The 57,671-nt window shown below is 69.9% G+C and carries 45 protein-coding genes, 1 tRNA gene and 1 pseudogene; 32 read left to right on the top strand and 15 right to left on the bottom strand.

What is annotated here, in order from left to right; all coding sequences use genetic code 11:
* Positions 1 to 117 precede the first annotated feature (117 nt).
* Positions 118 to 741: a TIGR03085 family metal-binding protein gene (locus IEY81_RS18005; RefSeq protein WP_189119871.1), complete on the bottom strand. Its 624-nt coding sequence runs from the start codon at positions 739 to 741 to the stop codon at positions 118 to 120.
* Positions 742 to 858: 117 nt separating this feature from the next.
* Between IEY81_RS18005 and IEY81_RS18000 the strand changes: the two genes are divergently transcribed.
* From IEY81_RS18000 to IEY81_RS17980, 5 genes are all read left to right on the top strand, one after another.
* Positions 859 to 2,643, top strand: a complete 1,785-nt coding sequence (locus IEY81_RS18000) for an ABC transporter ATP-binding protein (RefSeq protein ID WP_189119870.1) — start codon at positions 859 to 861, stop codon at positions 2,641 to 2,643.
* Positions 2,640 to 4,457: an ABC transporter ATP-binding protein gene (locus IEY81_RS17995; RefSeq protein ID WP_189119869.1), complete on the top strand. Its 1,818-nt coding sequence runs from the start codon at positions 2,640 to 2,642 to the stop codon at positions 4,455 to 4,457. The genes IEY81_RS18000 and IEY81_RS17995 overlap by 4 nt, the downstream gene beginning before the upstream one ends.
* 171 nt (positions 4,458 to 4,628) lie before the next feature.
* Positions 4,629 to 4,985: a phosphoribosyl-AMP cyclohydrolase gene (hisI, locus tag IEY81_RS17990; protein WP_189119868.1), complete on the top strand. Its 357-nt coding sequence runs from the start codon at positions 4,629 to 4,631 to the stop codon at positions 4,983 to 4,985.
* Positions 4,982 to 5,530, top strand: a complete 549-nt coding sequence (locus tag IEY81_RS17985; RefSeq protein WP_189119867.1) for a Trp biosynthesis-associated membrane protein — start codon at positions 4,982 to 4,984, stop codon at positions 5,528 to 5,530. The genes hisI and IEY81_RS17985 overlap by 4 nt, the downstream gene beginning before the upstream one ends.
* A gap of 73 nt (positions 5,531 to 5,603) precedes the next feature.
* Positions 5,604 to 5,807: an HGxxPAAW family protein gene (locus tag IEY81_RS17980; RefSeq protein WP_189119866.1), complete on the top strand. Its 204-nt coding sequence runs from the start codon at positions 5,604 to 5,606 to the stop codon at positions 5,805 to 5,807.
* 73 nt (positions 5,808 to 5,880) lie between these two features.
* On the opposite strand, the gene IEY81_RS17975 is transcribed toward IEY81_RS17980, so the two are convergent.
* Positions 5,881 to 6,225: a DUF4190 domain-containing protein gene (locus IEY81_RS17975; RefSeq protein ID WP_189119865.1), complete on the bottom strand. Its 345-nt coding sequence runs from the start codon at positions 6,223 to 6,225 to the stop codon at positions 5,881 to 5,883.
* Positions 6,226 to 6,373: 148 nt separating this feature from the next.
* On the opposite strand from IEY81_RS17975, the gene trpC reads away from it, so the two are divergent.
* The 9 genes from trpC (at position 6,374) to pyk (ending at position 19,248) form a co-directional block, all read left to right on the top strand.
* Positions 6,374 to 7,156: an indole-3-glycerol phosphate synthase TrpC gene (gene trpC / locus IEY81_RS17970; protein ID WP_189119864.1), complete on the top strand. Its 783-nt coding sequence runs from the start codon at positions 6,374 to 6,376 to the stop codon at positions 7,154 to 7,156.
* Between the two features lie 32 nt (positions 7,157 to 7,188).
* Positions 7,189 to 8,460, top strand: coding sequence for a tryptophan synthase subunit beta (trpB, locus tag IEY81_RS17965; protein ID WP_189119863.1), 1,272 nt, complete (start codon positions 7,189 to 7,191; stop codon positions 8,458 to 8,460).
* Entirely contained in the window at positions 8,457 to 9,266 is an 810-nt protein-coding gene (gene trpA, locus IEY81_RS17960; protein WP_189119862.1) for a tryptophan synthase subunit alpha, read from the top strand. The genes trpB and trpA overlap by 4 nt, the downstream gene beginning before the upstream one ends.
* Entirely contained in the window at positions 9,263 to 9,871 is a 609-nt protein-coding gene (locus IEY81_RS17955) for an SCO family protein (protein WP_189119861.1), read from the top strand. Before trpA ends, IEY81_RS17955 begins: the two co-directional genes overlap by 4 nt.
* A gap of 18 nt (positions 9,872 to 9,889) precedes the next feature.
* Positions 9,890 to 10,804, top strand: a complete 915-nt coding sequence (gene lgt / locus IEY81_RS17950) for a prolipoprotein diacylglyceryl transferase (protein WP_229787965.1) — start codon at positions 9,890 to 9,892, stop codon at positions 10,802 to 10,804.
* A gap of 358 nt (positions 10,805 to 11,162) precedes the next feature.
* Complete coding sequence (gltB, locus tag IEY81_RS17945) at positions 11,163 to 15,641, top strand: glutamate synthase large subunit (protein ID WP_229787964.1); 4,479 nt, start codon at positions 11,163 to 11,165, stop codon at positions 15,639 to 15,641.
* Entirely contained in the window at positions 15,634 to 17,100 is a 1,467-nt protein-coding gene (locus IEY81_RS17940) for a glutamate synthase subunit beta (RefSeq protein ID WP_189119858.1), read from the top strand. Before gltB ends, IEY81_RS17940 begins: the two co-directional genes overlap by 8 nt.
* Before the next feature lie 123 nt (positions 17,101 to 17,223).
* Positions 17,224 to 17,679: a winged helix-turn-helix transcriptional regulator gene (locus IEY81_RS17935; RefSeq protein ID WP_189119857.1), complete on the top strand. Its 456-nt coding sequence runs from the start codon at positions 17,224 to 17,226 to the stop codon at positions 17,677 to 17,679.
* Between the two features lie 93 nt (positions 17,680 to 17,772).
* Complete coding sequence (gene pyk / locus IEY81_RS17930; RefSeq protein ID WP_189119856.1) at positions 17,773 to 19,248, top strand: pyruvate kinase; 1,476 nt, start codon at positions 17,773 to 17,775, stop codon at positions 19,246 to 19,248.
* Here the strand turns inward: pyk and IEY81_RS17925 are convergent.
* Together IEY81_RS17925 and IEY81_RS17920 are read right to left on the bottom strand one after the other, a co-directional pair.
* Complete coding sequence (locus IEY81_RS17925) at positions 19,238 to 20,017, bottom strand: transcriptional regulator (protein ID WP_189119855.1); 780 nt, start codon at positions 20,015 to 20,017, stop codon at positions 19,238 to 19,240. The two genes, pyk and IEY81_RS17925, sit on opposite strands and share 11 nt — an antisense overlap.
* A 37-nt stretch (positions 20,018 to 20,054) precedes the next feature.
* Positions 20,055 to 20,137: transfer RNA gene (locus tag IEY81_RS17920), tRNA-Leu, on the bottom strand.
* A gap of 72 nt (positions 20,138 to 20,209) precedes the next feature.
* On the opposite strand from IEY81_RS17920, the gene IEY81_RS17915 reads away from it, so the two are divergent.
* The 5 genes from IEY81_RS17915 (at position 20,210) to IEY81_RS17895 (ending at position 25,050) form a co-directional block, all read left to right on the top strand.
* A complete protein-coding gene (locus IEY81_RS17915) occupies positions 20,210 to 20,839 on the top strand; it encodes an ANTAR domain-containing response regulator (protein ID WP_189119854.1) in 630 nt (209 codons plus the stop codon).
* Between the two features lie 168 nt (positions 20,840 to 21,007).
* The gene (locus IEY81_RS17910) at positions 21,008 to 22,348 is read left to right on the top strand and encodes an ABC transporter permease subunit (RefSeq protein ID WP_189119853.1); all 1,341 of its coding nucleotides are present in this window, start codon (positions 21,008 to 21,010) and stop codon (positions 22,346 to 22,348) included.
* Positions 22,349 to 22,356: 8 nt separating this feature from the next.
* The gene (locus IEY81_RS17905) at positions 22,357 to 23,349 is read left to right on the top strand and encodes a branched-chain amino acid ABC transporter permease (protein WP_189119852.1); all 993 of its coding nucleotides are present in this window, start codon (positions 22,357 to 22,359) and stop codon (positions 23,347 to 23,349) included.
* 1 nt (position 23,350) lies between these two features.
* On the top strand, positions 23,351 to 24,274 hold the full coding sequence (locus IEY81_RS17900; protein ID WP_229787963.1) for an ABC transporter ATP-binding protein: 924 nt from the start codon (positions 23,351 to 23,353) through the stop codon (positions 24,272 to 24,274).
* Entirely contained in the window at positions 24,271 to 25,050 is a 780-nt protein-coding gene (locus IEY81_RS17895) for an ABC transporter ATP-binding protein (RefSeq protein WP_189119850.1), read from the top strand. Before IEY81_RS17900 ends, IEY81_RS17895 begins: the two co-directional genes overlap by 4 nt.
* A 63-nt stretch (positions 25,051 to 25,113) precedes the next feature.
* On the opposite strand, the gene IEY81_RS17890 is transcribed toward IEY81_RS17895, so the two are convergent.
* Positions 25,114 to 25,707: a GNAT family N-acetyltransferase gene (locus IEY81_RS17890; RefSeq protein ID WP_189119849.1), complete on the bottom strand. Its 594-nt coding sequence runs from the start codon at positions 25,705 to 25,707 to the stop codon at positions 25,114 to 25,116.
* A gap of 310 nt (positions 25,708 to 26,017) precedes the next feature.
* Here IEY81_RS17890 and IEY81_RS17885 point away from each other — a divergent pair, with 310 nt between their 5' ends.
* Complete coding sequence (locus tag IEY81_RS17885) at positions 26,018 to 27,265, top strand: ABC transporter substrate-binding protein (protein ID WP_229787962.1); 1,248 nt, start codon at positions 26,018 to 26,020, stop codon at positions 27,263 to 27,265.
* A 164-nt stretch (positions 27,266 to 27,429) separates the two neighbouring features.
* Here IEY81_RS17885 and IEY81_RS17880 read toward each other — a convergent pair whose 3' ends face one another.
* The gene (locus IEY81_RS17880; RefSeq protein WP_189119847.1) at positions 27,430 to 27,870 is read right to left on the bottom strand and encodes a hotdog fold thioesterase; all 441 of its coding nucleotides are present in this window, start codon (positions 27,868 to 27,870) and stop codon (positions 27,430 to 27,432) included.
* Positions 27,871 to 28,032: 162 nt separating this feature from the next.
* On the opposite strand from IEY81_RS17880, the gene polA reads away from it, so the two are divergent.
* Both polA and IEY81_RS17870 read left to right on the top strand, forming a co-directional pair.
* Entirely contained in the window at positions 28,033 to 30,720 is a 2,688-nt protein-coding gene (polA, locus tag IEY81_RS17875) for a DNA polymerase I (protein ID WP_189119846.1), read from the top strand.
* 133 nt (positions 30,721 to 30,853) lie between these two features.
* Positions 30,854 to 31,492: a chorismate mutase gene (locus IEY81_RS17870; RefSeq protein WP_189119845.1), complete on the top strand. Its 639-nt coding sequence runs from the start codon at positions 30,854 to 30,856 to the stop codon at positions 31,490 to 31,492.
* Positions 31,493 to 31,606: 114 nt separating this feature from the next.
* Here the strand turns inward: IEY81_RS17870 and IEY81_RS17865 are convergent, their stop codons facing one another.
* Positions 31,607 to 32,881, bottom strand: coding sequence for a lipopolysaccharide biosynthesis protein (locus IEY81_RS17865; protein ID WP_229787968.1), 1,275 nt, complete (start codon positions 32,879 to 32,881; stop codon positions 31,607 to 31,609).
* A 162-nt stretch (positions 32,882 to 33,043) separates the two neighbouring features.
* On the opposite strand from IEY81_RS17865, the gene IEY81_RS17860 reads away from it, so the two are divergent.
* Entirely contained in the window at positions 33,044 to 34,732 is a 1,689-nt protein-coding gene (locus IEY81_RS17860; RefSeq protein ID WP_189119843.1) for an MmpA family trehalose lipid delivery protein, read from the top strand.
* 20 nt (positions 34,733 to 34,752) lie between these two features.
* On the top strand, positions 34,753 to 34,908 hold the full coding sequence (locus IEY81_RS17855) for a hypothetical protein (RefSeq protein WP_189119842.1): 156 nt from the start codon (positions 34,753 to 34,755) through the stop codon (positions 34,906 to 34,908).
* Positions 34,909 to 34,981: 73 nt separating this feature from the next.
* Here IEY81_RS17855 and IEY81_RS17850 read toward each other — a convergent pair whose 3' ends face one another.
* On the bottom strand, positions 34,982 to 36,100 hold the full coding sequence (locus tag IEY81_RS17850) for a glycosyltransferase family 4 protein (protein ID WP_229787961.1): 1,119 nt from the start codon (positions 36,098 to 36,100) through the stop codon (positions 34,982 to 34,984).
* Positions 36,101 to 36,274: 174 nt separating this feature from the next.
* On the opposite strand from IEY81_RS17850, the gene IEY81_RS17845 reads away from it, so the two are divergent.
* Entirely contained in the window at positions 36,275 to 37,060 is a 786-nt protein-coding gene (locus IEY81_RS17845; protein WP_229787960.1) for a class I SAM-dependent methyltransferase, read from the top strand.
* A pseudogene (locus IEY81_RS24565) lies at positions 36,979 to 40,299 on the top strand (alpha-(1->3)-arabinofuranosyltransferase domain-containing protein); the annotation flags it as partial. The gene IEY81_RS17845 and the pseudogene IEY81_RS24565, both read left to right, overlap by 82 nt.
* A gap of 860 nt (positions 40,300 to 41,159) precedes the next feature.
* Here IEY81_RS24565 and IEY81_RS24290 read toward each other — a convergent pair.
* Positions 41,160 to 42,362: an acyltransferase family protein gene (locus IEY81_RS24290; RefSeq protein ID WP_306341459.1), complete on the bottom strand. Its 1,203-nt coding sequence runs from the start codon at positions 42,360 to 42,362 to the stop codon at positions 41,160 to 41,162.
* Positions 42,362 to 44,260 carry a hypothetical protein gene (locus IEY81_RS17835; protein ID WP_189119839.1) on the bottom strand — a complete coding sequence of 633 codons (1,899 nt, stop codon included), beginning with the start codon at positions 44,258 to 44,260 and terminating at the stop codon, positions 42,362 to 42,364. The genes IEY81_RS24290 and IEY81_RS17835 overlap by 1 nt, the downstream gene beginning before the upstream one ends.
* 143 nt (positions 44,261 to 44,403) lie before the next feature.
* On the opposite strand from IEY81_RS17835, the gene pgfA reads away from it, so the two are divergent.
* Positions 44,404 to 45,366: a cell envelope lipid trafficking protein PgfA gene (gene pgfA / locus IEY81_RS17830; protein ID WP_189119838.1), complete on the top strand. Its 963-nt coding sequence runs from the start codon at positions 44,404 to 44,406 to the stop codon at positions 45,364 to 45,366.
* A 91-nt stretch (positions 45,367 to 45,457) separates the two neighbouring features.
* On the opposite strand, the gene IEY81_RS17825 is transcribed toward pgfA, so the two are convergent.
* Positions 45,458 to 46,342, bottom strand: a complete 885-nt coding sequence (locus IEY81_RS17825; protein WP_229787959.1) for a class I SAM-dependent methyltransferase — start codon at positions 46,340 to 46,342, stop codon at positions 45,458 to 45,460.
* A gap of 250 nt (positions 46,343 to 46,592) precedes the next feature.
* Between IEY81_RS17825 and rpsA the strand changes: the two genes are divergently transcribed.
* The gene (gene rpsA / locus IEY81_RS17820; protein WP_189119837.1) at positions 46,593 to 48,074 is read left to right on the top strand and encodes a 30S ribosomal protein S1; all 1,482 of its coding nucleotides are present in this window, start codon (positions 46,593 to 46,595) and stop codon (positions 48,072 to 48,074) included.
* A gap of 100 nt (positions 48,075 to 48,174) precedes the next feature.
* Here rpsA and IEY81_RS17815 read toward each other — a convergent pair whose 3' ends face one another.
* Positions 48,175 to 48,318 (bottom strand): hypothetical protein, encoded by a 144-nt coding sequence (locus IEY81_RS17815; RefSeq protein WP_189119836.1) that lies wholly within the window; start codon positions 48,316 to 48,318, stop codon positions 48,175 to 48,177.
* Positions 48,319 to 48,407: 89 nt separating this feature from the next.
* Here IEY81_RS17815 and IEY81_RS17810 point away from each other — a divergent pair, with 89 nt between their 5' ends.
* The 4 genes from IEY81_RS17810 to IEY81_RS17795 all read left to right on the top strand — a co-directional run bounded on the left by IEY81_RS17810 (position 48,408) and on the right by IEY81_RS17795 (position 52,670).
* Positions 48,408 to 49,391: a helix-turn-helix domain-containing protein gene (locus IEY81_RS17810; protein WP_189119835.1), complete on the top strand. Its 984-nt coding sequence runs from the start codon at positions 48,408 to 48,410 to the stop codon at positions 49,389 to 49,391.
* Positions 49,392 to 49,477: 86 nt separating this feature from the next.
* On the top strand, positions 49,478 to 50,059 hold the full coding sequence (gene coaE / locus IEY81_RS17805; protein ID WP_189119834.1) for a dephospho-CoA kinase: 582 nt from the start codon (positions 49,478 to 49,480) through the stop codon (positions 50,057 to 50,059).
* Positions 50,060 to 50,110: 51 nt separating this feature from the next.
* A complete protein-coding gene (locus tag IEY81_RS17800; RefSeq protein ID WP_229787958.1) occupies positions 50,111 to 51,439 on the top strand; it encodes a glycoside hydrolase family 3 N-terminal domain-containing protein in 1,329 nt (442 codons plus the stop codon).
* Positions 51,440 to 51,527: 88 nt separating this feature from the next.
* Positions 51,528 to 52,670, top strand: coding sequence for a DNA polymerase IV (locus IEY81_RS17795; RefSeq protein WP_189119832.1), 1,143 nt, complete (start codon positions 51,528 to 51,530; stop codon positions 52,668 to 52,670).
* Positions 52,671 to 52,799: 129 nt separating this feature from the next.
* On the opposite strand, the gene IEY81_RS17790 is transcribed toward IEY81_RS17795, so the two are convergent.
* The 3 genes from IEY81_RS17790 to IEY81_RS17780 all read right to left on the bottom strand — a co-directional run bounded on the left by IEY81_RS17790 (position 52,800) and on the right by IEY81_RS17780 (position 57,537).
* Positions 52,800 to 53,753 (bottom strand): sigma-70 family RNA polymerase sigma factor, encoded by a 954-nt coding sequence (locus tag IEY81_RS17790; protein WP_189119831.1) that lies wholly within the window; start codon positions 53,751 to 53,753, stop codon positions 52,800 to 52,802.
* A gap of 204 nt (positions 53,754 to 53,957) precedes the next feature.
* A complete protein-coding gene (locus tag IEY81_RS17785; protein WP_189119830.1) occupies positions 53,958 to 56,057 on the bottom strand; it encodes a S9 family peptidase in 2,100 nt (699 codons plus the stop codon).
* 169 nt (positions 56,058 to 56,226) lie between these two features.
* Positions 56,227 to 57,537: a DNA polymerase IV gene (locus tag IEY81_RS17780; RefSeq protein WP_189119829.1), complete on the bottom strand. Its 1,311-nt coding sequence runs from the start codon at positions 57,535 to 57,537 to the stop codon at positions 56,227 to 56,229.
* Positions 57,538 to 57,671: the final 134 nt, after the last annotated feature.

Below are 57,671 nucleotides of genomic sequence, written 5' to 3'. Positions count from 1 at the left end.
TCGGCGGCGAAACGTCGGAACGAAAAGACAGTCGCTTGGCGATGTCCGCACGAAGGGTGGTCTCGACAAGCTCGACCACCAGGGCCGGGGTCTCGACAAGTTCGACCACCGGGTGCCTCAGAATCCCAGACTGGCGTTCTCCAAACGCGTGATCTTCTCGGCGGGCCCATCGAAGACCAACCCACGCACCTCGTGCCGTCCGAAGCAGAAGAGGAGGAGCTCGCTGGCCGGGCCGGTGATGGTGACCGGCTCCTCGCCGGGGCGGAGGGTGACCGACTCGGTGCCGTCGCTGATCACGACCGGCGTGGCGGCGGAACGGACCAGGGCGCGACCGGCCAGCTTCAGGTTGCGCCAGAGGGTTCGTTCGGCAACGGCGGGGAGCGTACGCGGCGACCAGCCGGGCTGGGCACGGCGGAGATCCTCGTGGTGGACGAAGAACTCGACGGTGTTGACGGCTCGGTCGATCGGGTCGATCGCGAAGAGAGTGCCCTTGGGGTCGCGGAGGCGGGCGGTGAGCGACTCCAGCGACTCGGCGGCGTACGCGGCCTCGGCTTTCCTCTGCACCGAGGCGAGCGGCGGGATGAACATGCCGGCGGCGGCCCACGGGCGACGCTCGCGTACCAGCAGGTGCACGAGCAGGTCCTTGACCTGCCAACCCTCGCAGAGCGTCGGGGCCGCGGGACCGAGAGAGACGGCGGTGTCACACAGGGCGAGGCGCTCGGAGCGCGCGAAGGAGACCACGTTGCGACTCTAACGATCCCGTCCCAGCAAGGATCCCGTCCGAATGTCGACCCGAACCAGCGGTCGGTTCAAAAAAATTCGTCGGATGCACAGGGCTGACCTAGGATTTACTTCGACATGAGCGACGAGGAACCGACGCCCCAGAGGGCTACGACGACAGACGGGTTCCGGGTTCTCGGAGTCGCCATCCGACGCGAATGGGCGGTCTTCACGCTCTCTACGCTCGGCTCCGCGCTCTTCGGTGCGCTGACGGTCGCCGACGCCTGGGTGCTGGGCTGGTCGACCGACCACGTGCTGGTGCCGGGGCTCCGCGACGGCGAGATCGGTGCGGGCTGGCTCTGGGCGGTCGTCGGCCTCTTCGTCGGTGTCGCGATCCTGCGTGCGGTCGGGGTGGTGGCGCGGCGGCTGGGCGCCGGGGTGATGCAGTACCGGATGCAGGCCCACTCGCGGCGCGCCGTGACCCGGCAATATCTCTCGCTCCCGCTCGCCTGGCACCACCGTCACCCGACCGGCCAGCTGCTCTCCAACGCCAACTCCGACGTCGAGGCGTCCTGGGCGCCGATCGCGCCGCTGCCGATGGCCGTCGGCACGCTCGCGATGATGGTGATCGCAGTCGCCCAGATGTTCTGGACCGACGTCGTGCTGGCGTCGATCGCCATCCTGGTCTTCCCCGCGGTCGTGGTCGCCAACCTCGTCTTCCAGCGGTTCTCCTCGCCGCTCATGACCCGCGCCCAGCAGCTGCGCGCGGAGCTCTCCGGCATCGCGCACGAGTCCTTCGACGGCGCCCTCGTCGTCAAGACCCTCGGCCGCGAGGCCGAGGAGACCAGGCGGTTCCAGGACAAGGCTCGCGAGCTGCGCGACGTCAACGTACGCGCCGGCCGGATCCGGGCTGCCTTCGACCCGATCCTGGCCGCGCTGCCCAACATCGGCGTGCTCGCCGTCCTGGCCGTCGGCGTCGGCCGCGTCTCCAGCGGGGCCGCGGCGCCGGGCGACGTCGTCCAGATCGGCTTCCTGCTCACCATCGTCGCCTTCCCGATCCGCTCCTTCGGGTGGCTGCTGGGAGAGTTCCCGCGCAGCGTCGTCGGATACCGACGCGTGCAGCGGGTGCTGGAGGCGACCGGCCGGCTGCCCTACGGCACCGCGAGGACCAAGCGCGAGCCGACCGGCGCGCGGGTGCGCGTGGACGGCATCTCCTATGCCTACGCGGACGGCCCCACGCTGCTCGACGGCGTCGACTTCGAGGTCGAGCCGGGGCGTACGGTCGCGATCGTCGGCGAGACGGCCTCCGGCAAGAGCACGCTGACGATGCTGCTGGCTCGCCTGGTCGACCCCGAGAAGGGCCGGATCACCCTCGACGAGACCGACCTGCGCGACCTCGCCGCGGGGGAGTGGGCCCGGGTGGCGGCGCTGGTGCCGCAGACGGCCTTCGTCTTCGACGACTCCGTGCGCGGCAACGTCACCCTCGGTGCCGACCTCAGCGACGACGAGGTCTGGTCCGCGCTCAAGGCGGCCCAGGCCGACCGCTTCGTCGCCGCGCTGCCCCACGGGCTCGACACCACCCTCGGCGAGCGCGGGGCGAGCCTCTCCGGTGGTCAGCGCCAGCGCCTCGCCCTGGCTCGCGCGCTCGTACGCCGCCCTCGACTGCTGATCCTCGACGACGCCACCTCGGCGGTCGACCCCGAGGTGGAGCAGCGCATCCTCGCCGCTCTGCGTGACGGCGCCGGCGACACCAGCCTCGTCGTCGTGGCCTACCGCAAGGCCACGATCGCGCTCGCCGACGAGGTCGTCCATCTCGAGGACGGCAGGATCCGCGACCGCGGCACCCACGCCGAGCTGCTCGCCCGCGACGAGTCCTACGCCCGCCTCGTCAACGCCTACGAGACCCCTGAGGTGGCCCAGTGACCGCGACCCTCGAGCCCGAGACCCGGGTCGGCAGCGGCGAGGACCTCGGCGCGATCGAGACCATCCGCCGCGGCATCAAGCACTCCCCGGAGCTGGTCGAGGGCATCCGCGGCACCTTCGCGCTCGCCGTGATCGCCAGCGTCGGCCAGGTGGTCGTCCCGATCGTCGTCCAGCAGACCCTCGACAACGGGCTCAGCGGCCCCGGTGGTCCCGATCTCGGCTACGTCCTGCGCGCCGGCCTCGTCGCGCTGGTCGCCATCGCGGTCACCGGCGTCGCGTCGTTCCTGATGACCAGCCGGCTCTTCACCGCGGCCGAGCGGGGCCTGGCGACGCTGCGTACCAAGGCCTTCCGGCACGTTCACGACCTGCCGATGCTCACCCAGTCGACCGAGCACCGCGGCGCCCTGGTCTCGCGGGTCACCAGCGACGTCGACCAGGTCAGCCAGTTCATCGTCTTCGGCGGGCTGCTCTTCATCGTCAGCATCGGGCAGATGCTGATCGCCACCGTGGTGATGGTGGTCTACTCCTGGCAGCTCGCGATCCTGGTGTGGCTCTGCTTCGGGCCGCTCTTCCTGAGCCTGCGCTTCTTCCAGCGCAAGCTCTCGGCGGCCTACACCCTCGCCCGCCGCCAGGTCGCCAAGATGCTCTCGGCGGTCTCCGAGCCGGTCGTCGGGGCGGCCGTGGTCAAGGCGTACGCCGTGGAGGACCGCACCCAGCAGCGCATCGACCGGGAGATCGACGCCACCAGCGCCGCGCAGACGAAGGCGCAGGCCTACACCTCGATCTTCTTCAGCCTCGGCGGTCTCTCCGGCGGCCTCGCCAACGCCGGCGTGATCGTCGGTGGTGTCCTGCTCGCGCTGGCCTACCGCGGCACCGGCGGCGAGCTCACCGTCGGCGAGATCCTCGCCTTCGCGTTCCTGGTGACGCTCTTCGTGGGTCCGGTGCAGATGGGCACCCAGATCCTGACCGACGCGCAGAACGCGATCGCCTCCTGGCGCCGCACGATCGGGATCCTGGACACGCCTGCCGACCTCGTCGACCCGGGCGCGGACGGTGCGGTGCTGCCCCGTGGACCCCTCTCGATCGAGTTCGACTCGGTCACCTTCGCCTACCCCGGTGGCCGCCCTGTTCTCCACGACATCTCCCTCGAGATCGCTCCCGGCAGCCGGATCGCGGTCGTCGGCGAGACCGGCTCCGGAAAGTCGACCATCGCCAAGCTGCTCACCCGGGTGATGGACGTGACCGAGGGCCGGGTCCGGCTCGACGGCGTCGACGTACGCGAGATCGGCAACGCCTCGCTGCGCACCAGCGTGGTGCTGGTCCCGCAGGAAGGCTTCCTCTTCGACTCCACCCTCGCCGACAACGTCCGCTACGGCCGGCTCGACGCGACCGACGCGGAGATCGAGGAGTCCGCCCGGGTGCTGGGCCTGGGTGACTGGCTGGCCGGTCTCCCCAACGGTGTCCGCACCAGCGTCGGACAGCGCGGCGAGTCGCTCTCGGCCGGCGAACGACAGCTCGTCGCCCTGCTCCGCGCCCAGCTCGCCGACCCCGACCTGCTCGTCCTCGACGAGGCCACCTCCGCCGTCGACCCGCGCCTGGAGATGCGGATCAACCGGGCCCTGGAGCGCCTGATGAGCGGCCGCACCTCGGTCACCATCGCCCACCGCCTCTCCACCGCCGAGGCCGCCGACGAGGTCATCGTCGTCGACGAGGGCCGCCTCGCCCAGCGCGGCCCCCACGCCGAGCTCGTGGCGCAGGCGGGATCCACGTACGCCCGGCTGCACGCCTCCTGGGTTGCTCAACAAGGATCCTGACCCACACCCACCGAAACGTCGAAATTCGACGCCGAGAGGGCGAAGATCGACGCCGAGAGGACCATTTGGGCGTCGATTATCGACCTCTCGCGGTCAATATCTGACCTGTCGGCGGGCGTCGGGCCGCAGGTCGGATGTGTCCGTGCTGTTCCAGAGCGGGATACTGGAGACGTGACTATTGGATCCAGCAGCGAGGGGCTCGACCCCGCCATCGCCGAACGGCTCAAGCGCAACGCTGACGGGCTGGTGCCTGCGGTGGCGCAGCAGCACGACACCGGCGAGGTGCTGATGCTCGGCTACATGGACGAGGAGGCCCTGGCGCGCACGCTCGCGACGGGCCGGGCGACCTACTGGTCGCGCAGCCGGCAGGAGTACTGGGTCAAGGGCGAGACCTCCGGCCACCGCCAGCACGTCAAGGAGGTGCGCCTGGACTGCGACGGCGACACGATCCTGCTCAAGGTCGACCAGGAGGGTCCGGCCTGCCACACCGGCGACCGCACCTGCTTCGACGCCGGCCTGATCTCATGAGGTCCTTCGGGCCCACCGTCATCGCCGGTCTCGCCGGCGCGGCGCTGGCTGCCTGGGCCGGCTCCAACGAGTGGGTGAAGGTCACCGCGCCCGGACCGATGCCGGCCGACCTCAACGACTCGCCGGCCACCACCGGCCTGGCCCTGGTCGCGCTCGCCGCGTGGGGCGTCGTCCTGGTCACCCGAGGTCTCGTACGCCGCCTGGTGGCCGCCCTCGCCGGCCTGGCCGGGATCGGGGTCGTCGTCACCTTCTTCGGCCATGCGGGGATCGACGCGCTCGGTCGGGCGGTCGACTCCGAGGTCGTGTGGGGCGAGACCCAGCACGCCACCACCCCGTGGCCCTACCTCGCGCTCCTCGGTGCGGTCGTGACCGTGGCGGCAGCCGTCGCCGGCGTACGTCTGGCTCCGTCGTGGCCCGAGATGGGCCGAAAGTACGACGCGCCCGCCGACGCGAAGGCGGAGCAGAAGCCGCTCGAGGAACAGTCCACGATCGACGTCTGGAAGTCGCTGGACGAGGGTCGGGACCCGACATCCGGGGATCAGTGAATACACTGCAGTCAAGCCCAAAGGTTGCGTCGGGCTTCGCTTCAGCAAAGAGAACTCGTAGAGGAGTCATCGCATGTCCTCCGCCAGCCATGGCAACACCCCAGCCGCGTGGATCGCAGTCGCGGTCGGTCTCCTCGGCTTCCTGATCGGCAGCGTCGCGATGATGCTCGACCCGATCAGCTGGATCGTCTTCTGGGTCGGCGTCGCCGTCACCGTCGTCGGTGGTCTGCTCTTCATCGTGCTCGCCAAGCTCGGCTTCAACGTCGAGTCACACTGAGCCCGAGTACTGAGCCAGTGACACAGCGAGGCCCCCGGCGGATCCGCCGGGGGCCTCGCTGACTTGAGCAGACTCAGAAGCTGCTGCTGGTGCTGCCGGTGAAGTCGAGCGCGCCCGAGAGATTCAGGATGACGCCGAGGATGCCGAGAACCACGGCGATGATGCCGAGGATGAAGCCGGCGGTGGCCATGCCGCGCCCGCTCTGCACGCCACCAGAGGCGTCGATCTCGTTCTGGGCCATCTTGCCGAGGATGATCGCCGGGATACCGGTGAAGAAACCACAGCAGACACAACCGAGGATGCCGAGGACGAGTGCCCAGATCGCCTTCTTGTTGTTGCCCGCAGGCTGGCCGGGCTGCCCGGGCTGACCGGGCGCCGAGCCGTACGGCGGCGGCGGAGGAGGGGTTCCGTAGCTCATGTGTGTCTGACCTCCAAGTCAGGCGAGTTGGGTTGAGATGGGAGAAACGTAACGTTTCCCTCCCGCACAGTGGCGCCAAATCGGGCGTGTCACGGTTCGGGTGAGAGGCTTTGCGTGTGGGTCTTACCCGGAAACGAGAGGTTTAAACATGTCGGTGCTCGAAAAGATCATCGACGGCGTACGTCTGGACCTGGCGCAGCGCCAGGCGACGGTGTCCGAGGCGGACCTGCGGGCCCGGCTGGCCGACATCGACGCGCCTCGCGACCCGATGCCGCACTTCCGTGCGGCGGGCAGCAGCGTGATCGCCGAGGTGAAGCGGAAGAGCCCCTCCAAGGGGGCGCTGGCCGACATCCCCGACCCGGCCGAGCTGGCCGCGAAGTACGCCGCCGGCGGTGCCGCCGCGATCTCGGTGCTCACCGAGGAACGCCGCTTCGGCGGGTCGCTGGGCGACCTGCGCGCGGTGCGGGCGGCCGTCGACACGCCGATCCTGCGCAAGGACTTCATCGTCGAGCCCTACCAGCTGCTGGAGGCCCGCGCCGTCGGTGCCGACCTGGCCCTGCTGATCGTGGCCGCGCTCGACGACGACACGCTGCGCCGCCTCTACGACCAGGCACGTGAGCTGGGGCTGACGGTGCTGGTCGAGACCCACGACGAGGCCGAGGTCGCCCGGGCGGTCGAGCTCGGTGCCGAGCTGATCGGCGTCAACGCGCGCAACCTGAAGACGCTGGAGATCGACCAGGACGCCTTCGGCCGGCTCGCGCCGCTCATCCCCGAGGACCGGGTGAAGGTCGCCGAGTCCGGCATCTTCACCGCCACCGACGTCAAGCGCCACGTCACCGAGGGGGCCCGGGCGGTCCTGGTCGGAGAGGCGCTGGTCAAGCACGGCGACCCGCAAGGCACGGTCGCCGAGTTCACCGGAATCCAAGGCTAAGGCCAAGAGCAGATCCGAGAGCAGACACAGCCATGACTACGCACATCCACGAGACGACCTCCTACGACGCCGACGCGCTCGGCTGGTTCGGTGGCGAGGCCGAGGGGTTCGGCGGCCGCTTCATGCCCGAGGCCCTGATGAAGGCGCTCAACGAGCTCGACGAGGCCTGGCAGGAGGCCAAGGCCGACACCGACTTCGTGGCCGAGTTCGACGCGATCCTGCGTGACTATGCCAACCTGCCGAGCCCGCTCTACCACGCGACCCGCCTCTCCGAGCAGCTCGGCGTACGCATCCTGCTCAAGCGTGAGGACCTCAACCACACCGGCGCCCACAAGATCCGCAACGTGCTCGGCCAGGCGCTGCTGACCAAGCGGATGGGCAAGACCCGGGTGATCGCCGAGACCGGCGCCGGCCAGCACGGCGTCGCCTCCGCGACCGCGGCCGCCTACTTCGGCCTCGACTGCACCGTCTACATGGGCAAGGTCGACACCGACCGCCAGGCACTCAACGTGGCCCGGATGCGCCTGCTCGGCGCCGAGGTCGTCCCGGTGCCCTCCGGCAGCGGCACCCTGAAGGACGCCATCAACGAGGCGCTGCGCGACTGGGTGGCGACCGTCGACCACACCGCCTACCTCTTCGGCACCGCGGCCGGCCCCCACCCGTTCCCGACGCTGGTGCGCGACATCGTGCGCGGCATCGGCGACGAGGCTCGCCAGCAGAGCATCGAGCAGTACGGCGGCCTCCCGGACGCCGTGGTCGCCGCGGTCGGCGGCGGCTCCAACGCCATCGGGCTCTTCACCGCCTTCCTCGACGACGCCGATGTCGAGATCCACGGCTTCGAGGCCGGGGGAGAGGGCTTCGAGACCGGCCGTCACGCCGCCACCATCCAGGCCAACGACCCGGGCGTGCTCCACGGCGCCCGCACCTACGTGCTCCAGGACGACGACGGCCAGACCATCGAGTCCCACTCGATCTCCGCCGGCCTCGACTACCCGGGCGTCGGCCCGCAGCACGCCTGGCTGGCCAAGTCCGGCCGCGCGAGCTACACCTCGATCACGGACAAGGAGGCGATGGACGCCTTCGCGCTGCTCTCGCGCGCCGAGGGGATCATCCCGGCGATCGAGTCCGCGCACGCGATCGCCGGCGCGATCAAGATCGCTCCGGAGATCCGCGAGCGACACGGCGAGAACGCCACGATCCTGATCAACCTGTCGGGCCGCGGCGACAAGGACATGGGCACCGCGATCGAATACTTCGGCCTGGGCGAGGCCACCCGCGAGAGCGAGCAGGGAGAAGCACAGTGAGCACGTCGACCGCCTTCGAGAAGGCGAAGAACGAGAACCGGGCCGCCCTGGTCGGCTACCTCCCGGCCGGCTTCCCGACCGTGGAGGGCTCGATCGACGCGCTGACCACGATGGTCGAGGCGGGCTGCGACATCATCGAGGTCGGTTTGCCCTACTCCGACCCGGTCATGGACGGCCCCACGATCCAGGACGCCGTGCAGCAGGCGCTCGACGGTGGCGTACGCGTCGACGACGTGTTCCGTGTCGTCGAGGCCGTGGCCGCGACTGGCGTACCGACCCTGGTGATGACCAGCTGGAACCCGATCGAGCGGCGCGGCGTGGACCGTTTCGCCCAGCAGCTCCAGGACGCGGGCGGCGCCGGCCTGATCACCCCGGACATCACCCCGGACTTCGCGCCGGAGTGGATCGAGGCGGCCGATGCTCGCGACCTCGACAAGGTCTTCCTGGTCGCGCCGAGCAGCACCGACGAGCGGATCGCGATGACCACGGCCGAGTGCCGCGGATTCGTGTACGCCACCGCGGTCATGGGCGTCACCGGCGCCCGCGCCAAGACCTCCGAGCTGGCCGCTCCGCTGGTCGCCCGGGCCAAGGACCTCAGCCCGGCGGGCTCCGACCTGCCGGTCGGCGTCGGCCTCGGAGTCAGCAACGGCGCCCAGGCGGCCGAGATGGCGGCGTACGCCGACGGCGTCATCGTCGGCTCCGCCTTCGTGCGTACGCTGCTGGACAACCGCTCCGACGAGCAGGCGGCGCTCAAGGCGCTGGCGAGCATGACCGAGGACCTGGCCGCGGGAGTCCGCGCGCGTTGAAGCACCTCGTTCTGCCCCTCCTGCTCGTCCTCGCCGGGCTTCTGGCCGGGTGCGGTGCGCCCGGCACCAGCCAGAAGCCGGCCTCGGCGCTGACCGGGCAGGAGCACACCCCCTACCAGCTGTCGGACACCTCGCTGACCGACACCGACGGTGAGCCGTTCGAGCTCGCCACCGATGCCGACAAGCCGCTGACCCTGGTGTTCTACGGCTACACCCAGTGCCCCGACGAGTGCCCGCTGGTGATGTCCAGCCTGACCGCGGCGCTGACCCGCCTCGACGAAGACGAGCGGAAGAAGGTCGACGTCGTCTTCGTCACCACCGACCCGGCGCGTGACACCGAGCAGGTGCTGGAGAAGTACCTGGACCGCTACGACGAGGACTTCATCGGCCTCACCGGCGACCTGAAGGACATCGTCGAGCTGGCCGAGTCGATGCGGCTCTACATAGGTGAGGCCGACCGGCTACCGAGCGGGGGCTACGATCTCGGGGTCCACGACACCCACGTCTCCGCGGTATCGCGGGGGCAGGCGCGTGTCGTGTGGTCGATGAACACCTCGCCCAAGCAGTTCGCCGACGACATCCACCACCTTCTTGAGGAAGATTAGCGCCGCATGATGCTCCCGATGTCCATCCCCAGCCCGGCCGAAGGGGTGCTCTGGCTCGGGCCGGTCCCGCTGCGTGGCTACGCCTTCGCGATCATCCTCGGCATCGTCGTCGCGATCTGGGTCTCCGAGCGGCGCTGGCAGGCCCGCGGCGGTCGCGCCGGCGACATCCAGGACATCGCTCTGTGGGCGGTGCCCTTCGGCCTGGTCGGTGGCCGGCTCTACCACGTCATCACCGACTGGCAGCTCTACTTCAGCGAGGGCGCCAGCCCGATCGAGGCGCTCTACATCTGGCGCGGCGGCCTGGGCGTGTGGGGCGCGATCGCTCTCGGCGCCGTGGGCGCGATCATCGGCGCCAAGGTCAAGGGCATCAAGATCATCCCGTTGCTGGACACCATCGCCCCGACCTGCCTGCTCGCGATGGGGATCGGGCGCTGGGGCAACTGGTTCAACCAAGAGCTCTACGGCCGCCCCACCGACCTGCCCTGGGGCCTGGAGATCGACCCTTCCCGCTTCCCTGAGGGCCCCAGCCAGTTCCCCGCCGGCACCACCTTCCACCCCACATTCCTCTACGAGTTCGGCTGGGACCTCCTCGCCTTCTTCGTGATCGTCTATCTGCAGAAGAAGCTGCGCCTCGGCGGCGGCCGCGTGGTCGCCCTCTACGTGATGGCCTACTGTCTGGGCCGCGGCATGATCGAGACCCTGCGCATCGACAACGTCCAGCTCGCCGACGTCCTCGGCCTGCGCTGGAGCGAGTGGATGTCGATCATCCTGTTCGTGCTCGCGGCCGCGTGGTGGGCGTACGCCACCTTCACCGGCCGGGGTAAGGTCGAGGAGGAGGTCTACAGCGATCCTGCCAAGGCCCCGGCGAACGACCCCGTCGACGACGATGCCGACAACGGGACCGACGACGAGGAATCCTCGACCAAGGCCTGATCAGGCGCAGGAATTGGGCGCAACGTAGCGCCTCGCCGGAGGGTGTCCACCCGATGACCCTCGTTCGCAACCCAGACGTGACGCAGTGGTAACCTAGCCACACTCGCGCGGGCCAACGCTGTCCCCTGCAGATTGCCAGTTTCATCCCCGCAAGGGCGCGCGCACCTGTCGCAGCACATCCCCAACGCTCCGGAGCTGACTCGAAGCAGAGTCAGAAAGCCGGAGCTATTGGGCTGCGTCGGTCGGTGCGTGCCTGAGCCCGGACAGACGGGAGATCCCGGTGCCGTACGAGCACTCGTATCCATCCCCCCAGGGCCTCTACGACCCTCGGTTCGAGAAGGACGCATGCGGCGTCGCCATGGTTGCGACGCTGACCGGCGTGGCCAGTCACGACATCGTGAAGCAGGGCATCCGTGCTCTCGTGAATCTCGACCACCGCGGCGCCGCCGGCGCCGAGACCAACTCTGGCGACGGCGCCGGCATCCTGCTCCAGGTGCCCGACGCGTTCTTGCGTGAGGTCGTCGACTTCGACCTCCCGGCCGAGCGTGCCTACGCCGTCGGCACCGCCTTCATCCCCGGCGACGCCGACCAGGTCGAGCGCACCACGAAGCTGGTCGAGGAGATCGCGACCGAGGAGGGCCTCGACGTCCTCGGCTGGCGCGAGGTGCCGGTCAACCCCGAGTCGCTCGGCGCGACCGCCCTGGCGGTCATGCCGACCTTCCGCCAGCTCTTCGTCACCGGCGCCAAGCAGCGCGTCACCGGTCTGGCGCTGGAGCGCCTCGCCTTCTGCCTGCGCAAGCGCGCCGAGCGAGAGACCGACGTCTACTTCCCGTCGCTGTCGAGCCGCACCATCGTCTACAAGGGCATGCTCACCACGCCGCAGCTGGCCGAGGTGTTCCCCGACCTGCGTGACGAGCGCGTCGCCTCCGCGATCGCCGTCGTGCACAGCCGGTTCTCCACCAACACCTTCCCGAGCTGGCCGCTGAGCCACCCGTTCCGGTTCATCGCTCACAACGGCGAGATCAACACCGTGATGGGCAACCGCAACTGGATGAAGGCACGCGAGTCGCTGCTCGCCTCCGACCTCATCCCCGGCGACCTCGAGCGGCTCTTCCCGATCTGCACCGAGGGCGTCTCCGACTCGGCCTCCTTCGACGAGGTCCTCGAGCTGCTCCACCTCTCCGGCCGCAGCCTCCCGCACGCCATGCTGATGATGATCCCGGAGGCGTGGGAGAAGCACGAGGAGATGGACCCGGCCCGCCGGGCGTTCTACGAGTTCCACTCCTCGCTGATGGAGCCCTGGGACGGTCCCGCCTCCGTCGTCTTCACCGACGGCACCCAGATCGGCGCGGTCCTCGACCGCAACGGCCTGCGCCCCTCGCGCTACTGGGTCACCGAGGACGGCCTGGTCGTGCTCGGCTCCGAGGCCGGCGTGCTCGACGACATCGACCCCGCCACCGTGGTCCGCAAGGGCCGCGTCCAGCCGGGCCGGATGTTCCTCGTCGACACCGAGGAGCACCGCATCATCGAGGACGACGAGATCAAGTCCGAGCTCGCCGCGGAGCACCCCTACGACGAGTGGCTCCACGCCGGTCTCGTACGCCTCGAGGACATCCCCGAGCGCGAGCACATCGTCCACACCCACGCGAGCGTCACCCGCCGCCAGCAGGTCTTCGGCTACACCGAGGAGGAGCTGCGGATCCTGCTCGCGCCGATGGCCAACACCGGCGCCGAGCCGATCGGCTCGATGGGCACCGACAGCCCGATCGCGGCGCTCAGCGACAAGCCGCGGATGCTGTTCGACTACTTCGCCCAGCTCTTCGCGCAGGTCACCAACCCGCCGCTGGACGCGATCCGCGAGGAGCTCGTCACGAGCCTGAGCGGCACCATCGGCGCCGAGTCCAACCTGCTCGAGCCCGGTCCGGCCTCCTGCCGCCAGATCGTGCTGCCGTTCCCGGTCATCTCCAACGACGACCTGGCCAAGATCCGTCACATCAACCGTGACGGCGACATGCCGGGCTTCCAGGTCCACATCGTCCGCGGCCTCTACGAGGTCGACGGCGGGGCCGAGGCGCTGCAGGCACGGCTGGACGAGATCTCCGCGGAGGTCTCCCAGGCGATCGAGGACGGCGCTCGCATCATCGTCCTCTCCGACCGCCACTCCACCCAGGAGATGGCGCCGATCCCGTCGCTGCTGCTCACCGGCGCGGTCCACCACCACCTGGTCCGCGAGCGCACCCGTTCGCAGGTCGGCCTGCTGGTCGAGGCCGGTGACGTACGCGAGGTCCACCACGTCGCGCTGCTGATCGGCTACGGGGCGGCCGCGGTCAACCCCTACCTGGCGGTCGAGTCCGTCGAGGACCTCGCGTTCGAGGGCTACTACGTCAAGGCCGACGCCGAGCAGGCGATGGCCAACACGATCAAGGCGCTCGGCAAGGGCGTGCTCAAGGTGATGTCGAAGATCGGCGTCTCCACCGTCGCCTCCTACACCGGCGCGCAGATCTTCGAGGTCGTCGGTCTCTCGCAGGAGGTCGTGGACCGCTACTTCACCGGCACCACCTCCAAGCTCGGCGGCGTCGGCCTCGACGTGATCGCCGAGGAGGTCGCCAAGCGCCACGCCACCGCCTACCCGCGCGACGGCGTCGCCAACGCCCACCGCGCGCTGGCCATCGGCGGCGAGTACCAGTGGCGTCGCGAGGGCGAGCCCCACCTGTTCGACCCGGAGACGGTCTTCCGCCTCCAGCACGCGACCCGCACCGGCCGCTACGACGTGTTCAAGCAGTACACCGACCGCGTCAACGAGCAGTCCGAGCGGCTGATGACGCTGCGCGGGCTCTTCAAGCTCAAGAGCGCCGAGGAGCTCGGTCGGCAGCCGGTCCCGATCGAGGAGGTCGAGCCCGTCGAGGCGATCGTCAAGCGCTTCTCGACCGGCGCGATGTCGTACGGCTCGATCTCCCAGGAGGCTCACGAGACGCTCGCCGTCGCGATGAACATCCTGGGCGGCAAGTCCAACACCGGTGAGGGTGGTGAGGACCCCGAGCGCCTCTACGACCCCGAGCGGCGCTCCTCGATCAAGCAGGTCGCCTCCGGCCGGTTCGGTGTGACCAGCGAATACCTGACCAACGCCGACGACATCCAGATCAAGATGGCCCAGGGCGCCAAGCCCGGTGAGGGCGGTCAGCTGCCCGGCCACAAGGTCTACCCGTGGGTGGCCAAGACGCGTCACTCCACCCCGGGCGTGGGACTCATCTCCCCGCCGCCGCACCACGACATCTACTCCATCGAGGATCTCGCCCAGCTGATCCACGACCTCAAGAACGCCAACCCGAGCGCTCGCGTCCACGTGAAGCTCGTGGCCGAGGTCGGCGTCGGCACCGTCGCCGCCGGTGTCTCCAAGGCCCACGCCGACGTGGTCCTGATCTCCGGTCACGACGGTGGCACCGGTGCCTCGCCGCTGACCAGCCTCAAGCACGCCGGCGGTCCCTGGGAGCTCGGCCTGGCCGAGGCGCAGCAGACGCTGCTCCTCAACGGGCTGCGCGACCGGATCGTGGTGCAGACCGACGGTCAGCTCAAGACCGGCCGTGACGTCGTCATCGCCGCGCTGCTCGGTGCCGAGGAGTTCGGCTTCGCCACCGCGCCGCTGGTCGTCTCCGGCTGCGTGATGATGCGGGTCTGCCACCTCGACACCTGCCCGGTAGGCGTCGCCACCCAGAACCCCGTCCTGCGCGAGCGGTTCACCGGCAAGGCGGAGTACGTCGTCAACTTCATGCGCTACATCGCCGAGGAGGTGCGCGAGTTCCTCGCCGAGCTCGGCTTCCGCAGCATCGACGAGGCCGTCGGCCACGCCGAGGCGCTCGACGCCCGGGAGGCGATCGACCACTGGAAGGCCTCCGGGCTCGACCTGTCGCCGATCTTCACCCGGGTCGCCTCGCCGCAGCAGTTCGCCGACCAGGCCCTCTACAACATCAAGGGCCAGGACCACGGTCTGGAGAAGTCGCTGGACGTCAACGAGCTGGTGCCGCTCGCGGCCCCTGCGCTCGAGCGCGGCGAGCCCGTACGCGCCCAGCTGCCGATCCGCAACGTCAACCGCACCGTCGGCACGATCCTCGGTCACGAGATCACCAAGCGCTACCGCGGTGAGGGGCTGCCCGAGGGCACCATCGACATCACCTTCACCGGCTCCGCGGGCCAGTCCTTCGGCGCCTTCATCCCGAAGGGGCTGACGCTGCGCCTGGAGGGCGACGCCAACGACTACGTCGGCAAGGGCATCTCCGGCGGCCGGATCGTGATCCGGCCGGAGCGTACGGCCGGGTTCCGCGCCGAGGACCACATCATCGCCGGCAACACGCTGGCCTACGGCGCCACCAGCGGACGGATCCACATCCGCGGAGGCGTGGGGGAGCGGGCCGCGGTCCGCAACTCCGGCGCCAGCATCGTCACCGAGGGTGTCGGCGACCACGGCTGCGAATACATGACCGGTGGTCGTGTCGTCGTGCTCGGTCCGACCGGACGCAACTTCGCCGCCGGCATGTCCGGCGGTATCGCCTGGGTCCTCGACTTCGCGTCCCAGCGGCTCAACGGTGAGCTGGTCGAGGCCACCGGCGTCGAGGAGAAGTACGCCGACGAGCTCGAGCGGCTCGTCCGCGACCACCTCGAGGAGACCGGCTCGGCCGTCGCCGAGGCGCTCCTGGCCGACTGGCCGAACTCCCTGACCCGCTTCACGCAGGTCATGCCCAGCGACTACAAGCGCGTGCTCGAAGCTCAGGAGGAGGCCCTCGAGGAGGGGCTCGACGAGGACGAGGCAGCCGCGCGGATTATGGAGGTCCTCCATGGCTGACCCCAAAGGCTTCTTGAAGAACGGCCGCGAGGTCGCCGAGCGGCGTCCGGTCGACGAGCGTGTCAAGGACTGGCACGAGGTCTACCCGGGCAAGGTCGGCAAGACCCTGCTCCCGATCATCAACACCCAGGCCTCGCGCTGCATGGACTGCGGCATCCCGTTCTGCCACCAGGGCTGCCCGCTCGGCAACATCATCCCCGAGTGGAACGACCTGGTCTGGCGCAACGACTGGGAGGGCGCCTCCGAGCGTCTGCACGCGACCAACAACTTCCCGGAGTTCACCGGTCGCCTCTGCCCGGCTCCGTGCGAGGCCGCCTGCGTGCTGGGCATCAACCAGCCCGCGGTGACGATCAAGAACATCGAGGTCTCGATCATCGACAAGGCCTGGGACTCGGGCTACGTCAAGCCGCAGCCCCCCGAGTGGCTCTCCGGCAAGGCGGTCGCCGTGATCGGCTCCGGTCCGGCGGGTCTCGCCGCCGCCCAGCAGCTGACCCGGTCCGGCCATACCGTGGCCGTCTACGAGCGGGCCGACAAGATCGGCGGGCTGCTGCGCTACGGCATCCCCGAGTTCAAGATGGAGAAGTCGCAGGTCGACCAGCGCCTGGCGCAGATGCGTCGTGAGGGCACGGTCTTCCGTCCCGGCGTGAACGTCGGCACCGACATCACCGGCGAGCAGCTGCAGGACCGCTACGACGCGATCGTGCTGGCCAACGGCTCGACCGTTGGCCGCGACCTGCCCGTCCCGGGGCGTGAGCTCGACGGCATCCACCAGGCGATGGAGTACCTGCCGCAGTCCAACCGCGCCTCGATCGGTGAGGCCGTCCCCGACCAGATCCTGGCCGAGGGCAAGCACGTGGTCATCATCGGTGGCGGCGACACCGGCGCCGACTGCCTCGGCACCGCGATCCGCCAGGGCGCCGAGTCGATCACCCAGCTCGAGATCATGCCGCGCCCGCCGGAGGAGCGTCCCGAGGGTCAGCCGTGGCCGACCTACCCGATGACCTACCGGGTGGCCTCCGCGCACGAGGAGGGTGGCGAGCGGGTCTACGCCGTCTCGACCAAGGAGTTCCTCGGCACCGACGACGGCCGCGTACGCGCTCTCAAGCTCGTCGAGGTCGAGTTCATCGACGGCAAGCTGACCGAGAAGGAGGGGACCGAGAAGGAGATCCCCGCCGACCTGGTGCTGCTGGCGATGGGCTTCACCGGCCCGGAGAAGGACGGCCTCCTCACCCAGCTGGGTGTCGAGTACGACGCTCGCGGCAACGTGGCCCGCGACGACTCCTTCGCCACCACCGTCCCCGGCGTGTACGTCGCCGGCGACGCGGGCCGCGGACAGTCGCTGATCGTGTGGGCGATCGCGGAGGGCCGCGCCGCGGCAGCCGCGGTCGACACCTACCTCACCGGCTCGACCAACCTGCCGGCGCCGATCCGCCCGACCGACCGGCAGTTGACCGTCTGAGACAGGACCACCGAGGCACAACGGCGTGCCGATGACTGGCCCGGCACCTCCACAGGGGGTGCCGGGCCAGTCGGTTTCGCCGGCCGGTTTGAGCGGCGAGGCTGGGGCGGCGAGACTGGCACAATGCCGGACGTACCTGCCGTCGCGAGTCCCCGGGAGTGCACGATCGCCGACGCTCTCGAGATCGTCGGCGACCGCTGGAGCCTGCTGGTCGTGCGTGAGCTCTTCTACGACCAGCTCCGCTTCTCCCAGATCGCGCGCAACACCGGCGCGCCGCGGGACGTGCTCACGGTGCGGCTGCGCAAGCTGGTCGAGCACGGTGTGATCGCGCGGGAGCAGTACAGCGAGCGGCCGGTGCGCTACGAGTACCGGCTCACCCGGGCCGGCCGAGCGCTCTCGCCGGTCCTGCTGACGCTGAAACGGTGGGGCAGCGACCACGCCCGTCCGGGCCCCGATCCGGCGCCGTTCGCACACAGTTGTGGCGAGGAGTTTGTCGCACACGTGCATTGCCGCGCCTGTGGCGAGCGGCTAGCTGCCGGGGACCTCAGCCCGGGCGCAGCGCGACGCGCCGACATCTGACTCCGATCGCGGCGTGAACACCGGGCGAACAGCCTCGTCACGACGTGGTCCGAGTGCTGGTTTGAACGTTCCACAGGGGTAGTCTGGGCTCCCGTGAGAAGAGCGAAGATCGTCTGCACCCTGGGACCCGCCGTCGGGACGGAGCGTCGCATCCGCGAGCTCGTCTACGCAGGCATGGACGTGGCCCGGATGAACATGAGCCATGGGTCCCACGACGACCACTCCGCCAACTACGCGCTCGTTCGCGACGCGGCCGCCGCCAGCGGCCACAACGTCGGCATCTTCGCCGACCTGCAGGGCCCGAAGATCCGCCTCGAGCGCTTCGCAGACGGCTCGACCACCCTCCACCGCGGCCAGGCCTGGACCATCACCACGCGCGATGTCACCGGCGACGACAAGATCTGCGGCACCACCTACAAGGGCCTGCCCGGCGACGTGAAGCCCGGCGACCCGATCCTGATCGACGACGGCAAGCTGCGCCTGCGGGTCACCGCGGTCGAGGACACCGACGTGCACACCGAGGTGCTGGTCGGCGGTCCGGTCTCCAACAACAAGGGCATCAACCTGCCCGGCGTCGCCGTCTCCGTGCCGGCCCTGTCCGAGAAGGACGAAGAAGACCTCCGGTTCGCGCTCAAGCTCGGCGTCGACATGATCGCGCTCAGCTTCGTACGCAACGCCTCCGACTACGCGGACGTCCGCCGGATCATGGACGAGGAGGGGCGCGTCGTCCCGGTCATCGCCAAGATCGAGAAGCCGCAGGCGATCGACAACCTCGACGAGGTCATCTCGGCGTTCGACATGTTCATGGTCGCCCGCGGCGACCTCGGCGTCGAGTGCCCGCTCGAGGAGGTCCCCTTCCTGCAGAAGCGGATCATCGAGCTGGCCCGCCTCAACGCCAAGCCGGTCATCGTCGCCACCCAGATGCTCGACTCGATGGTCTCCAACCCGGCGCCGACCCGCGCCGAGGCCAACGACGTCGCCAACGCCGTCCTCGACGGTGCCGACGCGGTGATGCTCTCCGCGGAGACCAGCGTGGGCGACTATCCGATCCACACCGTCGAGACGATGGCCCGCATCATCGCCGCGACCGAGCGCCACGCCCTCTCCACCGAGGGCAACGGCGCCGCCGAGCTCACCCGCATCGACTGGGACCCCCACACCCGCTCCGGCGTCATCGCCAAGGCGGCCGCCGAGGTCGCCGACCGGGTCGACGCGAAGTATCTGGTCGCCTTCACCACCTCCGGCGACTCCGCTCGCCGCCTGTCCCGGCTGCGCACCGCCATCCCGCTGATCGCGCTGACCCCCTTCGACGCCGTACGCAGCCAGCTCGCGCTCAGCTGGGGCACCGAGTCCTTCTGCACCGAGGAGGTCGAGCACACCGACGAGATGGTGCGCCAGGTCGACGAGACGATGCTCAAGCTCGGCCGGGCCGAAGAGGGTGAGTTCGTCGTCATCATCGCCGGCTCGCCTCCCGGCATCCCCGGCTCGACCAACGCCCTGCGCATCCACCGCATCGGCGACGCGATCAACTCCGTCGCCCCCGCCTACACGCGCCCGCCTAGGTCTTAGGGCCGATCAGCGCGTCGAGCGCCGCGACCGCCTCGCGGCGCGAGACGCTGATCGTCTTCCAGGAGGACCGGCGCCACGGGATGCCGACCAGATCCAGGGCCGCGGTGCACAGGCTGCGGATGTCGTCGGAGTGGTTGACGAACTGCCAGCGGGCGTACTCGTAGCGTTTCTTCTCGCCGTCGACGACTCGGGTGGCCCAGTTCTTCACCCGGCACCCGTCGGAGTGGAACAGGCCGCGTAGAAACGGCCCTGGATGGGCGGTCACGATCTCCTCCTGCCAGGGATGAAGAACGATCGCTCGATCGTGCTTGCGGCCAGGGCCGAGCTGGGGAAACAGGCAGGGGAGGTGTTTCCACGAGATCGTGGTGATCACGGCACCCGGGACCAGGCGGGTGTGTGGGAGACCGCCAGGTTTGACCCGGGCCATCAGCGTCGCGATGCGACGGTTGAGGTCGGGATACTTCAGGTCGTTGACGACGTGCAGATTGAAGACGCCGCGCCGGCCTTCGCTGATGTGGCCGTCCCCGAGATACCAGCCGAGCAGCTCCGCGTAGGCCTCCTCGTCGAGGCCGGCCCCGTCGCATCGCGGGCACGGCGGCGCGAGGTGGGTCTGGCCCCGGACGACACCGCGACGCTGGTAGAGCCGCCGCCATCGGCGGATCGTCTTGACCGCGACGCCGTGCTTCTTCGCGTTGTCCACGTCGCGCATCCCCTCGTCGGAGCAGCGCAGTGCGCTGTCGACGACAGACTGAGGGCGTACGTGGGCCATGCCCACATCATGCAGGCGACCACCGACAGTCTTGCGGTGCCGGATGTGGGATTCGAACCCACAAGCCCTTTCGGGCAGCGGTGTTTGAGACCGCCGCGTATGCCGTTCCGCCAATCCGGCTGGATCAGGAGAAAACCTACCGGACCGACTCTGAGATCACGTAGCCGGTGCGAGCGCCGGATGGCCTAGTCTGTGCTCGTGACGGAGAGCAACCCAGGCAGCACCCCGGAGACCCAGACGCGACGCACCGTCGTCATCGCCGAGGACGAGGTCCTGATCAGGATGGACCTCAAGGAGATGCTCACCGAGGAGGGTTATGACGTCGTCGGCGAGGCCGGGGACGGCAAGACCGCGATCGAGCTGGCCACCGAGCACAAGCCCGACCTGGTGATCCTCGACGTGAAGATGCCGGTGCTGGACGGGATCGCGGCGGCGGAGGCGATCGCGCGCGACCGGATCGCCCCGGTGGTCATGCTGACCGCCTTCTCCCAGCGGGAGCTGGTCGAGCGGGCGCGCGACGCGGGTGCGATGGCCTACCTGGTCAAGCCGTTCAACATCTCCGACCTGGTCCCGGCGATCGAGCTGGCGGTGAGCCGTTTTCAGGAGCTCGCCCAGCTCGAGCGGGAGGTCGCCGGTCTGACCGACCGGCTGGAGACCCGCAAGGCGGTCGACCGGGCCAAGGGGATCCTGCAGGAGGGGCTCACCCTGAGCGAGCCGGAGGCCTTCCGCTGGATCCAGAAGACCGCGATGGACCTGCGGCTTTCCATGCGTCAGGTCGCCGAAGGGGTCATCGAGCACGGGGTCAGCGGGCCGCGTACCTGAATCCGTGTATACGGCACGTCACAGATCGGTTGCGTTCTCTGAGGAGAGTCAATCTGTGGCTTGTTCGTGGGTGATGTCGGCCTAGACTGCCCGCGCGGATCCGGGCCGACCAGCAAATTCAGCTGGTGTCCGGATCCGTCTTCAGGACATACAGGCAGGAGTACCCACGTGCGCAAGCGGCTCTACAGAGTCCTCGTCGCGCTCATCGGTGCGCTGATGGTGCTGTTGGTTGGAGCCCCGGTCGCCGCACAGGCGACCGAGACCCCACCGCCGGACGCCACCGCGATCCAGGTGACGCTTCAGGATGAGGCAAGCAAGGATGCCGAAGGCAATCCGAAACCCATCCCGGGAGTGACCCTCCAGGTCAGCAAGGACGGCAAGAAGGCCGGAGAGGGCGTGACCGACGAGAAGGGCGTCGCGACGATCGTCGTCGAGGAGCTCGGCAAGTACACCGTGACCCTCGACGAGAAGACGCTGCCGAAGGGCACCGTCCTCGACGAGAACACGAAGAACGAGGCCACGGTCCAGGTCCGCTTCCAGGGGCCCAACAACCGCGCGATCTTCCCGATCGGCGTCGCGGCAGGTGAGCAGTCGAGCTTCGCCAAGGACCTCGCCCAGAACCTGCGGGCCGGCATCGTCTTCGCGCTGGTCCTGTGCCTGGCCGGCCTCGGCTTCTCGCTGATCTTCGGCACCACGGGCCTGTCGAACTTCGCCCACGGTGAGCTGCTCACCTTCGGCGCGGTGATGGCCTGGACCTTCGACCAGATCTTCAAGACCGGCGGCCTGGCCACCGTCTCGGTGATCCTCGCCGGCATCGTCGCGGTCGCGCTCGGCGGCCTCGGCGGCTACGTCCAGGACAAGGTGCTGTGGGGGCCGCTCCGCCGTCGCGGCACCGGCCTGATCGCGATGATGATCGTCTCGATCGGTCTCTCGATCTTCCTGCGCTACATCTTCCAGTACTTCTACACCTCCTCGACCCGGTCGCTGTCCCAGTACTCCGGACAGCAGCGCGAGCAGCACTGGTACTACCTGGGCCTCTCGTTCGCCGACCGCGAGGGGATCATCGTCCTGATCTCGCTGGTCACGATCACCACGGTCTGCCTGTGGCTGGCCAAGAGCCGGATGGGCAAGGCGATGCGGGCGGTCTCCGACAATCCGGCGCTGGCCGCCTCCTCGGGTCTGCGGGTCGACGGCGTGATCACCAACGCGTGGGTGATCGGCGGCGCGCTGACCGCGCTCGCCGGTGTCCTGTACGCGCTCACCCTGCAGGTCAACGCCTTCATGGGTATGCGCATCCTCCTGGTCATCTTCGCAGCGGTCACCCTCGGTGGCCTCGGCACGATCTGGGGCTCGCTGGTCGGCTCGCTGGTGATCGGGCTCGTCTACGAGCTCGGGCCCCTGTTCGGCGTACCCACGTCGATCAAGGAGGTCGGCCCGCTGCTGATCATGATCGTGATCCTGCTGGTGCGGCCCCAGGGCATCCTGGGTCGTAAAGAGCGGCTCGGGTAGGAGAGACAATGGACATTCTCGAGATTCTCCGGGCCGCGCTGCAGCAGGCGCTGGGCCCGCAGGCGATCGTCTTCGCCCTGGCCGCCATCGGCCTCAACGTCCACTTCGGCTACACCGGCCTGCTCAACTTCGGCCAGGCCGGGTTCGTCGCGGTGGGTGCGTACGGCATGGCCGTCACGGTGGTCACCTTCGACGCACCGTTCTGGCTCGGCATCCTGATGGCGATCGTGGCTCCGCTCCTGCTCGCGGTCGTCCTCGGTGTGCCGACGCTGCGACTGCGTGCCGACTATCTGGCGATCGTCACGATCGCCTCCGCCGAGGTGCTGCGGTTCGTCTTCGGCGCGGTCGAGACCAAGGACACCTTCGGTGGCTCCAACGGTCTGAACGGCTACGCCGGACCGTTCCAGCGCGCCAACCCCTACTCCAGCGGCATCGACCTGGGCGTCGTCTCCTTCGGGCGCAACGACCTGTGGTCGCTGACCGTCGGCTGGATCCTGGTCGCGGTGTGCTGCGTGCTGGTGTGGGCGCTGATGCGCAGCCCGTGGGGACGCGTGCTCCGCTCCATCCGTGAGGACGAGGACGCCGTCCGCTCGCTGGGCAAGAACGTCTTCGCCTACAAGATGCAGGCTCTCGCGCTCGGTGGCGTGATCGGTGGTCTGGGCGGCATGTTCCTGGCGCTCAAGCAGGCCTCCGTGGTGCCGAGCGACTACTCGACGCTGATGACCTTCTACGCCTTCGCGGCGCTGCTCCTGGGTGGTGCCGGCCGGGTGATGGGTCCGGTCATCGGGTCGGTGCTGTTCTGGTTCCTGATCGCCGGTCTCGGCTCGTTCTTCAGCCAGTCCGCGGGCGAGGGCGGCTGGATCCCTGAGGTGATCATGTCCGACACCCAGGCCAGCCTGATCCGTTACATCGTCCTGGGTCTGGCCATCATGCTGCTGATGATCTTCCGTCCACAGGGGATCATCGGCGACCGTAGGGAGATCGCGATCGATGGACGCTGACATGACCGACCAGAGCAACTCTGAGATCAAGACCGGCCCCGCCGGCCTCGCCGGCGTGAGCACCGAGCCGGGCGCGAAGAAGCCCGACCCGATCCTGGTCGCCGACAACATCACCCGTACGTTCGGTGGTCTGACCGCCGTCGACGTCGAGCACGTCGAGATCCAGCGTGGTGCGATCACCGCGCTGATCGGCCCCAACGGCGCCGGCAAGACGACGTTCTTCAACCTGCTGACCGGCTTCGACCAGCCGAACACCGGATCCTGGAGCCTGGAGGGCAAGTCGCTCAAGGGCGTGGCGCCCTACAAGGTCGCCCGTCTCGGGATGGTACGCACCTTCCAGCTGACCAAGGTGCTGGCCAAGCTCACCGTGATCGAGAACATGCGCCTGGGCGCCACCGGGCAGAAGGGGGAGCGGTTCTGGGCCGCGCCCTTCAAGTTCCTGTGGGGCGCTCAGGAGCAGTCGGTCACCGAGAAGGCCGACGACCTGCTCGCGCGCTTCCTGCTCGACAAGAAGCGCGAGGACTTCGCCGGATCGCTCTCGGGCGGTCAGCGCAAGCTGCTGGAGATGGCCCGCGCGCTCATGGTCGACCCGGAGCTGGTCATGCTGGACGAGCCGATGGCGGGTGTGAACCCGGCCCTGAAGCAGTCCCTGCTCGGCCACGTGAAGTCGCTGCGCGACGAGGGCCGTACGGTCCTGTTCGTCGAGCATGACATGGACATGGTCCGCGACATCTCCGACTGGGTCATCGTGATGGCCCAGGGCAAGATCGTCGCGGAGGGCACCCCGGCGGCGGTCATGGCCGACCAGCGGGTCATCGACGCCTATCTCGGCGCCCACCACGACACCGATCTGAGCGAGCTCGACGAGGAGCGGCTCGAGGCCGAGGTCGAGGCCGAGATCGCCCAAGAGGAGGACTCGAAGTGACGTCCAGCGATGCGGAAGAGTTCCGCGCGAAGCACCTGAGCGAGGCCGAGGGTGCGGTGCTCCGTGCCGACGGGCTCATCGCCGGCTACCTGCCCGGGGTCAACATCCTCAACGACACCGACCTCTACTGCCAGCCCGGCGAGCTGGTCGGCATCATCGGCCCCAACGGAGCCGGCAAGTCGACGCTGCTCAAGGCGCTGTTCGGACTCGTGAAGATCCACGAGGGCACGGTGCAGCTCAACGGAGAGGACATCACCGGCAAGCGGGCCGACGAGCTGGTCACCCGCGGGATCGGGTTCGTCCCGCAGACCAACAACGTCTTCCCGAGCCTGACCATCGAGGAGAACCTCGAGATGGGCTGCTACCAGGCCCCGAAGAAGTTCTCCGAGCGGTTCGACTTCGTCACCGGGATCTTCCCGGCGCTGGGCGAGCGCCGCAAGCAGCGGGCCGGTGGGCTCTCGGGCGGTGAGCGCCAGATGGTCGCGATGGGCCGGGCGCTGATGATGGAGCCTTCCGTGCTGCTGCTCGACGAGCCCTCCGCGGGCCTCTCGCCGGTCATGCAGGACGAGGTGTTCGTGCAGACCCGCAAGATCAACAAGGCCGGGGTCTCGGTCGTGATGGTCGAGCAGAACGCCCGCCGCTGCCTGCAGATCTGTGACCGTGGCTATGTCCTCGACCAGGGCCGCAACGCCTACACCGGCCCGGGCCGGGCGCTGGCCGACGACCCGAAGGTGATCGAGCTCTACCTCGGCACCTTGGGTGCCAAGGGCGACTGAGCAGGTCCTGAACCGAAGAGAGGCCCCGGAGCATCGTGCTCCGGGGCCTCTCTCGTGCGGTGCTCAGGCGACGGTGTGCGAACGACGCTGGGAGCGCCGGGCGGCGAGCAGCTCGCTGACGGTGCTCGACTGCATCTGGCCGCGCTGCAGGCGGGTGCGATGGGGCAGGGCCCGGCCGAGGACGTTGAGCCTGGAGCGTACGACGGCGGTCGGTGCCACCCGCATGACCGCCTGCGCGCCGAGGCCGAGGCGGGCCAGGAAGCGGTTGCCGTCGCGGCCGCCGGACGAGCCCGCTGCAGCGACCGTCCGTACGCCGCGCTCCTCGGCGAAGACGACGGCCGAGTCCATCAGCATCCGGCCCACACCGCGGCGCCGGAAGGACGGGACGACGTGGGGCGCGAAGATCTGCACCGTCGGCTCCAGGTTGAGCGGCCCGAAGGTCGTCGCGCGCACGAAGACGGCGCCGACCGGCTCGCTGCCGCACTCGGCGACCAGGAGGCGCTGGTCGGGGGAGGCGTCGGCGTCGCGGATGATGGTCTCGAGATCGCCCAGCTGGGTCTGGGTGTCTGCCATCCGCAGCGCGTCCTGCCAGATGCCGAGAAGGAAGAGCGCGTCGTCGGCCCTGGCCTCTCGCATCGTCACCGGCACCTTGCTCATCGAGTCGGTCCTCCAGGGGTGCGGTGGCTACAGATCATCACAATTCCTCCACGATCGTGCCCGTTCACGTCCGTAATCGAGCTTTCCGAGTGATCATTGGTCACCTCGGTGCCGACGATACGAAGCCGATCATCGCGGCAACCCAGGCAATGATGCCATGGGGGAGATGTAACGGATTGGTGAAAAGACAGGTACCTCGGGTGATTCACCCCCTGCGCGTCTCTAGTGTGACTCCGCAAGGTCCGACGTTGGCCGGGCCAGCACATACGAAAGAGGGACTACAGCAGTGAACTCATCATCCTCTACCTGGATGAAGCTGACCGCAGGCGCCGGCGCCTTGGCGCTCAGCTTCTCCCTCGCCGCCTGTGGTGGTGGCGAGACCGCTTCCGAGGAGCCCGAGAAGAAGGCGCCCGCCAAGGGCGACGGCACCTTCGTGGTCGGCCAGCTCCTCCCGCAGACCGGCAGCCTCGCGTTCCTCGGCCCGCCCGAGTTCGCCGGTTCCGACCTGGCGATCCAGGACATCAACGCGGCTGGCGGTGTGCTCGGCAAGGAGGTCAAGCGAGTCGTCGCCGACGCGGGTGACACGACCTCGGCGATCGCTCCGGCCGAGGCCGACAAGCTCATCGACGCCAAGTCCGACGTCATCATCGGCACCGCCTCCTCGGGCGTGTCGATGACCGTGATCGACAAGATCATGTCCTCCGGCACCGTGATGTTCTCCCCGGCCAACACCTCGACCGAGTTCGACGAGGGCGACTACTCCAAGCCGGACCTCTACTTCCGTACGGCTCCGTCCGACATCCTGCAGGGCGCCGTCATGGCCAACCTGCTGCTCGAGGACAAGCGCACCAACGTGGCCATCCTGTCCCGTCAGGACGCCTACGGTGAGACGCTGGCCAAGGAGGTCAAGGCCAACCTGGAGGGCGCCGGCTCGAAGGTCGCCACCACGGCGTTCTACTCCGAGGACGCCTCTTCCTACAGCGCCCAGATCAACGAGATCGCGGGCTCGGGCGCCGACGCGGTCGTCGTGATCGCGTTCGAGGAGACCAAGAAGCTCATCCCTCAGCTCATCTCCGCGGGCGTGGGCCCGGCGAAGGTGCCGACCTACTTCGTGGACGGCAACCTCTCGGACTACTCCGCCGACTTCAGCAAGGGCGAGCTCAAGGGCGTCAAGGGCACCCTCCCCGGCGCCGAGACCGCCGGGGACTTCAAGCAGCAGCTGCTCAAGGTCAACCCGAAGCTGAAGGACTACTCCTACGCTGCTGAGTCCTACGACGCCACGATCGTCTCCGCGCTGGCGGCGATCAAGGCCGACAACGACTCCGGTGAGGCCGTCGCCGAGGAGATCGTCGACATCACCACCGGTGGTGAGAAGTGCGAGACCTTCGCCGACTGCGTCAAGCTCCTCGAGGAGGGCAAGGACATCGACTACGACGGCAAGTCGGGCCCGATCGAGCTCGGCGAGACCGGTAGCCCGACGGCTGCGTCCATCGGTATCTACCAGTACAACGACAAGGGCACCTACGCCCCCGTGAAGTACATCGCGGGCGAGGTCTGAGCCTGTGACCTGCGACGAAGTCGCAGGTCACAACGCGAAGAGATCGAGCGAGCGCAGCGGGTGAGCTTGCGAACCCGCGAAGCGGGTCGAGATCTACACGCTGAGTGACATCGACAACGAAGGGCCCCGGAACCGAACGGTTCCGGGACCCTTCGCGTATGTGCCTACTTGGCGCCGTCGATCAGCGCGCAGGTGATCCGCGAGGTGCAGACCCGCTTGCCGCGCTCGTCGGTGATCACGATCTCGTACGCCGCCGAGCTGCGCCCCAGGTGGATGGCGGTCGCCGTGCCGGTGACGGTGCCGGAGGTCGCCGAGCGGTGGTGGGTGGCGTTGATGTCGACGCCGACGGCGATCTTGCCGAGCGAGGCGCCGTGGATGCCGGAGCCGATCGAGCCGAGGGTCTCGGCGAGGACGACCGAGGCGCCACCGTGGAGCAGGCCGTAGGGCTGGGTGTTGCCGTCGACCGGCATCGTGCCGACGACCTTCTCTGCCGAGATCTCGATGATCTCGACCCCCATCTTCTCGTTGAGCGCGCCCGCGCCCTGGGGGAGCGACACGAACTTCGCGATCTCGGTGGGGTCGGTGGTGTGGAGTGCTTCGGTCATGGACGCATGTTCGCACGCGGCTGTCCACCGGTGGGTCTCGACCCGCTTCGCGTCTTCGCAGGCTCACCCGCTGCGCTTGCTCGACCTTCTCTCGTTGCGCCTCGGCTCCTTCGTCGCCGTGCCGCAGGTTCGAATGTCGGTGGTCGTGGATAGAGTCGGACCGTGGCTGATGTGACGCGTGACCGACTGCTCCTTCTCGATGGGCACTCGCTGGCCTACCGGGCATTCTTCGCCCTGCCGGTGGAGAACTTCTCGACCGTCACGGGGCAGAACACCAATGCCGTCTACGGCTTCACCTCGATGCTGGTCAACGTGCTGCGCGACGAGACCCCGACCCATGTCGCGGTCGCCTTCGACCTCTCGCGCCAGACCTTCCGGCTGGAGGAATACTCCGAATACAAGGCCAAGCGCAACAAGACGCCCGACGAGTTCAAGTCCCAGCTGCCACTGATCCAGCGGCTGCTCGACGTGCTCCACATCCGTCATCTCTCCGTTGCGGGCTACGAGGCCGACGACATCATCGCGACCCTGGTCACCCAGGGGCTCGAGGCCGGGATGGAGGTGCTGATCCTGACCGGTGACCGCGACTCGTTGCAGCTGGTGACCGAGTCCTCGACGGTGCTCTACCCGATGCGCGGCGTCTCCGACCTGGCCCGGATGACGCCGGAGGCCGTCGAGGCGAAGTACGGCGTGCCGCCCCACCGCTACCCCGAGCTGGCCGCGCTGGTGGGCGAGGACTCCGACAACCTCCCCGGCATCCCGGGCGTCGGCCCGAAGACCGCCGCGAAGTGGATCAACACCTACGACGGCCTCGACAACGTGATCACCCACGCCGACCAGATCAAGGGCAAGGCCGGCGACAACCTGCGCGCCCACCTCGGTGACGTGATGCGCAACCGGCGGCTCAACGCCCTGGTCCGCGACCTGCCCCTCGAGATCGGCCCGGGGGACCTGGGCCGGGTCGAGTGGGACCGGGCGGCTGCCCTCGAGCTTCTCGACGAGCTGGAGTTCCGCGGCGAGATCCGCACCCGGATCACCGACGTGCTCGCCCCGGAGGACGACACCCCGATCGACGACAGCGGCTTCGCGCTGGTCGGCGAGACGCTGGCACCGGGCGGGGTCGGGGCGTTCCTCGACGACCTCGGCACCACCCCCGTCGGGGTGCACGTGCGCGGCAGCTGGGGCTCCGGCACCGGCCGGGTGGACGGGTTCGGGTTCGCGACGCTGGAGCGGGCTGCGTACGTCGGGGTGGCGGAGCTGACCCCGGAGGACGAGGCGGCGCTGGCCGGCTGGCTGGCGGACCCGGCCAAGCCGAAGATCATGCACGACGCCAAGGGGCCGTCGCTGGCGATCGACGCCCACGGTTGGACGCTGGCCGGGCTGGTGACCGACACCGCGCTCTCGGCCTACATCGTGGCGCCCGACCAGCGTTCCTACGACCTCGCCGACCTGACGCTGCGCTATCTCAAGCGTGAGCTCAAGCAGGAGGACGAGAGCGGCCAGGAGTCGCTCTTCGGTGACGACGAGGTCGGTGGCGACGGCGTCGCCAGGACGACCATGCTCTACGCGCGGGCGGTGATCGATCTGGCCGTCGAGCTCGACTCGGCGGTGGAGGCCGCCGGGGGTCACCGGCTGCTGTCGGAGGTCGAGCTCCCGCTGCTGCACCTGCTGGCGCGGATGGAGAAGACCGGCATCGCCGTCGACACCGAGCACCTCGACGCGCTGGAGCGCCACTTCGCCGGACAGATGAAGCAGGCCGCCGACGAGGCCTACGGCGTCATCGGCAAGGAGATCAACCTCGGCTCGCCCAAGCAGCTGCAGGTGGTGCTCTTCGACGAGCTCGACATGCCGAAGACCAAGCGCACCAAGACTGGCTGGACCACCGACGCCGACTCGCTGCAGCAGCTCTATGTCAAGACCGAGCACCCGTTCCTGCTCGCCCTGTTGCGCCACCGCGACGTCACCAGGCTGCGGGTGACGATCGAGGGTCTGCTGAAGACCGTGCAGCCCGACGGGCGCATCCACACCACGTTCAACCAGACGATCGCGGCCACCGGGCGGCTCTCCTCGACCGAGCCCAACCTGCAGAACATCCCCGTACGCACCGAGGAGGGCCGCGGCATCCGCAAGGGCTTCGTCGTCGGCGACGGCTACGAGTCCCTGATGACGGCCGACTACAGCCAGATCGAGATGCGGATCATGGCTCACCTCTCCGAGGACGAGCTGCTCATCGAGGCGTTCCGCTCGGGCCGCGACTTCCACTCGATCACCGCTGCGCGGGTCTTCGGTGTCGACCCCGACGCCGTCTCGGTCGAGCAGCGCGCCAAGATCAAGGCGATGAACTACGGGCTCGCCTACGGCCTGTCCGCCTTCGGTCTCTCCCAGCAGCTCGGCATCGAGCCGAGCGAGGCACGCGGCCTGATGGAGGAGTACTTCGAGACCTTCGGCGGCGTCCGTGACTACCTGCGCAGCCTGGTCGGCGAGGCGCGGCGCACCGGCTACACCGAGACCATCATGGGTCGCCGCCGCTACCTGCCCGACCTGCTCTCCGACAACCGTCAGCGCCGGGAGACCGCCGAGCGGATGGCGCTGAACGCTCCCATCCAGGGTTCTGCCGCCGACCTGATCAAGGTCGCGATGCTCCGGGTGCAGGCCGCCCTCGACGAGACCGGCCTGACCTCTCGGATGCTCCTCCAGGTCCACGACGAGCTCGTCTTCGAGGTCGCGCCGGGGGAGCGGGAGGCGCTCGAGGCGCTCGTCCGCGAGCAGATGGGCTCGGCCGCCGACCTCAACGTCCCGCTCGACGTCTCCGTCGGCACCGGCCTCTCCTGGCACGAGGCCGCGCACTGACGCCTGGCCAACCGGCCGCGTCCGCAGGTTGAAGCTCCGGATTGACGTCCGGGGCTTTCTCCGGCATCGTAAAAGAGACCGATCGTTCTGTCTCTTTCGGGCAATGCGACACCCATCTCGTGAAGGTAGATCGATGAACCTGTCCAAGCACACGGCGCGCTACGCCATCCCCGCTGCGGCCATCGCGGCCGTCTCTACGCTCGCCGTCGCTCACCCGGTGTCCGCGGCGGCTCCTGCGGCGGTCGACTTCAGGTCGGTCGCGGGCGGCCCGGCCAAGCCGCTGGGCGCCCTCGGCCCGCTGACCGACCTGGTCATCCAGCGCATCCTCGTGGGCGACCAGGTGGCCGCCTCCAAGTTCGGCACCGACTCCCCGATCGAGGACCCGGTGCGCGAGGCGCAGGTCCTCGAGCAGGTGCGAGCCCAGGCGGATGCCTCCGGAGTCGACCCCGACGAGGCGGGGAGGTTCTTCAGCGACCAGATCACCGCGAGCAAGATCGTGCAGCAGGGGCTGTTCGACCGCTGGACGAGCCACCCGGAGGAGGCGCCGACAACCCGCCCTGACCTCGCCGAGATCCGCGAGCAGCTCGACCGGTTGACCGTGGCCCTGCTCGACGAGCTCGAGCGAACCCAGGCCGTACGCGGAAAGCCTGTCTCCTGTGCGGTGCAGCAGTCCCTGGCGAACCTCACCGGTGCCGCGACCGAGCATCTGGATGCCCTTCACCGCCGCGCGCTGACGGAGGCGACGCACTCGGTGTGCCGCCTCGGTGAGTGACCTGGCGTGCGACACGCCCGAGCGGTGATTTTCGGGTACTCCAGGGAGTTTCGGTCGGTTACTGACGAGTAGACCGACCGAAACTCCCTGGACTATCCCGAACCGGCGGCCGTCTCAGCGACGAGCGGGCGTCTGGCCGAGCCGCCAGAAGGTGACCGAGAGCAGGACGGCGGCCAGGATCGCGTCGACGCTGAGGACCGTCCAGACGAGACCTTCGGCGGTGGTCTGCATGGCGCCGAGGCCGAGGACGGCGACGACCGCGATCCAGAGCAGGTACGCCGAGAGGCGGCTGCGCCGGGCGAGCACCGAGTAGACGAGCAGCTGGAGCACGGACAGCACGGTGCCGAGGATCGCGAAGACCCAGAGCAGTCCTTCGATCTCGGCGTAGTCGGGGCCGCCGATGAAGATCATCGCGAGCCCGGACAGCAGCCACGCGCCGGCGATCGCGCACGCACCGAGGCCGCCGACGAGGGCCAGCGACTTGATCAGTGCGGAGCGGCGGCTGTCCTCGGCCGACATCGACGGGAAGGCGATGATCACCACGAACTGCGGCAGGAACAGCACGGCCTTGGTGAGGATCAGGCCGCCGGCGTACAGCCCGGAGACGTGGTCGGAGAGCACGTTGCGGGCGAGCAGGATGTCGACGTTGGAGAGGGCGAAGAAGCCGAGCAGGGCGAACGACCCGTGGAGCATCTCGACGACGACGGGCTTGATCCGGCCTGCCTTCGCGGCCGCGGCGGTCGTCGTGTCGGTCTCGGCCTCGGTGGCGTTCGTGTGGCGGCGCAGCACCCACCAGCCGACGATCGCCGGCGCGAACTGTGCCAGCGCGACACCGGCCATGGCGGCGCCCTCGGTGGGGCGTACCCACATCGCTGCCGTGGTGATCACGACCCGCGGAATGCCGAGGGCGAGGTAGACCATCGCCAGCCCGAGCCAGCGGCGCTCGCCCTGGAGCACGCCGGCCTGCCCGCCCATGACCGTCAGCGGCACCGCGCACACCGCGACCAGCAGGGCCGGGTAGATCGAGTCGAGCCGCAGCAGCCGCCACACCAGGGGGGACGCGACGAGCATGACCAGGCCGACCACGATCGCTGCCCGGTAGGTCGCGCGCAGGACGGTCTGCTCGATGACGCGCTCCTGGCCGGGGGTGCCGGTCACCCGCCGGGACGCGGTCGCCTGCATCCCGAGCTGGACCACGCCGACGACGAGGAGCAGCGACATCATCGACGCGACGCCGCCGTACTGCCCCGGGCCCAGGATCCGGGCGGCGATGATCTGGAAGCCGTAGGTCGAGACGTTGGTGACCATGATGCAGACCGCGAGGAAGCCGCTGCTGCGGACGAGCGCGGACAGCCTGCGCCGACGCGCGCTCGTCGGGCTGGCGGTCATCGTGGGCACCTGAGAAAGCCTAGGGCGCGAGAGGTCACATGCCGGCACCGGCATCCGCCCAGTTTCGAAACTCGATCGCCACAAGTGCCGACTCGGCCGACAGAACTGCCGTCTCGGCCGACAGAACTGCCGTCTCGGCGGGTGTGGGCCTAGGGTTGCCGCGTGAGCGAGCGGTGGGTGCCTACCTTGTGGGCGGCGGTGCTCGCGGTGCTGATGCTCGGGCCGGCGCTGGGGCCGGGGTTCGTGCTGACCTACGACATGGTGTGGGTGCCCGACCTCGCGCTGACCTCGGACGTGCTCGGGCTCGGGACGGGGCTGCCTCGGGCGGTGCCGTCGGACGCGGTGGTCGCGGTGCTGGACGAGGTGATCCCGGGCCTCGCGCTGCAGAAGATCGTGCTGGTGGGCGCGCTGGTGCTCGCCGGAGCGGGGGCGGCCGAGCTCACCCGGCACCGCTCGCTGACCGCACGGGTGGCGGTGGTGAGCTTGACCCTCTGGAGCCCGTACGTCGCCGAGCGGCTGTGGATGGGCCACTGGCCGATGCTGCTGGCCTACGCCGCGGTGCCCTGGCTCGTCATCGCCGGTCGCCGGTGGGCGGCGGGGGAGCGGAGCCCGGTGTGGCTGCTGCCGGTCTTGATCGCCGGCAGTCTGAGCGCGAGCGCGGGGATCCTCACCGGTGCCGTCCCCCTCGCCACCGGTCTGCGCCGTGGCCGGCGCCCGGTGCTGCTCCTCGTCGCTCTCCTCGCCGTCAACGCACCGTGGCTGGTCACCGGCCTCGCCCACACCGCCGAGGCCACCGCCTCCTCCGGCTTCGAGGTCTTCGCGCTGCGCGGCGACGCCCTGCCGGCCCCGCTGGCAGCCCTCGCGCTCGGCGGGATCTGGAACACCTCGGTCGTCCCGGACAGCCGGGAGAGCTGGCTGGCCTGGCCGGCGCTGCTCCTGCTCGCGGCTCTCGTCGCGGCCGGCGCGCGCAGGTGGTGGACCTCGGAGAGCGGACGCGCCCCGATCCTCGCGCTCTGGGTGGCCGGGCTCGCGATCGCGCTCGCCGGCTGGATCGCCCCGCTCGCGCTCGACGACCTCGCCCGGCACGTCCCCGGCCTCGCGCTGTTCCGCGACAGCAGCCGCCTGCTCCCGCTGGGCCTGCCGCTGCTCGTCCTGACCGCTGCGGCCGGGATCGACGCCGTGCGCGAGCGGCTCCGCGGCACCGCACCCCGCTGGGCGGCCGCCGTCGTGGTCGCGCTCGCTCCGATCGCGGTGCTCCCCGACGCCGCCTGGGGCCTCGCCGGCGGCATCGGCACCGCTGAATACCCCGACCAGTGGCAGCAGGCCCGGGCGGCGCTCGAGGAGGAGACGGCAGCGGGTGACGTACTCGTCCTGCCGTGGTCGTCCTACCGCGCACCCGAGTGGAACGGCGCCCGCCCCGTCCTCGACCCGCTGCCGCGGATGCTGACCCGCCCCAGCGTCGTCAACGGCGACCTCGTCGTCGGCAGCACCGCGATCGAGGGTGAGGACCCGCGCGCGACCGCAGCCGCCGAGGCCCTCGCCGAGGCCGACCCCGAGACCCGCTCGGCAGCACTGAGCCGCCTCGGGATTGGGTACGTCATCACCGACCGCACCGCCGGCGACTCCGCGCAGGTGAGCGGGGAGACGGTCTTCGAGGGCAGCGGCCTTCTGCTGCAGCGGATGCCGGAGCGCAGCGGCCCTCTGGTTGGATACTCCACCGGTCCGGTGGCGCTCGCAGCCGTCGCCGGAGCGTGGGCGGCCTACGCCGTCGCGTGGCTCGTCGCCACAACGTCAACAGTTTTGCTACTGATCAGTATTGTTCGCCGGCAGACTGCTAGGGTTCCCGGCTAGGAGAGGGAGGTCACATATCCATGGGCAACATCATTGCCATTGTCGCCAGCATTCTTGTGGGCGGCGGAGTCGCCGCAGCGACCATCGTCGGAGTCGTCACCAGCAGCACGGACAGCACCGTCGATAATCCTCCGAGCGTCTCTGAGTCGACGATTCAGTACGGCACGAACGACTGACTCGACAGAGCTGACAAGGGGCCCGGCGGATCACCGCCGGGCCCCTTCTCTGTCGTCGTCTGTATAGAGAGTCTCAGTCAGCGCTGACGATCTGCCCCTGCAGGGTCGAGGAGAGCACGGCGTTGAAGTTGAGCTGGCTCTGCTCCCAGGTGTGCTTGCGCGCGTGCCAGCGGGCACCCTCGGCCAGCTCCTTGCGGCGGATCTCGTCACCGAGCAGATGGTCGAGCGCGGCCACGAACCCGGCCTGGTCCTCGACCAGCACCCCGGACTCGCCGTCGTCGATCGACTCGGTCGTGCCGCCCGCGCCGCGGAAGGCGACCGTGGGGGTGCCGTGCTGGGCGGCCTCGGTGACCACCAGGCCCCAGCCCTCCTTCAGCGACGGCAGCGCCATCAGCCAGGAGCGCTCGTAGACAGCCTCCTTGGTCTCCTCGTCGACGTGCCCGAGCAGCTCCACGAACTCATCGGCCCCCACCCGCGAGACGTACGCAGCCAGCTCGTCGGCCCACCAGCCACCGCCGACGATGGTCAGCCTCAGGTCCGGGTGGGTCGCACGCAGCGCCACCACGGCGTCGACCGCGAGCTCGACCCGCTTGTGCGGCACCAGCCGGCCGACGACGCAGATCGAGGGGTGCTCGGTCTTCGCGGGCCGGTCGCTCAGCGCCGGCGCGGAACCGTTGTGCACCACGGCGACCCGGGCGGGGTCGACGCCGAGCGTCGCCAGCTCGGCCCGGGTGGCTCGGGAGACGGCGATGTACTGCTTGCGGCGGTAGAGCCGCGGCGCGAGCCGGGACTCGACCCACCAGCCGATCTTCCCGGACAGGCCGGGGTAGACGACGGGCCACTGCTCACGGTGGACGTGGTGGACGAGCACCGCCACCGGGGCGCGGGTGCCGAGCGGCGTGAAGAACGGCAGCCCGTTCTGCACGTCGATGACCGCGTCCACGCGACCGATCGGGCCCAGCCGGCCGAGGGCGAGCAGCAGCACGCCCCACAGGTAGATGCTGAGCTTGCCGCCGCGGCGTACATAGCGGATGCCGTCGCGCTCCTCGCGGGCGCGCGCGCCCGGGTAGGAAGCCGTGAAGACGGTCACCCGTGCGCCGGCCTCCACGAGGCCGGCCGTGATCTGGTGGAGGTAGTGCTCGGCTCCACCTGCTTCAGGATTGTCGGTGTCGCGCCAGCTGAACACGGCCACATGGCCGCCGGTCAGCTGCGCTCCCTCTCTCGCGCGCAAAAGACAGTGCTCCCCTGAATCTCGCAGTTCCCCGCTGCTGAGCGCTCCCTCCCCAGGGGTCACGCAGTTACTGGAGAGTAGGACATTTCGTGATCAAATGCACACCCGTTGGGGTAATCGGTTAGGGTTCCCGCCGTGCCGAACCTCCTCGACTCCCAGCGCCACGCCGCGGCCGGCATCGGCTGGAAGGCGACGCTGGGGCGCTCCGTACGTCTCTTCAGCGACTTTCGCGTCGAGCAGACCGACCCGGCACGCTTCTACACCGCCCTCGCCGCGGACTCCGTCGGCCAGTTGGCGCACTACACCGACGGCGAGACCCTCGACGGCACCGTGCTGCTCGACGTCGGCGGCGGCCCTGGCTACTTCCGCGACGCCTTCATGAAGGCCGGCGCGACCTACCTGGCACTCGACGCGGACGCCGGTGAGATGCAGGGCGCCGGCATCGTGGCCGAGGGCAGCATGCTCGGCGACGGGATGCGGCTTCCCGTCCGCACCGGGAGCGTCGATGCCTGCTACTCCTCCAACGTGCTCGAGCACGTCCCGACCCCGACCGCGATGCTCGACGAGATGCTCCGGGTCACCAAGCCCGGTGGCGTCCTGTTCTGCTCCTACACGCTGTGGTGGGGCCCGTGGGGCGGCCACGAGACCAGCCCGTGGCACCTGCTCGGCGGCCGGTTCGCCCGCCGTCGCTATCTGCGCAAGCACGGCCACGAGCCCAAGAACAGGTTCGGCGAGTCGATGTACGCCGCGACCGCCTCCGCCGGGCTGCGCTGGGCGCGCGCCCAGCGCCGGGCGGGCAACGCCGAGATCCTGGCCGCGGTCCCGCGCTACCACCCTGCGTGGGCGGCGTGGCTGATGCGGGTCCCGGTGGTGAGGGAGGTGCTCTCGTGGAACCTCCTGCTCGTGCTGCGCAAGACGTGACGCAGGGCCCGACCGTCGGCGAGCCCGTCGTCGAACCGATCCCCGAGCCCACCGTCGAGCCGATCGCCTCGCCGCCACCCTCGGCCACCTCGAAGCTCCGGGTCGCCGCGTACGTCGCGATCCTGACCGCGATCACCTTCACCCAGGCGCCGGGCCGGATCGTCGCCGACACCAAGTTCGACCTCAGCGCCGACCCGTGGGCCTTCCTGGCCCGTGCGCTGCGGATGTGGGACGCCCAGGGCGCCTTCGGTCAGGTGCAGAACCAGGCGATCGGCTACCTGTGGCCGATGGGCCCGTTCTACGGGCTCGGCAAGCTGGCCACGCTGCCGGAGTGGGTGATCCAGCGGCTGTGGTGGGCGCTGCTGCTCAACCTGGCCTTCCTCGGCATCCTCCTGCTCGCCCGCGAGCTGCGGCTGGGACGGCCGTGGGCGCAGGTGGCGGGTGCCGCCGCGTACGTCCTGACGCCGCGGGTGATGACCATCCTCGGCGCCAACTCGGTCGAGCTGTGGCCGACCGCGGTCGCGCCGTGGGTGCTGCTCGCGGTCATCCGGGCCAGCGGCACGACCACGACCAAGGACCTGCTGCGCTGGTGCGCGGTGGCCGCGCTCGCGGTCGCCTGCGCGGGCGGCGTCAACGCCACCGCGGTCTCGGCGGTGCTCGTGCCGGGCGTGGTCTTCCTGCTGACCCGCACCGGCGCCAGACGCTTCGCGGTGCTGGTCCTGTGGGGCGCGATGACGATCCTGGCCACCCTGTGGTGGACCATCCCGCTGCTGCTCCAGGGCCGCTACATCCCGCCCTTCCTCGACTACATCGAGACCGCTGCGGTGACCTCCTCCACCACCGGTCTGCTGCCGACGCTGCTCGGCACCTCCGACTGGGTCGCCTACGCCGACCCGATCTACTACCCGGCCGGGCAGAGCCTGCACGCGACTCCCTACCTGGTCCTCGACGCGGCCGCGGTGGTCGCGATCGGCCTGGCCGGGCTGGCCGGCCTGGGCCGGGCCCGCAAGCACCCGGAGAGCCGGTTCCTGATCGGCTGCGTGCTGGCCGGGGCGGTCCTGGTCGGGATCGGCTACACGGGCGCGCTGGCCGGCTGGGGCGCCGAGTCCCGCCAGGACCTGGTCGACGGCGCCCTGGCCGCGGTGCGCAACAGCCACAAGTACGACGCGGTGCTCCGCATCGGCCTGGCCGCCGGGGTCGTGCTCACCGTCGAGACGATCCTCTTCCGGGCCGAGCTCGCCCGGCGCGCGGCGGCGACCTCCAAGGCTGCGCAGTGGCTGCGCACCGTCTTCGTGATCGCGGTGGTCGCCTCGCTGGCCGGCCTGGCGGTGCCGTGGGTACGCGGCCAGGTGCCGCCCCCGGGCTCGATCGAGAACGTCCCGTCCTTCTGGACCGAGGCCGCCGACTACCTCTCCGAGAACGACGACGGCGGCGTCACCCTGGTCGTCCCCGCAGCGCGGTTCGGCGACTACCTGTGGGGCAGCACCCACGACGAGGTCCTCCAGCCCTACGCCGACTCCCGCTGGGCCGTACGCGGCGTGGTGCCGCTGGCCGAGCCCGGCAACGTGGTCTGGCTCGACCGGGTCACCGAGGAGCTCGAGCGCGGCGGCCCGAGCAGCGACCTGGCGCCGATGCTCGCCAAGGCCGGCGTCACCCGGCTGCTGGTGCGCAACGACCTCCACTGGGGCACCACCGGCGCGCCGCCGCCCTCGCTCGTCCACTCGACCCTCGACCAGTCACCCGGCCTGACCCGGGAGAAGCGCTTCGGCGACGACTTCGGCAACACGACCTACCACCGGGAGAAGGGCACCCGGGTGCTCGTCGACGGCGGCCTGGCGGGGGAGTACCCGCCGATCGAGATCTACGAGGTCGACGACGCCACCTCCGGCGCGACCCTGATCCCGGCCCGGACGACCGTGATGGGCGACCCCGGTGAGCCAGCGAGCGGTGCCCCGGCGGTCCTGACCGCCGACGACACCAGGGCCGAGGACGGCGGTGCCGAACGCACCGACGTCATCCTCACCGACGGGCAGCGGCGGCGGACGACCCTCTTCTCGGGAGTCCGCGAGAACACCTCGGCGACCCGCACCGCCGAGCAGGGCGTCGACTCCGACAAGCCGGAGAACTTCCACCGCTACCTCGAGGACCAGGAGCGCTGGCAGAGCACCCTGGTCTGGCGCGGCGTCGAGGCCGTGGAGGCCTCCAGCTCGGCAGCGATGCCGAGCGACCTCCCGGTCGACCGGGGCCGCGCACCGTCCGCTGCCCTCGACGGCGACCCCGAGACCGAGTGGCGCACCGAGACCGGCTGGGGGCGCAGCCCCGAGGGCGCCTGGTTCCGGGTGCGCTTCGAGGACGAGGTCGACCTCGGCAAGGTGACCATCTCCATCCCCGCGAACGTGATCGGCGTCGAGCGGCTCGAGCTCGTCGCCGGTGCGCAGATGCGGAAGGTCTACGCCCCGCAGCCGGGGGAGGAGGCGACCTACGACCTCACCGGCTTCAGCGCCCGCAACCTCACCATCACCGCGCGCGGAGCCGCGACGTACGGGCCCTGGGGGATCAGCGAGCTCGAGATCGAGGGCGTCGAGCCGCAGCGGATGGTCGCGCTGCCCGAGCCTCCCGAGGACGCCACGATCCGCAAGATCCGGCTCAGCCGCGACGCCGACCGCAACGGCTGCATCGACCAGAGCGGGGTGCTCTACTGCGAGCCGTTCCTGGCCGACCACGGCGACGACGGCGACGATCTGGACCGGCTGGTGACCCTCACTCGCGGCCAGTCCTTCGGCATCACCGGCACCGTCTCGCTGCGCCGCGACCACGCCTACGCCACCGCGGCCGCGAAGCTCGCGGGCGTCGACATCACCGCCCCGAGCCGTGGCGACATCGCCCAGTCGGCGCTCGCGATGGTCGACCGCGACGAGGGCACCTCGTGGCGGGCTCCCACGACCGGCGAGGCCGCGGTGACCCTCAGGCTGCCCGAGCGGCAGCGGGTCAGGTCGCTGCAGCTCCTGGTCAACGAGGCCGCCGCGGTCAGCGCCCCCACCGAGGTGGAGGTCACCGACCTGCGCCGCCCCAAGAAGCGCTCGGTCACCCGCAAGGTCGGCGAGGACGGCACCGTGGAGCTGCCCCGGGCCTGGCGCACCGACCGGCTGAAGATCCTGGTCACCGAGACCGACGCCGCCTACGACCAGCCCTCGAGCCTGGCCGACGCCTCCGAGGTCCCCGTCGGCATCACCGAGCTGCGGATCAACGACCGCCCCCTCGGGAAGGGTCGGCTCGAGGCCGGCTGTGCCGACGGGCCGCGCATCGAGGTCGGCGACCGTCAGGTCCGCACCTCGGTCAGCGGGTCGCTCTCCGACCTGCTGCGCGGCGTCGACGTGCACCTGAAGGTGTGCGACAAGGACCCCGTAGAGCTGGAGCCGGGGGAGAACACGCTGCTGGCCCAGCCGGGCACCGCGCTCCGCGTCGACAGCCTCGAGCTCAGCGCCGACGTCATCCCGGACGCCGAGCCGCCGGTGCCGGTCTCGGTCGAGCGCGACGACCGTGACGCCGCGGTCTCCGCGACCGTCTCCGCCGAGCCGTACGACCGGGTCCTGGTGCTCCCGCAGAACATCAACCCCGGCGCCACCGCGACCCTCGACGGCGAGACCCTGCGAGCCCAGCGCGTCGACGGCTGGCAGCAGGGTTGGATCGTGCCGGCAGGCGCGAGCGGAGAGGTACGTTTCGGCTTCGCGCCCGACGGTGCCTATCGCGCCGGGCTGATCGCCGGCGGCATCGGCGCGGCGATCGTCCTGGCGCTCGCGCTGGTGACCTCGTGGCGTCGCCGTGGCACCCCGCCCAGCCTCGAGCTGTTCCCGGTCGCCGCACCGTGGCGCTGGTACGACCTGGGGGTGCTCACCCTCGTCGCCGGCCTGCTCGCCGGCTGGTGGGGCGCCCTGGCGTCCGTCGCGGCCTGGCTGCTGCCGCGCGTGACCGGCCGCAGCCCCGCCGTGGTGCGCCTGCTGGCCACCGGATCAGGGGCTGCGCTGCTCGCCGGGGCCCTGGCCGTGGAGATCCTCCCGACCGCCTGGGAGATGCCCTGGGACCCGCCCGCCTGGACGGCTCAGGCGCTCTCGCTGCTCGCGCTGGTGCTCGTCGCGGCGGCCGCCTCGGCCGAGCCGCGGCTGAGGCTCTCGGTGGGCTGGCGCGACGAGGCGCCCCTGACCGGCCGCCAGCCGCGCAGGCGCATCACCCGGCGCTCGAGGAGGAAGTAGGACAGCGCCGCCAGCGGCACGGTGACCACGACGGTCATCCCCAGCACGGTCCAGAAGCGGTCGTTGAACGTGCCGAAGCCGAGCAGCTCCATGCCCATGAGCAGCACGAACATGTGGATGGAGAAGATGCCGTAGGAGATCTCGCCGAGCCCGCTGGGCACGGGCCCGGCCAGCCACCGCCGCACGGGCCCCTCCAGCTCGGGCCCGAAGACCAGCGGCACGATGATGCACACCGCGACCGCGCAGTAGAGCACGCACTTGAGCGCCGACTCAGCCGGCGTCGGCGTGTCCACGAGCCCGGTCGGCCCGGTGATCGGCGTGCACGCGGCCACGAAGAGTCCCAGGGCCAGCAGCCACCAGCCGGCCAGGTCGCGGGCGGCGATGTCCAGGCGTGCTCGCATGCCGGGGTCGACCGAGCAGGCGGCCAGGGCGGTGCCGGCCAGGAACCACGGCAGGTACGCCGGCAGCCACTCGGCCGCGAACGGCTGGTCGAACCAGGTGCGGGCGCCGGCGGCGAAGACCACGCCGCCGATCGAGAGGACCAGCGAGACGACCAGCACGCGGCGTACGTCCAGGCGGGAGCGGGGCGTCAGCAGCCGCACCACCAGCGGCAGGGCGAGGTAGAAGGCGACCTCGGTGCACAGGCTCCACATGTGGGCCAGGCCGTAGGCGTGGGTCTCCTGGGTGTAGATCTGGGTCAGGGTCAGGTTGGCGATCCAGCCACCGAGGCCGACGTCTGAGTTGGCCGGCGCGAAGATCAGGCAGACCGCGACCACGACCCAGTAGAGCGGCAGGATGCGCAGCGCGCGCTTCCACAGGTAGCGGCCGGTGCTCGGCGGCCGGGTGCCGGCGGCGCTGGCCGCGAACCACGGACGGGCCAGCAGGAACCCGGAGACCACGAAGAAGATCGCCACGCCGAGGTCGAGGTGGGCGATCATCGCCCCCGTCCAGCCCTGCGGATAGCGGCCGGTGTGGAAGCCGACGTGGGTCAGCACCACCATCAGCGCCCCGACGGCACGCAGCGCGTCGAGGGTGAGGAACCGGCGGTCCATCACTCCTCGGCCTCCGGGCCGGAGATCGGGTCACCGAACGGCACCACGTTGCCGATCTCGACGCCGCCGAGGCACGGCTTCGAGCCCGGGGTCAGGCTCTGGAACTCCAGGGTGTCGAACCGGCCCTCGCCGGTGCGCAGGTAGAGGCTGCGGAACCCGGGCCGGATGTCCACGTCGTAGCTGTGGTCGCCAGCGGTGACCCGCATCCGGCCGGCGTCGTCGGCGCCGGCCACGTAGGAGACCCGGACCCACCACCCGGCACCGTCCACACCGCCGTCCAAGGCGACCTGGAGCGGGGTCTGCCGGATCCGCATCGTGCACTTGTCGCGGCTCTGCGAGGCGGCGACGGCACCGATGGCGCGGCGCTCGGGGTCGACCGCCGCCGGGCGGATGTGGCCGTCCTCGTCGACCAGGTAGAGGTGGTCGGTGCTGGCCCGCGGGAACTCCATCTTGTCGGCCAGCGGCCGCAGCACCCGGCTGACCTGGTTGTAGGGGTGTGAGGCACCCCAGACCATCCACTCCGGCACCGGGCCGTCGGCCATCGGCAGCGGCTCGTCCACGTCGGCCAGGTCGGCCTGGACGGTGTCGATGTAGCGCCTGGTGTTGTCGTCCTCGTGCCAGCCCTGGGCGTAGGAGAAGGACGAGAAGAGCCCCAGCCCGGCGACGATCGCGGTGACCACGGCGACCCGCTTGGGCACGTCCAGGAAGGCGGAGGTACGCGTCGGAGCGAGCGTCTCCACCGCCCCGCGCAGGGGCAGCGTGGCCAGCGCGAGCGCCATCGCGGTGACCGCGATGGTGTCGGTGAGGTAGCGGTAGGCCAGCGCGATGTCGGGGCCGACCCCTCCGGCCCGGATGCCGGTGATCAGCCCGATGTCGATGACCAGGATGCCGCCGACCAGCCACCAGGCGCGCAGCGGGATGGAGCGGGTGCGGCCGAGCTCGTAGGTCAGCAGAGCCAGCGCGACGACAGCGAGCACCGAGACCACCGCCCCTGGCTCGGACCAGCCTGCCGAGTTGCCCTCCAGCCACGTCCAGCGCAGCGGCCCACCGACCGCGCCGGGCGCCCAGGACTCGAACAGGAACCGCTGGGCGACCATGGCGAAGCCGTTGGCGTCGGTCGTGCCCGACGCCTTCGAGGAGGAGGCTCCGAGGAAGAGGTATGCCGCCACCGAGCCGAGCGAGACGATGCCGTAGAGGATCACGCCGGGCAGGTAGGTGGTGAACAGCGTCCGCATCCGGGCGAGGATGTCGCCGGTGGCGAACCAGCCCAGGGCCAGCACGGCGTAGGGCCAGAAGAGCAGCATCGCCTTCTCGCCGAAGGCGATCGCCGCCAGCGTGATGAGCATGGCCAGGAGGGCCCAGCCGAAGCGTCGGGTGCGCAGGTAGTTCAGATGGGCCCACGCCCCCCAGAAGATCGCGGCCAGGAACGGCAGCTGGGTGATCCCGGGGCCCCAGGTCAGGAACGCCGGCAGGCTGATCGAGGAGAAGAGGAACAGCGCCAGCGGCGGCAGGATCCCGCGGCGTACGCCGAACGCCGAGCAGAGGAAGACCAGCGCACCGAGGTTCGCCACCGCCTGGAGCACCAGCAGCTCGATCGCCGGGTAGGCCCACGCGTACGGGTCCAGGCCGAAGTTGTAGGCCGTCAGCGCGAACGCGCCCGGCATCAGGTGTCCGGCGAACCCGTGGAAGAGCAGGTCGGCGGAGAGCCCGTCCGACATCAGCTTCGACATGAAGTTGGCGTCGTCGAAGCGATACCAGGAGCCGCTGATCGCCCAGGCGCGGAAGGCGAGCTGGGCCAGGATCATCACCGACGCGGCAGCGAGCACCTGACGGCGCGTTGCCAGCAGGTCGTCATGAACGCTGTCATCAGCGGTCGATACGGGGTGGGGGAGTGACACGAGGACGAAGTGTCGCATAGATCACCGACGGTTCCGGCCTCGTTGCGTCCATGGTTTGTGACCCGTTGCACACCGGCCCCGGTATTGCTGCTACGGTTCGCGGATCGAGGGGGGGACCCGAAGGCCTTGGGAGGGGCAACAACATGCGAAGAGTGATTGGTTATGTCTTCTTGCTGGTCGGCGCATTCGCGCTGGCCGCTGCCGCGGTAGCAGGTTTCTGGGGCAGGGACGCCGCGGCGACCGTGCCGCTGAACGTCGACACGAAGACGGTCCTGGAAGGCACCGCCAGCGGCGCTCTGGCCAAGTCGGACACCCCGGTGGCGGTGAAGTACACCCGGACCACGCAGGCGGCTCCGGACGACTCCACCGACGAGGTGGTCGTCTTCGTCGAGACCGCCTGCATCATGATCCAGGAGGGCGAGACGCCCACCTGTGCCCGGGCCGAGGACGACGAGCGCGTGGTGACCGCCTCCGAGCGTGCCTACGCCATGGACCGCAAGACCTCCGAGGTCGTCAAGGACCAGGTCAAGTACGTCGGCGAGGAGCGGGCCGTCGAGGGGATGACCGGTCTGGCCGGCAAGTTCCCGTTCGACACCCAGCGCCACGACTACAACTACTGGGACGACACGCTCGGCACCACCGTGATCGCGACCTACGTCGACGACGTCGAGGTCGAGGGTGTGAAGACCTACCAGTTCGAGGTCTCCGCCTCCTCCGACGACGAGATCCTGTCCAAGGGCGAGGACGGCGAGGCCGACACCGACGACGACGTCCGCGGCAGCTACGAGGCCACCCAGACGATCTACGTCGAGCCCACCACCGGCTCCTACATCGACCAGACCGCGACCCAGAAGATGGTCACCAGCAGCGGCATGGTGCTGATCGACGCCGAGATGAGCTACGACGACAAGACCGTCTCGACCAACGCCGAGGACGCGGAGGCCAACATCTCCAAGCTGACGCTGATCGGCACCTGGATCCCGGTCGGTGGCCTCGTCGCCGGCCTGCTGTTCCTGCTGGTCGGCCTCTGGCTGGTCCTCAGCGGCCGCAAGCCCAACGGCGGCTCCCACGCCGCCGCCGACGACCGCACGCTGGTCGATGCCTGAGGGCACGTAGGACGTAGAGCGACGGGTCTCGACAGGCTCGACCTCCAAGGGTCGAGCAGGTCGGGACCTTTCGCCTATTTCGGGTATCTCGTCAGCCGAGAAGGTCGGCGCCGAAGATCGCGGTGCCGGGGGTGAGCACACCGCGGGTGCGCGACCAGCCGCCCCAGACCCGCTCGTGGCCCTCGGGCCACTCCGGCTCGACCAGGTCGGTGATCCGGAACCCGGCGCCGGACAGCAGCGAGACCCAGTCGCCGAGGGTGCGGTGGTGCTCGACGTAGGAGACCCTGCCGGTCTCGTCGTCGACCTCGACGTAGGGGGTGCGGTCCCAGTAGGACTGCGCGGCGATCAGGCCCTCGGGGCCGGGGTCGTCGGGGAACATCCACCGGGTCGGGTGGGTGATCGAGAACGCGAAGCGGCCGCCGGGGCGCAGCACACGCACGGTCTCGGCGAGCGCGTGCGCGATGTCGCTGACGAACTGCAGCGCGCCGAAGGAGCAGAAGACCACGTCGAAGGAGTCGTCGGCGAAGGGCAGGTCGGTGGCGGTGGCCTGCACCGCGGGTACGACCACGCCGGTCTGCTCGTCGAGGCGGCGCGAGTGCTGGAGCTGGCGGCCGGAGAGGTCCAGACCCACCGCGCGGCCGCCCTGGGTGTTCACCCATCGCGAGCACTGGCAGGCGCCGGAGCCGAGCTCGAGCACGTCCTTGCCGCTCACGTCGCCGAGGACGCCGAGGTCGGCCTCGGTCAGGCCCTCCGGACCCCAGACGAACCCGGCCGCACCGAGGAACGGCCCGTGGGTCGCTTGGTACTCGTCGGCGTACCTGTCCCAGTCGGGGCCGTTGGCGCGGCGCGACTCGTCCTCGTCGACCGAGCGCCGCTCGGCTCTGACGACCGGGCCGGTGTCTGTGAAGGCCCTGATGGTGTCGACGGGATCGACGGGCGCCTCCGGTCGAGCGACCGGGCTGATGGCTTGGTCCACGCTCCAAGCGTATGCCCAGTGCGGTGAGGTCGACAGTTGGACGGGGCATGTGCGCGGAGCGTAGGCTTGGAAACTGCGTCTGAAGTCTGCCCGGGTCCCGGACCTAGCGGACCTTGGCTTGCTACCTCGACCGCCGGCTCACACCGGGCGACGAAGCCTGTTCGTGCCGGTCCTGGCAGAGGTGGTCGACCACGGCTCCAGACGTGTGTGACCCGACGACATCTGTCCACCCAAGGAAACCACCTCCCTTATGACGAGCACGCTCAACATTCCTCTTCCCGACTACGACGCGCCTCAGGTCGCGATCAACGACATCGGGTCGGAAGAGGACTTCCTCGCCGCGATCGACGAGACCATCAAGTACTTCAACGACGGCGACATCGTGGACGGTGTCATCGTCAAGGTCGACCGGGACGAGGTCCTGCTCGACATCGGTTACAAGACCGAAGGTGTCATCCCCTCGCGCGAGCTCTCGATCAAGCACGACGTCGACCCGTCCGAGGTCGTCGAGGTCGGCGACAAGGTCGAGGCCCTGGTGCTCCAGAAGGAGGACAAGGAAGGCCGCCTGATCCTGTCCAAGAAGCGCGCTCAGTACGAGCGTGCCTGGGGCACGATCGAGCAGGTCAAGGAGGAGGACGGCGTCGTCGAGGGCGCGGTCATCGAGGTCGTCAAGGGTGGTCTCATCCTGGACATCGGCCTGCGTGGCTTCCTCCCCGCCTCCCTGGTCGAGATGCGTCGCGTCCGCGACCTGCAGCCCTACGTGGGTCAGACCCTCGAGGCCAAGATCATCGAGCTCGACAAGAACCGCAACAACGTGGTCCTCTCGCGCCGTGCCTGGCTCGAGCAGACCCAGTCCGAGGTTCGCCACGGCTTCTTGACCCAGCTCCAGAAGGGTCAGATCCGCAAGGGTGTCGTCTCCTCGATCGTCAACTTCGGTGCGTTCGTGGACCTCGGCGGCGTCGACGGTCTCGTCCACGTCTCCGAGCTCTCCTGGAAGCACATCGACCACCCGTCCGAGGTCGTCACCGTCGGTGACGAGGTCACCGTCGAGGTTCTCGACGTGGACATGGACCGCGAGCGTGTCTCCCTGTCGCTGAAGGCGACCCAGGAGGACCCGTGGCAGCACTTCGCCCGCACCCACCAGATCGGTCAGATCGTCCCGGGCAAGGTCACCAAGCTGGTGCCGTTCGGTTCGTTCGTCCGCGTCGAGGAGGGCATCGAGGGCCTGGTGCACATCTCCGAGCTGGCCGAGCGCCACGTGGAGATCCCCGAGCAGGTCGTCCAGGTCAACGACGACGTCATGGTCAAGATCATCGACATCGACCTCGAGCGTCGCCGCATCTCGCTCTCGCTCAAGCAGGCCAACGAGACGGTCACCTCGACCGACGTCGAGGAGTTCGACCCGACCCTCTACGGCATGCCGGCGACCTACGACGACCAGGGCAACTACATCTACCCCGAGGGCTTCGACCCGGAGACGGGCGAGTGGCTCGAGGGCTACGACGAGCAGCGCGCGAAGTGGGAGGAGCAGTACGCTCAGGCCCACGCTCGCTGGGAGGCCCACATCAAGCAGCAGCAGGAGGCCGCCGAGAAGGCTGCCGAGGCCGGCGAGGCCACCTCCTACTCCTCGGGTGGCTCGGTCGACGAGACCGTCTCCGAGGACGAGGGCGGCTCGCTCGCCTCCGACGAGGCGCTCCAGAAGCTGCGCGAGAAGCTCACCGGCGGTCAGTGATCACGCTGACGCGCCAGAGCTGAAGCTCTGACACGCACGAATGCCCGGCCCCTGCGAGGGGGCCGGGCATTCGGCATTTCACGGGGTGGATCGCGGTGGCCTAGTGCCACCGCACCGCGGGCAAGAAGTCGGGATCGACGTTGTGGGACCGGGGTGCGGCCTTGGGGCGGTCGCCGTGGACGGCGGCGGCGGTGGTGACGCCTGCGAGGACGAGGAAGACGATGAGGACGATTGCTGTGGTCATGGCAGTAATTCTCCTCTCCTAGGCATTCCTGCCACATTGGCAGAAATGCCTAAGTTGCGCGATTTCCTGCCAAGTGGCACTCTTCTGAGGTGCTTAGAAACGTCGCCGCGGTGATCTGGGACGGGGTCGCGCCCTTCGAGTTCGGCGTCGTCTGCGAGGCGTTCGGCCTCGACCGCCGCGAGGACGGCGTCCCGCTGCTCGACTTCGGCGTCTGCGGGCCGCAGACCGGGATGGTGCGCACCAACCTCGGCTTCGGGATCGAGGTCCTCCACGGCCTCGAGCGGGTCGAGGAGGCCGACCTCGTCTGCGTGCCGGCGATGCGCCGTGGCGACCCCGTGCCACCCGGAGTCGTCGAGGCCCTGCTGCGCGCCCACGAGCGTGGTGCCCGGATCCTCACCGTCTGCAGCGGCGCGTTCGCGCTCGGCGAGGCCGGGCTGCTCGACGGTCGCGAGTGCACGACCCACTGGAAGTACACCGACGAGCTGGCCGAGCGCTTCCCCCAGGCCAAGGTCGTGCCCGAGGTGCTCTACGTCGACTCCGGCCAGGTCATCACCAGCGCCGGCACCGCCGCGGGCCTGGACGCCTGCCTGCACATCTGGCGTCAGGAGCACGGCGCCGCCGTCGCCTCTGCGGTCGCCCGCCGGATGGTCGTCCCGCCCCAGCGCGACGGGGGACAGGCACAGTTCATCTCCCGCCCCGTCCCGGAGCCCGAAGCGGAGACGCTCGGCCCGCTGCTCGCCTGGATCACGGCCCATCTCCACGAGGAGCTCGACGTGGACTCGCTGGCCCGCCGGGTGCTGATGTCGCCGCGTACCTTCGCCCGCAGGTTCCGTGCGGAGACCGGGGCCACGCCGTATGCCTGGATCACCGCCCAGCGCGTGCACCGGGCCGAGGAGCTCCTGGAGCGCACCGAGCGGCCGGTGGAGTGGATCGCGGGGGAGGTCGGCTTCGGCAACGCCGCCGCGCTGCGCCACCACTTCACCCGGGTGCGGGGCCTCTCCCCGCAGGCCTACCGCCGCCGCTTCGCCTGTGGCGAGCCCGGCGACGCGGCCGACTCGGCGCTGCCTGCCTAGATGCTGCCTGCCTAAGTGCTGCCTGCCTAGGTGCTGCCTGGCGAGGTGGTGTCGAGGGCCGCGGAGCGCACCACTAGGTTGGGGCCATGCGCGTAGGACTCACCGGCGGGATCGCCTCGGGGAAGAGCACGGTCTCGGAGCTGCTGGCGGCTCTGGGAGCCGTCATCGTCGACTCGGACAAGATCGCTCGCGAGGTCGTCGAGCCCGGTACGCCGGGGCTGGCACAGGTCGTGGAGGAGTTCGGGCCGACGGTGCTGACCGAGGTCGGCGAGCTCGACCGAGCCAAGGTGGGGGAGATCGTCTTCGCCGACGAGAGCGCCCGGGAGCGCCTCAACGCGATCGTGCACCCGCTGGTCGGCGCGCGCTCCGCGGAGCTCGAGGAGGCCGCCCGGGTCGCGGGCAGGCTGGTGATCAACGACATCCCGCTGCTGGTCGAGGTCGGCTACGCGCCGTTCTTCGACGAGGTGATCGTCGTCGACGTGCCGGTCGAGACGCAGGTGGAGCGGGCGATCGCGCGGGGGATGTCCGAGTCCGAGGTGCGCGCTCGGATCAAGACGCAGGCCAGTCGTGAGGACCGGCTCGCTGCCGCGACGTACGTCATCGACAACACCGGCACGCTCGAGGATCTGCGCGAGCGGGTGCAGGAGATCTACGACGCACTCGCCTGAACGCGGCAGTAGGCACCGGTTGCTGCCATACTCGGCCGGGTGACTGGGGGCATGCACACCGATTCGTATGAGAAGCCGCGCCGCGCGAGGCGCTGGGTCCGACCGGTGATCGCAGGTGCGGTACTGGCTCTGGCAGCCGGTGCCGGCGCTGCTGCGGTGACCGTCGGCGTGCCGACGGAGGTCGAGCCGGGGGTCACCTCGGCACCCTCCGAGAAGCCAGACCCGAAGCAGGACACGACGCCGCTGACCTGGGGTCCGACGCGCGGTGAGCTGGCCACCGCCCGCGAGATGGTGGCGGGCTGGGACGAGGAGCAGCTGGCCGGTCAGGTGATCGTCGGCCGCTACCACGGCACCGACCCGGCCAAGGCGGCGAAGATGGTGCGCAAGCTCCACCTCGCCGGCGTCAGCGTGACCGGTGAGAACGTCGTCGACGAGGAGCAGGTGCGCGAGACGACCGAGGCGGTCAGCGAGGCGGTCGCCGCCGACGGGCGCACCTTCCCCGCGGTCATCGGCGTCGACCAGGAGGGCGGCGTCGTCTCCCACCTGCGCGGCGTGGCCACCGAGTTCCCGGAGTTCGCGGCCACGGGTGAGGCGATCGAGGCGAAACCGCGCAAGGGCGTCCGCGTCACCACCGAGGCGGCGCGCACCACCGCGCTCGAGCTCCGCGACCTCGGCTTCACCTGGGCCTTCGCCCCGGTCGCCGACGTGACCGTGGGCGCCTCCGACCCGACGATCGGGTCGCGCTCGCCCAGCGAGCACCCGCGCACCGCGGCGACGGCCGTCGCCGCGGCCGTACAGGGATACAACGAGGCGGGTCTGGTCTCCACCACCAAGCACTTCCCGGGCCACGGCGCCGTCACCGGCGACACCCACGTCGGGCTCCAGGAGCTCGACTTCGGCCGCAAGAAGCTCAAGCGGCGCGACCTGGTGCCCTTCGACGCCGCCGTCGACGCCGGAGCCCCGGCCGTCATGGTCAGTCACGTCGACGTCAAGGCGATCGCGCCTGGCAAGCCCGCCAGCATGGCCGGCCGCATCTACGACCTGCTCCGCGACGATCTCGGCTTCGACGGCCTCGCCGTCACCGACTCACTGGGCATGGGCGCGGTGACCACCACGACCAAGAAGCCCTCCGTCGCCGCCCTGCGCGCCGGCGCCGACCTGCTGCTGATGCCGGCCAAGCCCCGCGCCGCCCACCGCAGCGTCGTCAAGGCGCTCCGCTCCGGCCGCCTCGACCGCGAGCGCGTCGAGGACGCTGCCGCCAAGGTCGTCGCCATGCAGCTGTGGCAGCAGCGCATCGCCGAGCAGGTCCCGGTCCCCGACGACGTACGAGACCAGGCGGAGAAGGCCTCCGAAGCCCTCTCCAAGGCCGCCTCCCACTGACCCACCGCCGAAACGTCAGAAATCGACGCCGAGACGTCGATTTTCGACGCCGAGGCGTCACTGAGCGGGTTCGTGGCACCATCGGGCCATGAGCGATGTGGTGCTTCACGTCGACCTCGACCAGTTCATCGCGGCGGTCGAGGTGCTGCGCCGGCCCGAGCTCGCCGGGAAGCCGGTGATCGTCGGCGGGCGCGGCGACCCGACCGAGCGAGCGGTGGTCTCGACCGCCTCCTACGAGGCACGCGCCTACGGGGTGGGATCCGGGATGGCGCTGCGGCTGGCCGCCCGGAAGTGTCCAGACGCGATCTTCCTGCCGGTCGACCACACCGCCTACGACGCCGCCTCCGCGGAGGTCATGGACACGTTGCGCTCGCTGCAGTGGGGCGGCGTACCGGTCCTGGTCGAGGTCCTCGGCTGGGACGAGGCCTTCCTCGGACCGGGGCCCGGCCACGGCGACCTCGGCGACCCGGCAGCCTTCGCCCAAGACGTACGCGACCTGGTGCTCGAACGCACCCGGCTGCGCAGCGGGGTCGGCGTCGGTGACAACAAGCTGCAGGCCAAGCTCGCCACCGGGTTCGCCAAGCAGCGGGTGGAGGGTGCGGTCGCGCGCGAGGCGGGGGCGGGCGGCCACGAGCCCGGCCCGGACGGGCAGCTGCGGGGGACCGGCGTCTACCGGATCAGCCACGAGACCTGGCATGCGGAGATGGCCCACCGCCCGACCGACGCGCTGTGGGGGATCGGCGCGAAGACCGCCAAGCGGCTCGCCGCGCTCGGCATCGAGACGGTCGCCGACCTGGCCGCGGCCGACACGGCCTGGCTCGCCGCCGAGATCGGTCCCACGACGGGTCCCTGGCTGCGCCGGCTCGGGCGCGGTGCGGGCGCCAGCGCGGTCGACCCCTCACCCTGGGTCGCCCGCGGCCACGGCCACGAGGAGACCTTCCAGCAGGACCTCGTCGAGTGGCCCGACATCGTCGCCGCGACCCGCCGGCTGTGCGCGGAGTGCTACGAGGACGTGGCGAAGGAGGGACGGCCGGTGACCAGGGTCGAGATCAAGGTGCGGCTCAAGCCGTTCTTCACCGTCACCCGCGGCCACAAGCTCCCCGAGCCGACTCTCGACGCCGACCGCCTCGCCGACGAGGCCGAGGCGCTCCTGGAGCGGATCGAGAAGGACCGGCCGATCCGGCTGATCGGGGTGCGGCTCGAGATGGCGCCGCCTCCGGGCGGCTACTGACGGCGTGAGACAGAAAGACCCGGCGCCCCCGAGTCGGGGGCGCCGGGTCATCTGAGCAGATCAGGCGGCCGGCCTTGACCGGCCCGCGCCGTCGGGATCGCGCTCCGTGAGGCGACCCCGATCTGTCGGCTACGCCGCCAGGTCCGGGTCAGCGAACCGGCGCAGCTTCTGCAGGGCCTCGCGCTCGAGCTGGCGCACTCGCTCGGCGGAGATGCCGTGCTTGACGCCGATGTCGGCCAGCTTGTGCTGACGGCCGTCGGTGAGGCCGTAGCGGGAGCGGACGATGTCGGCGGAGCGCTCGTCGAGCTGACCGACCAGAGAGTTGAGCCGCTCACGGGACTCGACATCGATGATGTCGGTGTCGGGGCTGGGAGCGGACTCCTGGGCCATCAGGTCGCCGAGGGACGTGTCGCCGTCCTCGTCGATCGGGGTGTCGAGCGAGACGTGGTCACGGCCCCAGGAGAGCAGGTCGAGCACACGATCGATGTCCATACCGAGCTCGGTGGCGATCTCCTCCGGCTCCGGGTCCCGACCGAGCTGCCGCTCCAGGGTGCGGCGGGCGCCGCCGACCTGGTTGAGCTCCTCGACGACGTGCACCGGAAGGCGCACCACGCGCGCCTGCTGGGCGATGCCACGGGTGATCGCCTGGCGCACCCACCACGTCGCGTACGTCGAGAACTTGTAGCCCTTGGTGTAGTCGAACTTCTCGACAGCCCTGATCAGGCCGGTGTTGCCTTCCTGGATCAGATCGAGCATCGGCATCTGGGCGCGACCGTACTTGCGCGCGATCGACACCACCAGACGCAGGTTGGCATTGATGAACTCGCGGGTGGCTCGGCGGCCCTCTTCGGCGAGCCATTCGAGCTCGGCTCTGGTGGCTCCGCCGGGCGCCTTCTTGCGGCCTACGCGGCCTTCGGCCAGGAGGTGCTCGGCCATCAGGCCGGCCTCGATGGCCTTGGACAGCTCAACCTCTTTGGCAGCATCCAAGAGCTCGTTGCGGGCGATCTCGTCGAGATACAGCCCAACACTGTCACGGCCCTCGATCTCTCGGGTGGCGGTGGCGGTTGCGGTGCGTGTCGCCATGGGAACCTCCTCACGGTGAGGTTGGTGGCCTCACGATGCTTTCAACGCTTCGCTCGTCCCGGGTGTTCCCCGGTAGAGCGCCTTGTCATCGATCCGATTTCGATCTCTTGTCCGGTTCGACGTACGCGGCAGGCGATAAGTTGCATCGAGAGGTGAATCTCAGGGTCTTCTCATGGAGTACCCCGAGAGGCGCGCCGCTATGCCTTACGCGGAGGTCACCTGGTCGATCATCCAGGCAAGGCTGAACGCCCGGTCCTCCCACGCCTTGTAGCGGCCCGAGACCCCTCCATGACCGGCTGCCATCTCCGTCTTCAGGAGTACGTCACCAGGATTCTCCGCCGTCGCCCGCAGCTTGGCGACCCATTTCGCGGGCTCGACGTAGAGCACGCGGGTGTCGTTGATGCTGGTCTCGGCGAGGATCGGCGGGTAGTGCTGCGCGGTGACGTTGGTGTAGGGGTCGTAGGAGGACATGTAGTCGTAGGTCTCCCGGTCGGCCTCGGGGTTGCCCCACTCGTCGTACTCGGTGACGGTCAGCGGGAGCGTCGCGTCGAGCATCGTGGTCAGCGCGTCCACGAACGGCACCGCGGCGACGACCGCCCCCACGGCGTCGGGCGCCTGGTTGGCGACCGCGCCCATCAGCAGGCCGCCGGCGCTGCCACCCTCGGCGATGATCGTGCTCGGGGTCGACCAGCCGGTCTCGGCGAGGTGGCGGGCGCAGGCGATGTAGTCGGAGAAGGTGTTCTGCTTCCTCAGCATCTTGCCGTCGTCGTACCAGGCCCGGCCCATCTCGCCACCGCCGCGGACGTGGGCGATCGCGAAGCCGATCCCGCGGTCGAGCAGGCTGAGGCGCGGGATGGAGAAGTAGGGGTCCATGCTCGCCTCGTAGGACCCGTAGGCGTAGAGCAGCACCGGCATCGGACCCTGCTCGTGGAGGCCCTTCTTCGCCACGACCGAGATCGGCACCTGTACGCCGTCCGGGGCTGTCGCCCACAGCCGGTGCTCCTCGTAGTCGTCGCGGTCGTAGCCACCGAGCACCGGGGCCTGCTTGAGGAGGGTGAGCTCGCGGCTGCGTACGTCGTAGTCGTAGACGGAGGCCGGGGTGCGCATCGTGGTGTAGCCGAGCCGCACGACCGGGGTCTCGAAGGCCGGGTTGGAGCCGGAGCCGATGGTGTAGAGCTCGTCGTCGAACTTCACCAGGTAGTCGTCGGCGACGCCGTTCTCGCCGAGCTCCAGGATGCGGAGCTGGGTCAGGCCCTCGCTGCGCTGATGGACGACCAGGTGGCCGGCGAAGGCGTCGATGTCCTCCAGGCGTACGCCGGGGGTGTGGGGGAGCAGCGGCTGCCACTGCTCCCGCGGGGTCGGCGCGATCGGCGCGGTGGCGATCTCGAAGTCGGGGCCGGAGGCGTTGTGGGTGACCAGGAAGACGTCCTCGCCGGCGATGGTGGCGTGCTCCAGGGCGTACTCGACGCCCTCCTCGCGGGGCGCGAAGACCTGCCAGCCGGCGTCGGGGTCGTCGAGGTCGAGGAAGCGGTACTCGGCGGTGATCTTCGCGGCGGTGCCGATGAACATGAACCGGTCCGAGCGCGTGCGGCCGACGCCGACCCAGAACCGGTCGTCGGTCTCGTGGAAGACGAGCTCGTCCTCCTCCTGGGTGGTGCCGAGACGGTGGCACCAGATCTTGTCGGCGCGCCAGGACTCGTCGGCGGTCGTGTAGTAGAGCGACTCGGACTCGCGGTCCCAGGTCGCGCCGCCGTGGACGTTGGTGAGGACGTCGTCGAGCAGCTCGCCGGTGGCGAGGTCCTTGACGCGTACGGTGTAGCGCTCGTCGCCGGTCACGTCGGTCGCGTAGGCGAGCAGGGTGGTGCTCGGGCTGACGCTCGAGCCGCCCAGGCTGAAGAAGTCGTGGCCCTCGGCGAGCGCGTCCAGGTCGAGGAGCACCTCCTCACCGGTGACCTCGTCCGGGTTGGGCGGGGTCCAGTCGTCGGGGTCGGTGACCTTCACCCGGCAGCTCGCGCCGTACTGCTTCCCCTCGAAGCTGCGGCCGTAGTACCAGTAGCCGCGCGCCCGGCTCGGCACGCTCAGGTCGGTCTCCAGGGTGCGCGCCTTGATCTCCTCGAAGATCTGGGTGCGCAGGTCGGCGAGGTGCTCGGTCTGCGCCTTGGTGTAGGCGTTCTCGGCCTCGATGTAGGCGATGACCTCGGGGTTCTCCTTGTCGCGGAGCCACTCGTAGTCGTCGGCCCGGGTCAGGCCGTGGAACTGCTTGGAGGAGGGCTTCTTCGGTGCGATCGGAAACTCAGCAGGCATAGACGAGACCCTATCCTCGCGAGCCTCGAACTCCAGCGGACGGCAGCTGTTGCAGACTCTTGTCATCGCGTGGCTCTATCGCACAGCCGGGTCGCCGGCCGCGATACTGCACCCGATCGCCGTGACGACAAGGGCCGGTGGGCTGCCCCGGGAGCGGCCGAGGAGCCGCTCAGGTCTCGCTGTAGGGCTGCAGGTCGGGGTCGTCGACGGGGTAGGACCGCACCGGCCCCGCCGGCGTCTCGGCGGTCTCGAAGCGGACGGTGACGACGCCGCGTCCCGAGCCCCAGACCCAGCCGCGGCCCATCTCCGCGTGGACGACGTCCATCCCTGCGGCCCAGGTCGGCCGCCGCACCGGCTCGGGGAGCGTCAGCTCGGGCTCGGGCTCCTCCTCGGCGTCCTCGCCGAAGAGATCCTCCTGGATCCAGTCGGCGAGCCCCGAGACGCCGACCCCGAGGAGGCGTACGCCGCCGGCGGTCTCCCCGGCGGTGAACAGCTCGCCCAGCAGCGTCCTGGCCAGGCGGGCGATGGCTCCGGCCTGGTCGGTCGGGGCGGGCAGGGTCGCCGAGCGGTTGATCGTGGTGAAGTCGTAGAGGCGGACCTTGATCGTGATCGTGCGCCCGGACAGACCGCTCTTCTTCAGTCGCCCGGCGACCTCGGTGGCCTGCCGGGTGAGGATCTGCTCCATCAGCGGCCGGTCGGTCAGGTCGGTCTCGTAGGTGCTCTCCACGCTGACCGACTTGGTCTCCCGCTCGGGCTCGACGAGCCGGTCGTCCTGGGCCCTGGCCAGCTTGTAGAGGTTGGTGCCGTGGGACTTGCCGACGAGGCGTACGAGCTCCTCGACGCTGACCTGCTCCAGATCGGCCACCGTGTGGATGCCGGCGCGGCGCAGCCGTTCGGTGGTCGCCGGGCCGACGCCCGGGATGACCTTGACGTTCATCGGCCGGAGCAGGTCGAGCTCGGTGCCGGGGGCCACCACGACCAGGCCGTCGGGCTTGTCCAGGTCGCTGGCGATCTTGGCGATGAACTTCGAGCTCGCCAGACCGACGCTCGCTGTCAGCCCGCCGGTGACCTCGGCGACCTCGGCGCGGATCCGGGCGGCGGTGGCGGTCACCGTCTCGACCTCGAGGTCGGGGAGGTCGGCGGCCGCGAGGTCCACGAAGGCCTCGTCGAGGGAGAGCGGCTCGACGAGAGGGGAGAGGTCGCGCAGGATGCCGAAGACCTGCTCGCTGACCTTCTTGTAGGCGGGGAAGCGCGGATAGAGGAAGGCGGCGTGCCCGCACAGCGCCCGGGCCTCCCGGGTCGACATCGCCGAGCGGACCCCGAAGACTCTGGCCTCGTAGGAGGCGGTGCTGACCACACCGCGACCGCTGATCCCGCCCACGACCACCGGCCTACCGCGCAGCGACGGCTTGTCCCGCTGCTCGACCGAGGCGTAGAACGCGTCGAGGTCGAGGTGCATCACCGACGCCTGCGCTCTCATGGTGGCAACCTATCTGGCGGCGGGGACAGTTCGGACGGGCCGGTTGCGGTCCACAGGCATGCTTCGGGACGCGGTTGTCCACAGGCCGCGGTATTGGCGAGGAAACTGTCGGTGGGTGGCGGCGAGTGTGGATC

It is taken from the genome of Nocardioides luteus, from assembly GCF_014648595.1.
Taxonomy (GTDB): domain Bacteria; phylum Actinomycetota; class Actinomycetes; order Propionibacteriales; family Nocardioidaceae; genus Nocardioides; species Nocardioides luteus.
Note: the sequence above shows the minus strand (reverse complement) of the source record. Positions and strands in the feature narration are given on the sequence as shown.

Bases quoted from the DNA above. Each gene is read 5' to 3' on its own strand.
- IEY81_RS18000 (WP_189119870.1), top strand. From the start codon at position 859: ATGAGCGACGAGGAACCGACGCCCCAGAGGGCTACGACGACAGACGGG.
- IEY81_RS17985 (WP_189119867.1), top strand. From the start codon at position 4,982: ATGAGGTCCTTCGGGCCCACCGTCATCGCCGGTCTCGCCGGCGCGGCG.
- IEY81_RS17980 (WP_189119866.1), top strand. From the start codon at position 5,604: ATGTCCTCCGCCAGCCATGGCAACACCCCAGCCGCGTGGATCGCAGTC.
- IEY81_RS17975 (WP_189119865.1), bottom strand. From the start codon at position 6,225: ATGAGCTACGGAACCCCTCCTCCGCCGCCGCCGTACGGCTCGGCGCCC.
- trpC (WP_189119864.1), top strand. From the start codon at position 6,374: ATGTCGGTGCTCGAAAAGATCATCGACGGCGTACGTCTGGACCTGGCG.
- trpB (WP_189119863.1), top strand. From the start codon at position 7,189: ATGACTACGCACATCCACGAGACGACCTCCTACGACGCCGACGCGCTC.
- lgt (WP_229787965.1), top strand. From the start codon at position 9,890: ATGTCCATCCCCAGCCCGGCCGAAGGGGTGCTCTGGCTCGGGCCGGTC.
- gltB (WP_229787964.1), top strand. From the start codon at position 11,163: ATGGTTGCGACGCTGACCGGCGTGGCCAGTCACGACATCGTGAAGCAG.
- IEY81_RS17940 (WP_189119858.1), top strand. From the start codon at position 15,634: ATGGCTGACCCCAAAGGCTTCTTGAAGAACGGCCGCGAGGTCGCCGAG.
- IEY81_RS17935 (WP_189119857.1), top strand. From the start codon at position 17,224: ATGCCGGACGTACCTGCCGTCGCGAGTCCCCGGGAGTGCACGATCGCC.
- IEY81_RS17925 (WP_189119855.1), bottom strand. From the start codon at position 20,017: ATGGCCCACGTACGCCCTCAGTCTGTCGTCGACAGCGCACTGCGCTGC.
- IEY81_RS17905 (WP_189119852.1), top strand. From the start codon at position 22,357: ATGGACATTCTCGAGATTCTCCGGGCCGCGCTGCAGCAGGCGCTGGGC.
- IEY81_RS17900 (WP_229787963.1), top strand. From the start codon at position 23,351: ATGACCGACCAGAGCAACTCTGAGATCAAGACCGGCCCCGCCGGCCTC.
- IEY81_RS17890 (WP_189119849.1), bottom strand. From the start codon at position 25,707: ATGAGCAAGGTGCCGGTGACGATGCGAGAGGCCAGGGCCGACGACGCG.
- IEY81_RS17885 (WP_229787962.1), top strand. From the start codon at position 26,018: ATGAAGCTGACCGCAGGCGCCGGCGCCTTGGCGCTCAGCTTCTCCCTC.
- IEY81_RS17880 (WP_189119847.1), bottom strand. From the start codon at position 27,870: ATGACCGAAGCACTCCACACCACCGACCCCACCGAGATCGCGAAGTTC.
- IEY81_RS17870 (WP_189119845.1), top strand. From the start codon at position 30,854: ATGAACCTGTCCAAGCACACGGCGCGCTACGCCATCCCCGCTGCGGCC.
- IEY81_RS17865 (WP_229787968.1), bottom strand. From the start codon at position 32,881: ATGACCGCCAGCCCGACGAGCGCGCGTCGGCGCAGGCTGTCCGCGCTC.
- IEY81_RS17855 (WP_189119842.1), top strand. From the start codon at position 34,753: ATGGGCAACATCATTGCCATTGTCGCCAGCATTCTTGTGGGCGGCGGA.
- IEY81_RS24290 (WP_306341459.1), bottom strand. From the start codon at position 42,362: ATGGACCGCCGGTTCCTCACCCTCGACGCGCTGCGTGCCGTCGGGGCG.
- pgfA (WP_189119838.1), top strand. From the start codon at position 44,404: ATGCGAAGAGTGATTGGTTATGTCTTCTTGCTGGTCGGCGCATTCGCG.
- rpsA (WP_189119837.1), top strand. From the start codon at position 46,593: ATGACGAGCACGCTCAACATTCCTCTTCCCGACTACGACGCGCCTCAG.
- IEY81_RS17815 (WP_189119836.1), bottom strand. From the start codon at position 48,318: ATGACCACAGCAATCGTCCTCATCGTCTTCCTCGTCCTCGCAGGCGTC.
- coaE (WP_189119834.1), top strand. From the start codon at position 49,478: ATGCGCGTAGGACTCACCGGCGGGATCGCCTCGGGGAAGAGCACGGTC.
- IEY81_RS17800 (WP_229787958.1), top strand. From the start codon at position 50,111: ATGCACACCGATTCGTATGAGAAGCCGCGCCGCGCGAGGCGCTGGGTC.
- IEY81_RS17795 (WP_189119832.1), top strand. From the start codon at position 51,528: ATGAGCGATGTGGTGCTTCACGTCGACCTCGACCAGTTCATCGCGGCG.
- IEY81_RS17790 (WP_189119831.1), bottom strand. From the start codon at position 53,753: ATGGCGACACGCACCGCAACCGCCACCGCCACCCGAGAGATCGAGGGC.
- IEY81_RS17785 (WP_189119830.1), bottom strand. From the start codon at position 56,057: ATGCCTGCTGAGTTTCCGATCGCACCGAAGAAGCCCTCCTCCAAGCAG.
- IEY81_RS17780 (WP_189119829.1), bottom strand. From the start codon at position 57,537: ATGAGAGCGCAGGCGTCGGTGATGCACCTCGACCTCGACGCGTTCTAC.